Origin of the sequence: Cupriavidus oxalaticus, assembly GCF_004768545.1 — a bacterium.
GTDB classification, from domain to species: Bacteria; Pseudomonadota; Gammaproteobacteria; order Burkholderiales; family Burkholderiaceae; genus Cupriavidus; species Cupriavidus oxalaticus_A.
In genome coordinates this window covers 1,187,864-1,244,561 of sequence record NZ_CP038635.1, presented here as the reverse complement: position 1 = coordinate 1,244,561, position 56,698 = coordinate 1,187,864, and the positions used below count along the sequence as shown (strand labels likewise).

The following is a 56,698-nucleotide window of genomic DNA, read 5'->3' as shown; positions in this document are numbered from 1 at the left end:
GCCGGGCCCGAACCGGAAATGCCGCCGAGGAACATCGCCACCAGGATCGCCACCAGCGGCAGCATGCCCGGTCCACGCCCGACCACGGCAATGGCGAAGGTCACCAGCCGCTGCGCCACGCCGGAACGGTCGAAGATCGACCCCACCAGCACGAACATCGGAATCGCCAGCAGCGGATACTTGGCCAGCCCCGCGTAGAAGTTCTGCGGCACGGCCAGCAGGCCGAACATCTGGGTGTCCAGGTTGGACAGGCCGATCGCGACCAGGCCACCCAGCCCCAGCGACACGCCGATGGGCACGCCCAGCAGCATCAGGCCGATAAAGACCACGAACAGGATGATGGCAACCAGCGTCATTGCAAACGCTCCTTCGCCACCCGGTTCTGTTCATGCAGCGCCTTGAGAGCACGCACGTTGCGCAACGCCAGGCCCAGCGCGCGCAGTGCGATGCCGGCCGACAGCACCGGCAGCCAGATCGAGTACCACCAGCTCGGCACGCCGATGCCGGGCGAGGTTTCGCCGAAGGTGTACTCATCCCACGTAATGCGCGCGCCCAGCACCGCCAGCGCGACGAACATTACAGCCACCGCCAGTGCCGACAGGATTTCCAGCCGGCGCTGGCGCGCCGCGCTGCCGCGCTCAAAGAAGAACTCGATGCGGATATTGCGATCGCGCGCCACCGCGGCGCTGCCGGCAACGAGCGCCAGCACGATCATCAGGAAGACCGAGAATTCCTCGGTCCAGGCAAACGACTCGTCGGTGAAATAACGGACGACCACGTTGGCGAAGGTGATGCCGACCAGCAGCAGCATCACGATCACGCCAATCCAGTCCTCGAGGCGGGGTGAAACCCGGAATTCAGCGTCCTGCGCTTCGTCTGCCGCCCGCGGGATCACCGCGGAATCGACGACGTGTTGCGGCACGGCATTGCGCCGTGCCTCTTCTTGTTGCTCCATCTCCCCGGCCTCCGGTCCAGGGCCGCTTGGGCCAGGCGGCCACGGCGGCATTTTTTGCTTGTATGTAAAGACTTAGTCTAAAGACATGGCGGATTATGCCAAGACTGGCACACCGCGCATCAACTTTCTTTGATTGGAAACTGGAAGCCGCGCTCGAAAGCCCGCCCCAAGGGGACCGGATAAAGCCCTGGGGTGGCCAATGGTGGTGCTCCGCCGCACGCTTGTGGCGCGCGGGGGCAAGCGGGCGGCGCGGCGCCGGCGGCCGGATTCAGACCATGCCGTCGTCGGCGGTGATCACGGCGCCATTGATGAATTGCGACTGGTCGGAAGCCAGCAGCAACAGCAGGCCGTCGAGGTCGTCGGGCTTGCCCAGGCGCTTGCGCGGCAGCATCTGGATCAGTTTCTGGCCGGCGTCCGAGTCCCAGTGATGGTGGTTGATCTCGGTATCGATATAGCCGGGACAGATCGCGTTGGTATTGATGCCGTGGCGCGCCCATTCCAGCGCCATGGCCTTGGTCATGTGCACCACCGACGCCTTGCTCATGCAATAGATGCCGATCTGCGACAGCACCTTCAGGCCCGCCACCGATGCGACATTGACGATGCGCGCCTGCGGCAGCGGGGTGCCGTTCTTTTCGGCGCCCTTGGCCCGCGCGATCATGCGCTTGGCGACTTCCTGCGCGACGAAGAAGGCGCCGCGCGTATTGGTGTCGAAGACGAAATCAAAATCGTCGGGCGTGACGTCGGTCAGCTTCTGCGTGGTCGACACGCCCGAATTGTTGACCAGGATGTCGATCGAGCCGGCTTCGGTTTCCGCATGCGCCACGGCGGCGCGGATGCTGTCCGGATCGGTGACGTCGAGTCGCACCACGTGCGCGCTGCCCCCCTCGGCCTCGATCGCCGCACGCAATTCCTTGAGGCGCTCGGTGCGGCGCGAGGCCAGCACGACCTTGGCCCCGGCGGCGGCCAGCACCGTGGCAAAACGCGAGCCGAGCCCGCTCGATGCGCCGGTCACCAGCGCTACCTTGCCTTCCAGATTGATCGACAAACCCATGATGACCTCTTGTGCGGGCGCCCCTCCAGCCTCTTCGGGTGCGGAAGGCGGCATACCATAAAAAAGAACGACCGTTCCAAAAAAATCCTTGCCTGTGGGTGGCGAGTCCCGGACAATGCCGGAGATTCTAAGAACTTGGCCTGCAAAGGGAAAGAGGGAAAACGAGCGATCCGGCCGGCTATCGGCCGCAAACAGCCGTCAAAATCCCTTCCGGTGCCCCGCCGGCTCAAGTTCGAGCAGAACGATCACCGCACTTCCCACAATTGCATAGCTAGCAGCAAAGAAATAGAGGGTTAGAGACAATGGATCAGCAACAGCTCCTGGAGCAGTTCGGCCCGCGTGAAGCCATGGAATACGACGTGGTCGTGGTCGGCGGCGGCCCCGCCGGCCTGGCCACGGCCATCCGCCTGAAGCAACTCGCGCAGGAGAAAGGCAGCGACGTCAACGTATGCGTGCTGGAAAAGGGTTCCGAGCCCGGCGCGCATATCCTGTCGGGCGCCATCATGGATCCGCGCGCCCTCAACGAGCTGATCCCGAACTGGCAGGAGCTGGGCGCGCCGCTGAACCAGCCGGTCAGTGAAGACAAGTTCCTGTTCCTGAACGAGTCGGGCTCCAAGGGCACGCCGCCGGCGCTGCTGCCGGAGTGCTTCCACAACCACGGCAACTACATCATCAGCCTGTCGAACTTCGTGCGCTGGCTGGGCCAGCAGGCCGAGGCGCTGGGCGTCGAGATCTTCCCGGGCTTCCCGGCCGCCGAGGTGCTGTACAACGAAGACGGCTCGGTCAAGGGCGTGGCTACCGGCAACATGGGCATCAACAAGGAAGGCGAGCCCACCGACAACTTCCAGCTCGGCATGGAGCTGCATGCCAAGTACACCATCTTCGCCGAAGGCTCGCGCGGCCACCTGGGCAAGCAGCTGATCGCCAAGTTCGGCCTGGACGCCGGCAAGGATCCGCAGAGCTACGGCATCGGCCTGAAGGAGCTGTGGGAGATCGACCCGGCCAAGCACAAGCCCGGCCTGGTGGTGCACACGGCCGGCTGGCCGCTGGACCCGGCCACCTACGGCGGCTCGTTCCTGTACCACATGGAAGACAACAAGGTCGCGGTCGGCTTTGTGGTCGGCCTGGACTACACCAACCCGTGGCTGTCGCCGTTCGAGGAATTCCAGCGCTTCAAGACGCACCCGGAAATCCGCCAGTACTTCGAAGGCGGCAAGCGCCTGTCGTACGGCGCGCGCGCCATCACCGCCGGCGGCCTGCTGTCGCTGCCCAAGACCGTGTTCCCGGGCGGCGCGCTGGTCGGCTGCGATGCCGGTTACCTGAACGCCTCGCGCATCAAGGGCAGCCATGCCGCGATCAAGACCGGCATGCTGGCCGCCGAGGCCGCCTATGACGCGCTGCAGGGCGGCCGCCAGCACGACGAGCTGACCGCCTACCCCGCCGCGTTCGAGCAGAGCTGGCTGTACAAGGAACTGCTGCAGGCCAAGAACTTCAAGCAGTGGTTCAAGAAGGGCCGCACCACCGCCACGCTGATGACCGGCATCGAGCAATGGCTGCTGCCCAAGCTGGGCATCCGCAACCCGCCCTGGACCATCCACCGCGTCAAGCCGGACCATGTGTACCTAAAGCCGGCGGCCGAGTGCGAGAAGATCGCCTACCCGAAGCCGGACGGCAAGCTGACCTTCGACCGCCTCAGCTCGGTGTTCATCAGCAACACCAACCACGAGGAAAACCAGCCGGCGCACCTGACGCTGAAGGACGCCAGCGTGCCGGTCAGCATCAACTGGGACAAATTCGCCGGCCCCGAGTCGCGCTACTGCCCGGCGGGTGTGTACGAGTTCGTGCAGGACGAGACCTCGGGCAAGGAACGGCTGCAGATCAACGCGCAGAACTGCGTGCACTGCAAGACCTGCGACATCAAGGACCCCACGCAGAATATCGTGTGGGTCACGCCGGAAGGCGGCGGCGGTCCGAACTACGTCGGCATGTAAGGCCCCCGGCGCGCAAGCGCCCGGCGCATGGAACGGCACCGGTTTCCCGGTGCCGTTTTTTTATTGGCGGGCTGCGCGCAGGCTACAGTGGCAGGCGCGTCGTGGATAGCAGCTGCTCGTAGATGTAGCACTGCAGCAGCGTCATCTCGCGCTCCGCCAGCAGGTCGAAAGCCACGCCGAAGGCAGGGAAATCGCCGTCGTCCTGTCCGGCCGCGCCTGGTGCCACCCTGACCCAGCCGTCGACGATGACTTCGCTGTCGAACGACGCGGCCCGGAGCTGGAAGCGCAGCCGCACGCGGCTGCCCGGCGCGGGCGACGGCGCGGTGGTCTGCACCAGCGCACCGCCGGTGCTGAGGTCGGACAGCAGCGCCAGCCGCGCCGTGCCCGCCCGCACCGCGACGGCCACGCCATGAACGCCGTCGTCGTCTTCCGGAGGCTCGGTCAGGTATGCCGCCAGCCGCGTCGGCACGCGCGCCGCCTTGCGGACCGGGGTCGCGTGCAGGTTGGTCGGCGCCGACAGCACCAGGTAGCGGAACGGGCTGCGGCAGACCGCGGTGATGGTCGAGGTAAAGCTGTGGATCGCCTGTCCGGAGAAGCCGCGCAGCAGCACGGTGTCGCCCGCCTGCAGCGCCAGGTCGCGCCCGCCCAGTTGCGGCCAGGTCACGAACAGCCCCTGCTCGATAAAGCCGATCAGGCGGCTGGCGGCGGCGCGTGCGGACTCGCCTTCATGCTTGATGTGGAGCAGCGTGCCGACCTGCAGGCCAACCGGCCCTGGCGCGGTGCGCATGCCGGTGTCGGCATCAGTATCGCCGCTGTCGTCGCTTTCGCTGCCATTACCCGCGCGGCAGAGCACGCCGTGCCGGAACACCAGGGCGAGGTCGCGCGCATCGGGAATGACGCTGCCGCTGCCGAGCACCAGGTTGCCGTCGCCGTCGAGCAGCGACCAGGGCAGCGGGTGTCCGACCGGAAGATCGTTGGGAGTGAGCTGGATCATGGCTGTTTGCAAAGGGCCCCGCGTTTGTCGCCGCGCGCGGAGCATGGCAAACCCACGGCGGAGGTGCCGGGCAGCATCCGCCACCTGTATCCGGATACTATCGGCCGCGGGCCGCAGAAGTTAAGCAAATACCGGTGGGTCTAGCCCGCCATGTGTAGCACCGCCCATTGCGGAAAGCTTGACTCGCGACAACTTCGGTACCACAATCGCACAAAAGCTGTCTGACAGCCTGACATATCTGCCCATGACCCTGCACCGCCCGCCCTCGCTGGCCAGCCGTATCGCCCAGTCCTTGCACGACGACATCCTCGCCGGCCGCTACGCCGCGGGCGGACGCCTGCCCGCCGAAGCCACTCTGGCCGACACCTTCGGCGTAAGCCGGCCGATCGTGCGCGAAGCCATCGCCCAGCTCAAGGCCGACGGCGTGCTGGTCACGCGCAAGGGCTCTGGCGCCTTTGTTTCGGAAACCCCGGGCGGCCAGGCCTGGCGCGTGGCGAGCGCACCGGATGGCGGACCCACGCTGGCGCAGCTGTTCGAGCTGCGCCGCGTGGTCGAGACCGCCTGCGCCGAGATGGCGGCCGAGCGCCGCACCACGGCCGATGTCGGCGCGATCCGCGCCGCGCTCGCAGCCATGCAGGCGCAGGCCGACGGCCATGGCGACATGGCCAGCGCGGCCGCCGCCGACATGGCCTTCCACCACGCCATCGCCGAGGCCGCGCACAACCCCTGCTTTACCGGCCTGACCGATTTCGTCAGCCAGCAGATGCTGGCGGCACGCCAGCGCGCGTGGGAGAACACCGCGCGGCTCGGCGCCGCCACCGGCGCCCCGCGCGCCGCCGACACCGAGCACGCGGCGCTGGCCGACGCCATCGCCGCCGGCAATGCCCCGGCGGCGCGCGAGGCCGCGCAACGGCACCTGTCCGCGGCGGCCGCGCGGCTGGGCCTGGCGGGCTGAATCCCGCCACACGGCAACCAGTACTGCAACAAACCATAGCAACAAGGAAACGAGCATGGAAAAGGTGGACTGCGTCGTCATCGGCGCCGGTGTCGTAGGACTGGCAGCCGCGCGCGCCCTCGCGCTGCAGGGCCGCGAGGTGATCATCCTGGAAGCGGAAAACGCCTTCGGCACCATCACCAGCGCGCGCAACAGCGAAGTCATCCACGCCGGCATCTACTATCCCGCCGGTTCGCTGAAGGCAGAGCTGTGCGTGCGCGGCAAGGCCATGCTGTACGACTACTGCGCCACGCACCACGTGGCGCACCAGCGCTGCGGCAAGCTGATCGTCGCCACCAGCGCGGCGCAGGTGGCGACGCTCGACGGCATCCGCGCCAAGGCGGCGGCCAACGGCGTCGACGACCTGCGGCTGCTCTCGCGCGACGAAGCGCAGGCGCTGGAGCCGCAGCTGCAATGCCATGCCGCGCTGCTGTCGCCCTCCACCGGCATCGTCGACAGTCACGGCCTGATGACCGCGCTGCTGGGCGATGCCGAGAACGCCGGTGCGGTGCTGGCGGTGCAGTCGCCGGTGCTGGCCGGCGCGATCACGGCGGACGGGATTCGGCTGGAAGTGGGCAGCGAAGATGGGGGCGCCACCACGCTGCTGGCGCGGACGGTGGTGAACTCGGCCGGCCTGACCGCGCCGGAACTGGCGCGCCGCCTCGACGGCATGCCCGAAGCCCATATCCCGCCGCAGTACTACGCCAAGGGCTGCTATTTCACGCTGGCCGGACGCGCGCCGTTCTCACGGCTGATCTATCCGGTGCCCGAGGCCGCCGGCCTGGGCGTGCACCTGACGCTGGATCTCGGCGGCCAGGCGCGCTTCGGCCCCAACGTGCGCTGGATCGACGATATCGAGTACAGCGTGGACCCGGCCGATGCCGACAGTTTCTATGACGAGGTGCGCCGCTACTGGCCGGGACTGGCCGACGGCGCGCTGCAGCCGGGCTATGCCGGCATCCGCCCCAAGATCAGCGGCCCGCACGAGCTGGCGGCCGACTTCCGCATCGACGGCCCCGCCGTGCACGGCGTGCCGGGGCTGGTTCACCTGTTCGGCATCGAGTCGCCGGGGCTGACCTCGTCGCTGGCGATCGCCGAGCGCGTCTGCGCCGCGCTGGCCTGAGTCGCATCGCCGCCTGCCGCACCTTCCGCGCGGAAGCTCATCGCCGCGCAGAAGGCGCCGGCCGCCGCGGCCACGGCGGCCAGCCCGAAGGTGTGTTCGGGCGCCAGCGCATTCCAGGTCCAGCCCATCACCAGCCCGCCGAGCGTGCCGCCCACGCCGTAGGAAATGCCCGTGTACAGCGCCTGCCCGCGCCCCTGCAACGGGCCGGCGAACCATGCCTGCAGCCGCTTCAGGCTGGCGCTGTGGTGCGCGGCGAAGGTGGCCGCGTGCAACACCTGCACCAGCGCCATCAGCCAGGCAAACTGCGCGAAGTAGCCGGTCAGGCCGAAGCGGACCGCCGCCAGCACAAAGGTGCCAGCCAGGATGGTGCGCAGCGCGAAGCGCGCGAACAACAGGCCCTGGTAGTAGAAGAAGACGATCTCCGCGACCACGCCGATGGTCCACATCACGCCGATGGCGAACTTGCTGTAGCCAAGCTTCTCCAGCCACAGCGAATAGAACACGTATAGCGCGGCATGCGCGAACATCATCAGGAAGGCCGACGCCAGGAACCACGCCACGTCAGGCCGGCGCAGCAGCGGCAGCGCGCGCGGCGCGGGCATGCGCGGCCCTTCGTCGGCGGCATCGCGCATGGTCAGCACCACGCCCGCCAGGATCGCCAGCAGGCCGCTGGCCACCCACGGGAACGCACGCATGCCAACCGCCTCGAACAGCGCCCCGCCGGCCAGCACCGCGCCGATAAAGCCGACCGAGCCGAACATGCGGATGCGGCCGTAGCTATGATCGAAGGCGCCATGGCGGCGCAGCGTGGAGATGGTGAGGGCATCGCCCAGCGGCGACATCGCGCTGGTGAGCAGGCTCAGCGTCAGCATCATCGCCATCATGCCGCCGTAGCTGCCCACGCCGGGCAGCATCAGGAACGCCAGCAGCGAGGTGAACGCGCTCACGCGCAGGATGCGCACGCGCGTGTGCATCACGTCGGACAGCCAGCCCCACAGGTAGGGCCCGACGATGCGGCTGACCTGGAAGCTGGCCATCAGCACGCCGATCTGCACCGGGTTGAAGCCGCGATCGGCGAAATACAGGCTCACATACGGCGAGATGACGCCGACGTAGCCGTAGTAGCCGAGGTAGAAGAGCCCGAAGCGGGCATAGTCCGGGCGAGCGGCGCCCGTCGCGCCGCCAGCCCCACGGAGGGTGGCCAACTCAGCGCGATCAGCGCGTCTGGCCGGCCTGCGCCGGAATATGCGGCGTGTCGGTCCTGACGTCGCCGCACTGCGCGCGGTGGCGCAGGGCGTGGTCCATCAGCACCAGCGCCAGCATGGCCTCGGCGATCGGCGTGGCGCGGATGCCGACGCACGGGTCGTGGCGCCCGAAGGTCTCGACCGTGGCGGCGTTGCCGGCCTTGTCGATCGACTCGCGCGGCGTGCGGATCGAGGACGTCGGCTTGATCGCCAGCGACACGGTGACGTCCTGGCCGGTGGAAATGCCGCCGAGCACGCCGCCGGCATTGTTGGTGCGGAAGCCCTCGGCGGTCAGCTCGTCGCCATGCACGCTGCCGCGCTGCGACACGCTGTCGAAACCGGCGCCGATCTCCACGCCCTTGACTGCGTTGATACCCATCATCGCGTGCGCGATGTCGGCGTCGAGGCGGTCGAACAACGGCTCGCCCAGCCCGACCGGCACGTTGCTGGCCACCACCTCGATGCGCGCGCCGACCGAATCGCCGTCGCGGCGCAGCGCGTCCATATAAGTTTCGAGCTCGGGAATGATGTCGGCGTTGGGCGCGAAGAACGGGTTCTCGGGCACATGCGACCAGTCGGCGAACGGCACCGCGATCTCGCCCAGTTGCGACATATAGCCCCGGATCTCGGTGCCGTACTGCTCGCGCAGCCACTTCTTGGCCACCGCCGCCGCAGCCACCACCGGCGCGGTCAGGCGCGCCGACGACCGGCCGCCGCCGCGATAGTCGCGGATGCCATACTTCTGCCAGTAGGTGTAGTCGGCGTGGCCCGGGCGGAAGGTTTCGACGATATTGCCATAGTCCTTGCTGCGCTGGTCGGTGTTGCGGATCAGCAGGCAGATCGGCGTGCCGGTGGTCTTGCCCTCGAACACGCCGGACAGGATCTCGACCTGGTCGGGTTCCTTGCGCTGGGTGACGTGGCGCGAGGTGCCGGGCTTGCGGCGGTCCAGGTCGCCCTGGATATCGGCCTCGCTCAGCGCCATGCCCGGCGGGCAGCCATCCACCACCGCGCCGATGGCGGGGCCGTGCGATTCGCCGAAGGTGGTAACAGTGAAGAGCAGGCCAAGGGTGTTGCCGGACATGATGGAAACCGCACAGGAATTGGGGACGGCCTCCATTGTAAGGCCATTGCCCGCCCGCTGGCGGCCCGGCGGGCTCAGGCCGCCGCGGTTTCCGGTGCAAAGTCCGGGTAGAACTCCGCCCGCATCCGGTCCATGTAGGCGACCAGGTTGGCATGCCCTTCCGCCGCGGTGCGGATCGGCGTGTCGAACGTGGGGCACAGCAGGCTGCCGGCAAAGGCGAACAGCGTGGCGTCGGCGCCGCATGGCTTGTCGCCCATCAGGTAGCGCTTGTCGCCCAGGATATCGGCGATCGAGGTCACGCCCTTGCTGGCGAGCGCCACCAGTTCTTCCTCGCTGTGCCGGCCCAGCCCCTGCCCCCACAGCGTCTTCCTGACCTTGTAGCGCACCAGCCGCTCGGCCAGCCCGCGCACCGGTGCCGGCACGCCGCGGAAGAACTGCGCCGGGCCGCGCTCGAAATTGGCCTGGTCGAGCCAGCGCACCCGTGCCACCGCCCAGTACAGGTGGTCTTCCATCAGCTTCTCGGCGGCCCAGGCGATGCCGCGCTCGGCGGGGCTCAGGCCGGCGTCGAAATCGATGTGGTAAGTCTTCTCGATATGCCAGCGGATCAAGGTCGAATCCGCCACGATCCGGCCCATGTCATCGAGATACGGCAGCTTGCCCTTGGGCGCGCGCCGCAGGCTGCCGGGGCGGGCGTGGTATGGCAGGCCGGCAAGCTTGAGCAGCATTTCGGCCTTGGTGACAAACGGGCTGGCGTCAGGCAGCCCGAAGGCCGGGCCGAAGGTATAGAGCGTGATCATCGTGGGTCCGGGTCCGCGTGGGAGAACCTGCGTTCAGCGCCAGTCGCCGCGCAGGGCCTGCACCATCTGCTGCAGCCCCTCGGGCGTGGCCGCTTCCGGCGGCACCGGCTCGCCCACCACCAGTTCCAGCCGGTTCAGGATGCCGCGGCGGAACGGCCGCGACATCGCCGGCGCATCCTTGCGCGAGAAAAAGCTGCCCCACAGCCCGCGCAGCGCCATCGGCACCACCGGCACCGGCGTGCGGCGGATGATCTGCTGCACGCCCTGGCGGAACGGATTGATCTCGCCGTTGGCGGTGATCTTGCCCTCCGGGAAGATGCAGACCAGGTCGCCCTCCTCCAGCGCCTGCGCCACGCTGTCATACGCGCGCCTGAGCATGTCCGGGTGTTCGTGCGCGGGCGCGATCGGGATCGCGCGGGCCTGGCGGAAGAACCACGACAGCAGCGGCACGCTGAAGATGCGGTAGTCCATCACGAAGCGCACGGGACGCGGGCTGCATGCCATCAGCACCACCGCATCGGCGAAGCTGACATGGTTGCAGACCAGCACTGCGGGCCCATCGGCGGGAATGCGCTCGGCGTTCACGCGGCGCAGCCGGTACAGCGTATGCACCAGGATCCAGGCGATAAAGCGCAGCAGGAATTCCGGCACCAGCGAATAGATGTAGACCGCCACCACCGCGTTGAGCAGCCCTACCACCAGGTACAGCTGCGGGATGCTGTAGCCGGCGTTCGCCATCGCCACGCCCAGCAGCGAGGCCGCGATCATGAAGAAGCTGTTCAGGATGTTATTGGCGGCAATGATGCGCGCGCGGTGCGTGGGCGCGCTGCGGCTCTGGATCAGCGCGTACAGCGGCACGCTGTAGAAGCCGCCGAACATCGCCAGCAGGAACAGGTCGGCCAGCACGCGCCAGTGGCGCGCCTCGGCCAGGAAGCCGCCGATGCCGGTCAGCGCGGCCGGCGGCTGCCCCTGGCTGGCAAAGTACAGGTCGACGGCAAACACCGTCATGCCGATCGAGCCGAACGGCACCAGCCCGACCTCGACATGGCGCCCGGACAGCCGCTCGCACAGCAGCGAACCGGTGCCGATGCCCAGCGAGAACACCGCCAGCAGCAGCGTGACCACGTTCTGGTCGCCGCCCAGCACATCCTTGGCATAGCTGAAGAAGGAGGTCAGGAAGGTCGCGCCGAGGAACCACAGCCACGAAATCCCGAGCAGGCTCTGGAATACCGTGCGATTGCCGTGCGCCAGCACCAGGTTGCGCCAGGTCTCGGAAAACGGGTTCCAGTTGATGCGCAGTTCAGGCTGGGGCGCCGGCGACACCGGGATCCGGCCCGACACCACGCGCCCGGCCACGGCGATCGCCACGCACACGGCGCCGACATACAGCGGCCCCACCACCGTGCCGCCCTGCTGCAACCCCGCCAGCTCGCCGCCGACCAGCGTGCCGATCAGGATCGCGACGAAGGTGCCCATCTCGACCAGCCCATTGCCGCCGACCAGCTCGCTTTCATCCAGGTGCTGCGGCAGGTAGGCAAACTTGACCGGCCCGAACAGCGTCGAATGCAGCCCCATCAGGAACGTGCCGGCGTAGAGCAGCGGCGCGCTATGCCAGGCAAAGCCGGCCAGCCCCAGCACCATGATGGCGATTTCCAGCGACTTGACCAGCCGGATCAGGCGCGACTTCTCGATCTTGTCGGCGACCTGCCCGCTGGTGGCGGAGAACAACAGGAACGGCGCGATAAAGATGGCCGAGATCAGGAAGGCGGCACTGCGCGCGTCCACGCCCTCGAACAGCGCCGTGTGATAGGTCACCAGCGACGTGAAGGCGACCTTGAAGACGTTGTCGTTCATCGCCCCCAGGAACTGGGTCCAGAAGAACGGGGCGAAGCGGCGCGCGCCGAGCAGTCGGAACTGGCTGTGTTGGCTCATGGATGACCGGTCGGCCTGCTGGGGCCGCCGCGGAAATGGATACGCCGGCAAGTTTGCCGGAGCCGGAAACCGGCCGCCATCATGCCACCGCCACGCGGCCGCGCGGCGCCAGTCGCAACAATTTTCCGAAGGGGACTACGGGACAGGCTGCCCCGCCGCCGGCAGGGCGGGCGCAGCCGGGCGTTCAGGCCCGCTCTTCAGGCCAGTCGCGGATATAGGCCTTGAGCATCTTGTTCTCGAAGCTCTGGTCCTCGACCACCGCCTTGGCGACGTCATAGAAGGAAATCACGCCCATCAGCGTGCGGTTGTCGAGCACCGGCAGGTAGCGGGTGTGACGCTCAAGCATCATCCGGCGGACTTCGTTCACATCGGTTTCCATGGTGCAGGTCAGCGGCGCATCGTCCATCACCTTGCGGATGCTGCTGGTGCCAAGGGTGCCGCCGTTGCGGGCCAGAGTCTCGATGATTTCGCGGAAGGTCAGCATGCCGACCAGGTCGCCGTATTCCATCACCACCAGGGAGCCGATGTCGCGCTCGGCCATGGTGTTGACTGCGAGCAGCAAGGAGGTGTCAGGCGTCACGGTGTAGAGCGTATTGCCCTTGATCTGCAGGATGTCGCTGACTTTCATGTTGGTCTCCGCTGCCTTGTACTGAGCTGTGCTGATTTGCGCCGGCCACATCGCGGGGGCGATGCCGGTCACTTCGTTATCTGTCCGGGATGTGCGGGCAGAGATGCCCGTGCGTCCGATCCTAGCCCAAACCAGCCGGCAAAGTAAAGCAGGAGGCCGGTTTGCGGGTGATCTGCCAGCGTGGGCGTGCGCACGATGCTACGATGCTGGCCGGAGATAACTACACCCGACCGACCATGTCCGGAACCCGCTTCGATACGCTGGCGCTGCACGCCGGCGCCGCGCCAGACCCCGCCACCGGGGCGCGCGCCACCCCCATCCACCTGACCACCTCGTTCGTGTTCCGCGACAGCGAGCACGCGGCGTCGCTGTTCAACATGGAGCGGGCGGGCCACGTCTATTCGCGCATCTCCAACCCGACCGTGGCCGTGCTCGAAGAGCGCATCGCGGCGCTGGAGAACGGCGCCGGCGCGATCGCCACCGCCTCCGGCCAGGCCGCGCTGCACCTGGCCGTGGCCACGCTGATGGGGGCCGGCTCGCACGTGGTGGCGTCGTCGGCGCTGTACGGCGGCTCGCACAACCTGCTGCACTACACGCTGCGCCGCTTCGGCATCGAGACCACCTTCGTCAAGGCGCGCGACATCGACGCCTGGCGCGCCGCGATCCGCCCCAATACCAAGCTGCTGTTCGGCGAGACGCTGGGCAACCCGGGCTTGGACGTGCTCGACATCACCACGCTGGCGCAGCTCGGCCAGGACCACGGCATCCCGCTGCTGGTCGATTCGACCTTCACCACGCCCTACCTGTTGCGCCCGTTCGATCTCGGCGCGGGCCTGCTCTACCACTCGGCGACCAAGTTCCTGGGCGGCCATGGCACCACCATCGGCGGCGTGCTGGTCGAGGGCGGCACCTTCGACTTCGAAAAATCGGGCCGCTTCCCCGAGCTGTCCGAGCCCTATGAAGGCTTCCACAACATGGTGTTCACCGAGGAAAGCACGGTGGCGCCCTTCCTGCTGCGCGCGCGCCGCGAAGGCCTGCGCGACTTCGGCGCCTGCATGAACCCGATGGCCGCGTGGCAGCTGCTGCAGGGCGTGGAGACGCTGCCGCTGCGCATGAGCCGCCATGTCGACAACACCCGTAAGGTGGTGCAGTTCCTGGCCTCGAACCCGATGGTGGAGTCGGTGTCCTACCCCGAGCTGGAATCGCACCCCGACTACGAACTGGCCAAGCGCCTGCTGCCGCGCGGCTGCGGCGCGGTGTTCAGCTTCAACCTGAAGGGCAACCGCCTGGCGGGCCAGCGCTTTATCGAAAGCCTGTCGCTGTTCTCGCACCTGGCCAACGTGGGCGATGCGCGCTCGCTGGTGATCCACCCGGCGTCGACCACGCACTTCCGCATGGACGCGGCGGCGCTGCAGTCGGCCGGCATCGCCGAGGGCACGATCCGCCTGTCGATCGGCCTGGAAGACCCGGACGACCTGATCGACGACCTCAAGCGCGGCCTGAAGGCCGCCGAGAAGACCATGAGCAAGGGAGGGCAGGCCTGATGGAACTGAACGTTGCAGGCCAGCCGGCCTACGCCTATACCGGCGGCAAACCCTTCGATCCCGCCCTGCCCTGCGCGGTGTTTGTCCACGGCGCGCAGAACGACCACAGCGTGTGGGCGCTGCAGACGCGCTGGTTCGCCAACCACGGCTTCTCGGTGCTGGCGGTGGACCTGCCCGGCCACAACCGCAGCCAGGGCACGCCCCTGGCCACCGTCGAGGCCATGGCCGACTGGGTGATGGCGCTGGTGGCCGCCGCCGGCGTCAAGGCGCCGGCCTTCGTGTTCGGCCACAGCATGGGTTCGCTGATCGCGCTCGAATGCGCGGCGCGGCATCCGCAGGCGGTGCGCGGCATCGCCTTGCTCGCCACGGCCTATCCGATGAAGGTTTCCGATGCGCTGCTCGATGCCTCGCTGAACCGTGAGAGCGAGGCCATCGCCATGGTCAACGCGTGGTCGCATTCGAGCCTGGCCAACAAGCCCTCATCGCCGGGTCCCGGCGCCTGGATGCACGGCGGCAGCCAGCGGCTGATGGAGCGCGTATCGCGCAACAACCCGCAGGCGCATGTGTTCCACAACGACTTCTCCGCGTGCAATGCCTATGCGCACGGCGAGGAAGCCGCCGCCGCGGTAGCCTGCCCGGCGCTGCTCATCACCGGCAGCAAGGACATGATGACCTCGCCCAAGGCGGCCCAGGCGCTGGCCGGCAAGATGGCGAAGGCCAGCCTGGTATCGGTGCCGTGCGGCCATGCGCTGATGGGCGAGCGCCCGGACGAAGTGCTGGACGCGCTGGCGGCCTTTGCGCGCAAGGTGGTCGCGGCGGGCTGACAGCTGCGCCGGATGGCCGGCCATGCCGGCGGCCATCCTCCCTTCAGGGGCATGGGGGCGTGGAAGGTCTACACTGCACAACATAAGACCTGCCGGAGACAGCCATGGCCCACGCCCACAGGCGCGAGTTCGAGAACTTCGCGGCCTTCTACCCCTACTACCTGAGCGAGCACCAGGACCGTACCTGCCGGCGCCTGCATTTTGTCGGCTCGACCGTGGCGCTGCTGTGCCTCGTGGCGCTGGTAGTGACCGGCAATGCGTGGTGGCTGCTGGGCGCCGTGGTCGCCGGCTACGCCTTCGCCTGGGCCGGTCATTTCGGCTTCGAGAAAAACCGGCCCGCAACCTTCCGCCATCCGCTCTACAGCCTGATGGGCGACTGGGTCATGTACGCCGAAATCTGGCGTGGCAAGATTCCTTTCTGACGCGGCCGCCGCCCAGGGCTCACACTTGCCCGTGCCAGCCCGGCGGCACCACCTCCAGCGTGCGCCGTTGCGGCGCCCCATCTTCCGCCGCAGGCGGCAAGTCGGCCGGCTGCTGGCGGAAAACCGCCTCCAGCGTCTGGTCCAGCTGCGGATTGTCCAGCAGCGACCGCAGCGACTCGGCGCCACGCAGCTGCTGCGCCAGCGCGGTGCGCGGCAACCGCGGCAGGTTCAGCACCAGCCGGTCGTGCAGCATGCGCAGCGTCACCTGCGACGGATCGCACAGCAAGGCCCAGTGCGCCTGCCCGCCCTCCTGCTGCAGACGCCCGACCAGGTGCATGGCCTTGAGCTTGCCGAGCAGCCCCGCCAGGTAATCCGCTTCAACGCGCAGCTTGCGCCCCAGGTCCAGTTCGCCCACGCTGCGCGGCACCTCGTCGCGGGCGCGGTAGAGCAGCAGCAGCACGCCCAGTGCATCGAAGAACTCGCTGCCGGCAAAGGTGCGGCGGCGCCAGTAGCCCTGCCGGATCACCGGCATGTTGGCAGCGATGGTGGCGCCCAGCAGCGTCACCAGCCAGCTCAGGTAGATCCACAGCAGGAAGATCGGCAGCGCCGCGAAGGTGCCGTAGACCGCCGTATAGGCCGGGATATGCGTGACGAAATAGCCGAAGCCGCGCTTGGCGAACTCGAACGCGATCGCCGCCACTACGCCGGCGACGATGGCATCGCGCCACTCCACATAGGCATTGGGCACCGCGGTGTACAGGAAGGCAAAGGCCAGCGCCGACAGCACCACCGGCGTCGCGCTGACCAGCAGGCCGATCCCCACCGGCATGGTGCCGACGTAGCCAGCCGAGATCGAGATCAGGTAGGAACTGATCGACAGGCTCGCGCCGATCAGTACCGGCCCGAAGGTCAGCACCGCCCAGAACACCAGCACCCGCTGCGCCAGCGGGCGGCGCTGCTTGACGCGCCAGATCGCGTTGAGCGCGTCCTCCACCGTCAGCATGGTGAGCACCGACGTCACCATCAGCCCGCCCAGGCCCAGCGCCGTCAACCCGCGTGCGCTCTTGGCGAACTGGCCGATGTAGCGCGAGATCGATTCGCTGACGTTGCCGGGAATCAGGTTCTGGAACAGGAACGCCTCGATGGCATTGCGGAAGTCGCGGAATACCGGGAACGCGGCCAGCAGCGCGAACGCCACCGTCAGCACCGGCACCACGGCCAGCACGGTGGTAAAGGTCAGGCTCGCGGACACCTGCGGCAGCCGGTCTTCGCCGGCGCGGCGCACGACATAGCGCGCCAGTGCGCGGACCTTCTGCAGGTTCCATTCCCTGCGCAGACGGGCAACGCGGGTACCAAGCATGCGGCAGCAATCTCCTCGTGGATGGATGGATCGATTTGAACGTTGGCAGCGCCGGCGGGCGGACGGGCATCTGCCGGGATGCGGAAGCGGCGCTTCGCGGGGGAGCGCGCGCGGGGGCACATCTATAATACGCGCATTGCCTGCGGCACCCGCCGCCTCCTTCCGGCAGCGCCGGCCATCCCGCTCCATGACCGACATCCTCGTCCTGTATTACAGCCGCCACGGCAGCACCCGCAAACTCGCCGAACTGATCGCCAACGGCATCGACAGCGTCCCCGGCGCCCAGGCGCGCCTGCGCACGGTGCCGCCGGTCTCGACCGTGTGCGAGGCCACCGCCCCCGACATCCCCGCCGACGGCCCACCCTATGCCGAGCTGCGCGACCTGGAAGAGTGCGCGGGCCTCGCGCTGGGCAGCCCCACGCGCTTTGGCAACATGGCCGCGCCGGTCAAATACTTCCTGGACGGCACCGTGGCCCAGTGGCTGTCGGGCGCGCTGACCGGCAAGCCCGCCTGCGTGTTCACCGCCACCGGCAGCCTGCACGGCGGCCAGGAGACCACCCTGCTGTCGATGATGCTGCCGCTGCTGCACCACGGCATGCTGATCATGGGCCTGCCCTATTCCGAGAAGGGCCTGATGACGACCGCCTCGGGCGGCACGCCGTACGGCCCGAGCCACCATGCCTATGTCGACAATCGCGGCCCCATCACCGAGGACGAATCGGCGCTGGCGATGGCCATGGGCCGACGCCTGGCGCAAGCCGCGCTGCGCCTGTCCGGAGCGCAGGCATGAACGCGCCCGCCGACAGCGACAGCGCGCTGCACAGCCCCTGGCTGCATCGGATCAGCGCGGGCAGCCTGGTGGCGCTGATGGTGCTGTGCATCGCCTGGGAATGGTTCCTGGCGCCGCTGCGTCCGGGCGGCTCGTGGCTGATCATCAAGTTCTTGCCGCTGCTACTGCCGCTGCGCGGCGTGCTGACGCGCAACCGCTACACCATGCAGTGGTCGTCGATGCTGATCCTGCTGTTCTTCACCGAGGGCATCGTGCGCGCCACCAGCGACCGCGGCTTCTCCGCGACGCTGGCCTGGGTGGAGGTGGCACTGACGCTGGTGTTCTTCACCAGCACCATCCTGTACCTGCGGCCGTACAAGCGCCGCGCCCGAGCGGCCGCCAAGGCAGCGCCGCAAAAGCGCTGAGCCGGCGCTCCCCACGAATCGATTTCCCGCCCATGACCTCGTCCCAAGATTCCTTACTCGCCCTGTGTCGCGCCGCGCTGGGCCCGCAGCACGTGCTGACCCAGGCCGCCGACAAGGCCCCCTACCTGACCGACTGGCGCAAGCGCTACAGCGGCGAGGCGCTGGCCGTGCTGCGCCCCGGCACCACCGAGGAAGTCGCGGCCGCGGTCCATGCCTGCCATGCGCACAAGGTCGCGGTGGTGCCGCAGGGCGGCAATACCGGCCTGTGCGGCGGCGCCACGCCGGCGGCCGGGCGCGATGCGGTGGTGCTGTCGCTGCAACGGCTCAACCGCATCCGCCAGGTCGATCCGCTCAACAACACCATCACCGTCGAAGCCGGCGTGGTGCTGCAGCACCTGCAGGACGTGGCGCGCGAGCACGGCCGGCTGTTTCCGCTGAGCCTGGCGGCCGAGGGCAGCTGCACCATTGGCGGCAACCTGTCAACCAATGCCGGCGGCACCGCAGTGCTGCGCTATGGCAATACGCGCGAGCTGTGCCTGGGGCTGGAGGTGGTGACGCCGACGGGCGACACCTGGCATGGCCTGCGCGGCCTGCGCAAGGACAACACCGGCTATGACCTGCGCGACCTGTATATCGGCGCCGAAGGCACGCTCGGCATCATCACCGCCGCCGTGATGAAGCTGTTCCCGCTGCCGCGCGCCTCGGTCACCGCGCTGGCCGCGGTGCAGAGCCCGCGCGCCGCGCTGGCGCTGCTGGCGATCGCGCAGTCGCATGCGGGTGCAATGCTGACCGGCTTCGAGCTGATGTCGGCGCGCTGCATGGCGCTGGTGACGCAGCACTACCCCCAGCTGCGCTACCCGTTCGCCGACATCCACCCGCAGCTGGTGCTGATGGAGCTGTCCGACAGCGAGGGCGAAGCCCACGCGCGCGGCATCTTCGAAACGCTGATGAACGCCGCCTTCGACGCCGGCGTGGTGCTTGACGCCGTGGTGGCCGAGTCGGTGCAGCAGTCGCGCGATTTCTGGAACCTGCGCGAGCATATCCCGCTGGCGCAGGTCGAGGACGGCAAGAACATCAAGCACGATATCGCCGTGCCGGTCTCGCGCGTGGCGGACTTCATCGAGACCACCGACGCGCTGCTGCAGAACGCCTTCCCCGGCGCGCGCATGGTGACCTTCGGCCACCTTGGCGATGGCAACCTGCACTACAACGTATCGCCGCCGGAAGGCGTCGACCATGACGCCTTCCTGGCCAACCAGGACCAGGTCAACCGCATCGTGCACGACAGCGTGCGCTCGCACTGCGGCTCGATCTCCGCCGAGCATGGCGTGGGCCAGCTCAAGCGCGAAGAACTGCAGCACTACAAGAGCGAGGTCGAGCTGGCGCTGATGCGCGCGATCAAGGGCGCGCTCGACCCGCTGGGGCTGATGAACCCGGGCAAGGTACTCTGAGCACGCTCATGCGCTCACTTACGCGCCGCGCGCCAGCTCCGCGCGGATATGGTCCGCAACGCGCTCGAGCAGCTGGTCGAGATGGCCGCGCAGCCGGGCAAACCCGTCATGCGGCACGAAGCGCGCCTCGTCCAGGTACAGCGCGCGGTTGATTTCGATCTGCAGGCTGTAGCGCCCGCGCGCCGGGTCCGAGTACGCCGTCACCAGTTCCGCGCCCTTGTACGGCCAGTTGATGCCGACCTGGTAGCCAAAGCCGCGCAGGCATTGACCCACCAGTTCGACAAACCCCTCAGGGCAAGTCGTGCCGTCGCGGTTGCTGAGGACGAAGTCCGGCCGCTCGGAGCCGTGGTCCACGTTCATGGCATTGCCGCGCGACTTCATCGAATGGCAGTCGAGATGCCACACCGCGCCGAAGCGCGCATGGTGCCCCGCCATCGCGCGGGCAAGCGCGGCATGGTAGGGATCGTAGTAGGCCTTCAGCAGTTGCTCGGCCATGGCAGGCGTCAGCGGTGCGCCGTAGACCGGTACGCCCGGCAGCGCCAGCCGGCGCAGCACGCCCATGCCGCGGCAGGCCTTGTCGCTGGGCCGCAGCGCGAACGGCATGGCACCGTCGACCAGCGCCGGGTCGATATCGTCGCGGGCGCGGTTCACGTCCACCAGCCAGCGCGGAAAATCCGCGCACAGCAGCGTGCCGCCCACCGCCGGCGCATGCGCGAACAACTCGTCGACATAGGCATCCCAGCCCGTCAGCAGGGCTTCGGGCGGAGCGGCCAGCGGCAGCGAGGACGGCAAGCCGCCGGCTCGGGCCTGCCCGCTGTGCGGGGAATCGACCACCAGCGGCAACGCCGCGCCAGCCGGTTCGATCAGCGTATAAGGAAGCGTCATACTCAAAATTTGTGCTGGATGCCGATGCCGGCCGTGGTCACGGTATCACCGGCCCTGTGCGAGTTCGGGTCCTCGCGGTCGAAGAAGACATAAGGCATGGTGCGCTTGCTCAGGCGGTAGCCATAGGCGGCCTGCACCTTTATCAGCCGGCCCTGGGGGTCGCGCTGCACCGCGCGCTCCATGTAGTTGACGGTCACGCTGTGCGCGCCGTACGGCACGGTGAAGCCGACCAGCCAGTACGGCACGTCGGTGCGCGTGGTGGCGGTGCCGACGTAGCGGTCGCGCCCGTAGAGCCCATACACGTTGACCACGGTGAAGTCATAAGACGCCACCGCCTGCACCTTGTCGCGGAAGTCGTTGGCGACCAGCCCGCCGGTCTTGGCATCGCGCGAATAGCCCAGGCCCGCGGCAAAGTTGCCGGCCGCATAGTTCAGGCCAATGTCATACTGGCGGAAATCGTCTTCCGCCTTCACCGGCGAGCTGGCGTTGGGCGTGGCCGGATCGGGGCCTGCCAGGTTCACGCGCGCCCGCACGGAAAAACCGCCAAAGGTGGGGTCATGTAGCCCAGGGCATTGGACACGCGGTTGCGCGCATTCAGCACCCTGGTGCCGATCGCGGTGGCGCCGGCATCGTGGATCGCAAAGTCTACGTTCTGCGTCACCTGCGAATAGATCGGCGAGCCGACGATGGTCGCCGAATCCAGCCGTCCCAGCGCAAACGCGCCAAAGCCGCCCTGCAGCCCGACAAAGGCATTGCGGAACTGCGGGTTGGTGGCCATGCCGCTGTCGGCGGAAAAGCCCTGCTCCAGGCCGAACGCGGCGCTCATGCCGCCGCCAAGCTCTTCGCTGCCGCGCATGCCCCAGCGCGAGGCGTTGTCGACCATCTGCGTGGCCGGGCCGTCCGGTCCCTTCTGGTATTCGATGTCGGTATCGATGCGGCCGTACAGCGTCACCGATGCGTCGGCCGCAGCCGACAGCAGCGCCAGCGCGCTGCCAATGCAGACATGGCGGACTTGCCGCCGATATGGTCTGGCTTGGTTCATGGCTCTTCTCCCTTTCCTTGGTTGGCGATGCATGACTTCCCCCGTTGGATCTCCCGTCTGCCGTCGTCTTTGATCCTGCGCGCGGCGCGAACGCTCCCCCGCCGCCCCGCCATGGCGGGGCGGCTGTGAGAAATCCGGGAGGCTGGCGTGCCGCGCGCGGCGGCTAGCTAGTCATTCAGGTGGCAGGCGGACAGGCGACCGCCGATATCGCGCAGCAGCGGCACTTCGGCGGCGCAGCGTGCGCTGGCATGCGGGCAGCGCGGATGGAAGGCGCAACCGGTCGGCGGCGCCAGCGGGCTGGGCAACTCGCCGCGGATCGGCTGGTGGCTGGCGGTGCCGCCGCCCAGCCGCGGCGCATCGGCCAGCAGCGCGCGGGTATAGGGATGGTTGGGCGCGGCGAACACCGAGCGGGCATCGCCGCTCTCGACCACACGGCCCAGGTACATGATCGCGACCCGGTCGGACATGTGCTCCACCACCGCCAGGTTGTGGCTGATAAAGACGTAGGTCAGCCCATGCTCGCGCCGCAGCTGCATGAACAGGTTGATGATCTGCGCCTGCACCGAGACATCGAGCGCGGACACGGCTTCATCGCAGATCAGCAGTCGCGGGCGCAGTGCCAGCGCGCGGGCAATCGCCACGCGCTGGCGCTGGCCGCCGGAGAACTCGTGCGGATAGCGCTCGGCGTAGCTGGGGTCGAGGCCGACCTGCTGCAGCAGCTCGCCAGCCAGCTCGGCAGCCCGGGCGCGGCTGACCATGCGGTGGTAGACCGCGCCCTCGGTAATGGCCCGGCCGATGCGCAGCCTGGGATTGAGCGAGGCATAGGGATTCTGGAACACCATCTGCACCGCGCGGTGATAGCCGGCCGATGCGACATCCGCGGGCCGCCCTTCCCACGCGATTTCGCCGCCGCTCTGCGGCAGCAGCCCGGCGAGCATGCGGCCCAGCGTGGACTTGCCGCACCCGGACTCGCCGACCACGCCCAGCACCTCGCCCTTGCGCACCTGCAACGAGACCTCGTTGACGGCATGCACCGCCTGCACCGGTTTGCCGGCCATGCGGCCCAGCAGGCCGGGCCTCATTGAAAAGCGTTTCTGCAGCTGACGGGTTTCAAGCAGCACGGTCATGCCGACTCCAATGGATAGAAACAGCGAAGCGTGCGGCCGCGCACCGGGGTTGCCGCGGGCGGCTGGCTGCAGGCCTCGCGCACGCGCGGGCAGCGCGGCGCGAAGGCGCATCCCGGCGGCAGCGCCGCCAATGCCGGGGCGGCCCCGGGAATCGCGCGCAGCGTGGCGCCGCGCATTTCAGGCGTCGGCAAAGAGTCGAGCAGCCCGCGCGTGTACGGGTGCAGCGGCCGCGCGATCAGCTCGGCCACCGGCCCCTGCTCCACCACCCTGCCGGCGTACATCACGCAGACACGATCGACAAGGTCCTTGACCACGGCCAGGTCATGGCTGATCCAGATCGCGGCGGCGCCGGTCTCGCGCACCAGCTGCTTCATCTCGTACAGGATCTGCGCCTGGATGGTGACGTCCAGCGCCGTGGTGGGCTCGTCGGCAATGATCAGGTCGGGCCGGTTGATCAGCGCACTGGCGATCGCCACGCGCTGCCGCATGCCGCCGGAGAGCTCGTGCGGATAGGCACGCATGCGCTCCTGCGGCGCCGGGATGCCCACGCGCGCCAGCGCATCGACTGCCTGCGCATGCGCCTGCGCGCGGGTGCGGCGGTGGTGCACCCGCACGGTCTCGACCAGCTGGTCGCCCACGCGCATCACCGGGTTCAGCGACATCATCGGATCCTGGAACACCATCGCGATGCGATCGCCGCGCAGGGCCTGCCACTGGCGCGGCGAGCACGACAGCAACTCCTGCCCCTTGAAGCGGACCGAACCGCCACTGACGCGCCCGGGCGGGTCCAGCAGGTTCATCAGCGAGAACGCCGTCACCGACTTGCCCGAACCGGACTCGCCGACGATGCCGAGGATCTCGCCCGGCTCCAGCGTGAACGAGACATCGTCGACGGCCTTCAATGCCTTGCGGCCGCTGCCCAATGCAAAGCTGGTGCTCAGCCCGGAGACTTCCAGTAGTGCCATGTGTGTCTCCGTGGCCTCAGCCGTTCAGCCGCGGGTTCAGCACGCGGCGCAGGCGGTCGCCCACCAGGTTGATCGAGCCGATCAGCAGCACCAGGGCCACGCCCGGGAAGATGCTGATCCAGTACTTGTTCGACAGCATGTACTCGAAGCCGTTGGCGATCAGCATGCCGAGCGACGGTTGCGTGCGCGGCAGGCCGATGCCGAGGAAACTCATGGTCGCCTCCAGCGTGATCGCGTGCGCGATCTGCAGCGTGCCGGTCACCACCAGCGGCGCCATGCAGTTGGGAAGGATGTGCCGGAACATCACGCGCAGCGCCGGCAGCCCCTGGCCCAGCGCCGCCTCGACATACTCCTTGCGCCGCTCCACCTGCGCCGCGCCGCGCACCGTGCGCGCAAAGTAGGCCCACTGCACGATCACCAGCGCCAGCAGCGTCTTGTCCACGCCCTGCCCCAGCACGGCCAGCAGGATCAGCGCCACCAGCACCGCCGGCAGGCTCAGCTGCAGGTCGACGATGCGCATGATCGCGGCATCGACCACGCCGCCGAAGTAAGCCGCCGCAAGACCAACGGCACTGCCGACCATCAGCGCCACCACCGCGCTGATCACGCCGACGCCCACGCTGATGCGGATGCCATAGAAGATCGCGCTGACCAGGTCGCGGCCGGCGCCGTCGGTGCCGAGCCAGTAGTGCACGTTGCCTTCGTAGCCGGCGCTGCCGGGCAGCAGCTCGGAGTCGATGACGGATACCGTGGCCAGGTCGTACGGGTTCTGCGGGCTGATGACATGGGCCAGCGCGGCGATCAGCAGCAGTACTGCAAGCAGCGCCAGTGCCGCCGCCGCGACGCGGTTGGCGACGAAGCGCCGCAGCAGCGAGGGCCGCGCGGTTGGCAGCGGCGCGGCAGGCGCGGCGCTTGCCGCGAGCGCCGGCATGGCGGCGTCAGGTTGGGATGCAGGCAGGGACATCGATAGGTTCTCGTTCGTTTTCTATGGCTTCTGTTGGGCGTGGATGCAGCCGGGCTCAGGCCGCCTTGTGGCGCAGTCGCGGATCGAGCACCACGTAGAGCAGGTCGACCACCAGGTTCAGCACCACGAACAGCACCAGCGTGACCAGCAGGTAAGCCACCACCACCGGGCGGTCCAGCGCCAGCACCGAATCGATGATCAGCTTGCCCATGCCCGGCCACGAGAACACCGACTCGGTCACCACCGAGAAGGCGATCAGGTGGCCGAATTCCAGCCCGACCACGGTGACGATCGGGATCAGCACATTGGGCACCACGTGGCGCAGCACCAGCCGCGCGCTGCCCACGCCCTTGGCGCGGGCAAACTTGATGTACTCCTGCCCCGCCACTTCGCGCGTGCCGGCTTCGGCTAGCCGCGCCACCAGCGAGATCTTGAACAGCGACAGCGTCAGCGCCGGCAGCAGCAGGAAGCGGATCCCCTCCCAGCTGGTCACCGACAGCGGCATGCCGAGCACGCTGGTGACCGGACCGCGCCCGCCCGAGGGCAGCCAGCCAAGGTTCACCGAGAACACCAGGATGCCGATCATCCCGACCCAGAACGTCGGCATGATCACGCCGCCCAGCGAGCCTGCCATCAGCGCGCGCGCCAGCCGGCTGTCCGGTTTGAGCCCGGCGAACACGCCGATCGGGATGCCGATGCCCAGCGACAGCAGCAGCGCGGTCACGGCCAGTTCCAGCGTGGCCGGCACGCGGCTGACGATCAGCTCGATCGCGGGACGGTTGTAGATGAAGGATTCGCCGAGGTCGCCGCGTAGCGCGCCCTGCATGAAGCGCAGGTATTGCTGCGGCACCGGCAGGTCCAGCCCGAGCGCGTGCCGCGCGTCGGCGGTTTCCTGCTCGGTGGCGGTGGGGCTGACCAGCAAGTGCACCGGGTCGCCGATCAGGTTGACGGCGCAGAAGGTCAGCACCGACATCAGCCACAGCACGACGAGGCTTTGCAGCAGCCGCTTCAGGAGGGTTTCGAGCATAGCGATCAGGACAGGAAGCGGTGGATCGGTCAGGGTTGCGCCGCAGGCGTCGCTGCAGGCGCAGCGGGGCGGATGTTGCCGGCGTAGGTAAAGCCGTCGGCGCGCGGCTGCACTTCCAGCCCGGCGCGATACGCCCAGGCGGCGCGCAGGTGGTGCAGCGGCACGATGCCGGCGTCGGCAGCCAGCAGTTCAGCGGCCCGGCGCTGCAACTGCTCGCGCGGCGCCGGCGCCATGGTGCGCATGGAGTTTTCCACCAGCGCGTCCAGTTCGCGATTGGCATAACCGCTGCGGTTGTTCGCACCCAGGCCGGCGGCCTTGTCCTGCGCATGCGCCACCGCCACCAGCGGTTCCAGCGAATCGCCGCTGACCGCGCCGATGCCGAGCAGGAAGGCGCTGAATTCCGGCTTGCCACCCTCGCCGCCGGAGGTGGCGCGGGTGATGTAGACCGAGTACGGCAACGTGCGCACCTCGGTGCGGATGCCCGCGCGGGTCAGCATCTGGCCCACCGCCTCGCAGGTCTTGGCGTCGTTCAGGTAGCGGTCGCTCGGGCAATGCAGCGTCAGGCGGAAGCCGTCGGGATAGCCGGCCGCGATGAGCAGCCGGCGCACCTCCGCGGTATCGGCACGCGGCGCGGCCACGGCCGGGGCAAAGCCGAAGAAGCCTGCCGGCACCATCTGCCCGGCGGGCACCGAATCCCCTTTGGTCACGCGCGCCGCGATCAGGTCGCGGTCGATCGCGACGCTGATGGCCTGGCGCACGCGCACGTCGCGCAACGGGTTGGCGGGCAGCGGCCGGCCGGCGGCATCCTGCACATAGGGCGAGACTGCCCGCCCCTGGTCGAGCTGCAGGTAGTTCAGCATGTACGAGGTTGCCGCCACCGTGCGGATGCGGCCGTTGGTGCGCGCGAAGGCTTCGGCAATGCTGGCCGACGAGGCATCGATCACGTCCACCAGCCCCGACAGCAACGCCGACGCGCGCGCCGGCTCCTTGGGGATGAACTGGAACACCACCCGGTCCCACGGCTGCGCGCCGCCCCAGTAGCCGGGATTGCGCGCCAGCGTCAGCTGCTGGCCGTGTTCCCACGCCACCAACCGGTACGGGCCGGTGCCGATGCTCGCCTGGCCATGGGCGAAGTCCGCCTCGCGCACGCCCTGCCCCAGGCCGTGCGGCAGCATCGCCACCATGCCGATGTTCTGCGGCAACACCGGGTTGGGCGTGCGGGTGCGTACGCGCAGCGTCAGCGGGCCCGTGGCCTCGACCGCCTCGACCGACTTCAGGTAGGTGCGGAAGGTGCGCGCGCCGGACAGCTTGCGCGCGCGCTCGATCGAATAGCGCGCATCCTTCGCGGTGAACGGCGCGCCATTGCTGAACTTCACCCCCGGGCGCAGCTGGAATTCCCAGTTGTGGTCGTCCAGCTGGCGCCAGCTGGTGGCCAGCAGCGACACCGGGCGCAAGGCGTTGTCGAGGCCTACCAGGGTCTCGTACACGTGGCCCCACAGGTTGCGGCCGGCGGCGTCCAGCACATGCGGATCGGCAGCGCTGACCTCGGCCTTGTAGCCGATGCGCAGGTCGGCGGCATGCGCGGGACGGATCCCGCCCGCCAGTGCGGACAGGGCAAAAGCAGCGGCCAGCGCGGCGCCGGGAAATTTCGTTGATCGAAACATTGTTTCATTTACCGATACGGTGTGTCGGAGAATAAAACATTCGGGCGCCGTCAGTAGCAAGGGTTTACCCGGCGAGACAAAGATAAGCACGCAAATCGGCATAGGGGGCAGCCCATCGGGCTGCATCCCCTGCCACACCACCCGGCATGCGGGTCCGCACCGGGCGGTTCGAGAGGTTGAGGTCAGACGAGACGGGGCAGTCCCAGACTATCGAAGTAGGCAGTGGTCAGCACCCGATGAATCGCCGATAGGCTGTTGTGCCACCAGCGACGGCTTAACGCCGCCACCGACTGCGCCACCGGTAGTGAGGCCCCCAGGCGAAGCAGTTCGCGGTGGATAGTCTTGCCCCTGCGCCACTGTTTGAGCTGCAAGGCCCGAAGCCGCCGCCTTATCCAGCTGTCCAACTCACGCCAGATTCTGGAGGTCTGCGCCAGCCCGAAGTAGGCTTTCCAGCCCAGCAGGTAAGGGCGCAACTGATCGACTACGGCTTGGAGGCTGCGCCCACCATTGCGCCGCGTCAGTACCCTGACACGCTGTTTGAACGCCGCCATTGGCTTAGCAGCCACCACACGTTTGATCACACCGTCCCGGGCTTGCCATAGGCCATACCCAAGGAACTTGCGACCAAATACCGGCGCCACGGCGCTTTTGGCTTCGTTAACTTTCAGCTTGAGGCGGTCATAGAGCCTTCGTAGCAGAGCCATCACCCGCTCGCCAGCGCGACGACTGCCAACGTAGACGTTGCAGTCATCGGCATACCGCGCGAAGCAGTGACCCCGCCACTCTAACTCCTTGTCCACCTCATCTAGCAAGACGTTGGCCAGCAGCGGCGACAGGGGACCACCTTGCGGCGTTCCCTGATGCCGTTCCATGACCACCCCGCCATCCATGATTCCCGCGTTCAGGTAGGCTCGTATCAGCCGGATGATCCCGGCGTCGGCGATGCGTTGCCTTAGGCGGTCGATCAGAATGTCGTGGTTGACCCGGTCGAAGAACTTCTCCAAGTCCACGTCCACCACCACATGACGGCCCGACTGCACGAACGACTGAGCGGCTAACACCGCATCATGTGCCCGCCGTCCAGGCCGAAACCCGTAGCTATGCTTGCTGAAGGTCGGGTCAAGCAGCGGTTGCAGGACTTGCAACAGCGCCTGCTGGATCAGCCGATCCGTCACCGTCGGGATGCCAAGCTCGCGCTCGCCACCTTCCGCCTTCGGGATCGTCACCCGTCGTACCGGACTGGGCCGGTACGTCCCCCGCAGCAGTTCCTCACGGATACGAGGCCACTCGGACGCCAGTTTGCGCGACGTCTGGTCAATGTCCAGCCCGTCCACACCCGCCGACCCCTTGTTCGCCCGCACCCGTTTGAACGCCTGCCGCAAGTTCTCGCGCGTCAGCGCCGCTTCCAGCAGCGCCGACCCTGTGCCGTCCGTTTCATGCCGCGGGATTTCGGCTTCGCCGCGACACACTCCATCCGGGGCTTCACCCCTGGCTTCGGTGTCCCGCCCCGCTCGCGCGGGCTTCTGGCGCCTGGCCTCCAACATCGTCATGGCTTCTGACACTTCCTCTCGTTCGGCCCTTCGCCAATAGCTCCAACCTTGCCGGTCTGTCCTCTGGCTACTACGGCCTCTGCTGACTCCTCACTCCGGCTCGACGCCGTTACCCTTTCGGGATCGAGGTGAGGTCTCCCCAGGTAAGAACGCACTCCTTCATCGCACAGCCGCCACATTTACGCTGCCTCGCCTTGATCACAAGAGCTTCGCGGTTTCTCGCCCGCTCGCCCTGCTCAGCCGCGCCTTCTATGTGGTTCTTGTTCATCGGCTCACGATTTACGCTCCACGCTTCCTCCCCACGCTCGGTCGCCCTCACGCAGTTGCGCTTCGCTTCGTTCGCTGTGATCAGCTTACGGTGGGACTTGCACCCACAAGAGTGCGCCCATGCTGGGCGCACAAAAAAAACGGCGCCGAAGCGCCGCTCATGACCGGACAACCGCTACGCGATCGCGGCGTCAGCCGCCGGCATATCCCAACGCGCGGGACAGCGCCGCGGCCTCTTCCACCACCATCGCGACATGCCTGGCCAGCGCCTCGGGCGTGGTGCGGCTGGCCGGACTGGCAATGCTCAGCGATGCCACCACCGCACCGCCGTGATCGCGCAACGGCGCCGCCGCCGACACCGCATCGGCATCGCGCTCGCCCAGCGACACGGCGTGCCCTGCGGCACGGATCGCCGCAAGCTCCTCGCGCAGCTGCTCCGCGGTGACGATCGTGCGCTCGGTAAAGCGCTGCAGGCTGTGCGCCGCCACGGCGTCGACCACCTCGGGCGCGGCGAACGCCAGCAGCAGCTTGCCCGAGGCCCCCACATGCAGCGGCCTCCGGTTGCCGACCTCGGTATGCACACGCACCGATTGCGACGATTCGTGCCGCGCCACGCAGACCGATTCCAGCCCGTCGCGCACGCGCACGATCACGTTCTCGCCGCACGCCGCGCCGATCGCCGCCAGCCGCGGCGCCACCACCTTGACCAGGTCGAACTGGTCGCGCGCGGCATTGCCCACCAGCAAGGCGTTGTAGCTGAGCTTGTAGACCGCGGCCGCGGGCTCGCGCGCGATCATGCCGCGATGCTCCAGCGTGGCCAGCAGGCGAAAGGCGCGGGCCTTGGTCAGCCCCGCGCGGCGGGCCAGCTCAGTCACCCCCAGCGAAGGATGCTCGGCCACCAGCATCAGCAGGCCCAGTGCCTCGTCCACCGCGTCAACGATGTATGTCATCAAGTCTTCTTACATGTATTCAGAAATGTCCCATCGCGGATTGTAGCGGCCGGCGCCATCAGCGGGGCGTCGCACGCTTCCGCCCGGCAAACACTGCCTTCGGCAGATCCGAATTCCATAATCGCCGGGCGTCGCACAATACAGCCAGCCCGGCCCTGACCACGCGCCGGCCCAAGGACAAGGAAGCAAGAACGGAGACAACGGTGTACCTGACCCGAGCCCTGCACCGCTCGCTGCAACAGCAGGCGGACGAAATCGTCACCATCTTCCGCGGCCGGCGCCGCAGCTACCGCGAGTTCTGCGCGCGTGTCGCGCGCCTGGCCAGCGCGCTGCAGGCGCTTGGCATGCGGCCGAACGACCGCGTCGGCATCCTGGCGCAGAACTCGGACCGCTACCTTGAGTTCGCCATGGCTGCGTGGTGGGGCGGCGGCGTGCTCAACCCGGTCAACGTGCGCTGGAGCGTGCCGGAGGTGGTCTACTCGCTCGATGACTGCGACACCGGCATCCTGGTGGTCGACGACCAGTTCCTGCCGATGGCCGAGGGCATTCGCACCGCGGTGCGGCGCGAACCGGTGCTGATCCATGCCGGCGACGGCGACGGCGACGCGCCCGCCGGCATGCTGTCCTACGAGCGGCTGATCGACGAGGCCTCGCCGGTTCCGGACGCGCAGCGCGGCGGCGACGACCTCGCCATCGTCATGTACACCGGCGGCACCACGGGCTTCCCCAAGGGCGTCATGCAGACCCACAGCTCGCTGTGGTGCGGCACCCTGCAGCGCATGGCCGACACCCCGCCGCTGAAGGGCGGCCGCGTGCTGCATACCAACCCGTTCTTCCATATCGCGGCGATCGCGCGCGTGCTGATGCAGTTCATCGCGGGCGAGACCCACGTGATCCTGCCGTCGTTCGAAGCGCGCGAGGTACTGGAAACCATCGAGCGCGAACGCATCACCGAGCTGGGCATGGTGCCGACCACCATCCAGATGCTGATCCACCACCCCGACTTCGCCAGGTTCGACCTTGGCAGCGTCCGGCGGCTGGGCTATGGCGCATCGCCTATCAGCGCCGCGGTGCTGGAACAGGCCATGGAAAAGCTGCCCGGCGTCGAGTTCGCGCACTCGTACGGCATGACCGAATCGATGATCGTCACCACCAACCCGCCCGGCAACCATGGCAGCGCGGCGCGCGCGCAGGGGCTGCACCTGTCGGCCGGGTGCGCCGGCATCGGCATCGAGGTGAAGATCGCCGACGCCGAAGGCAACGAAGTGCCGCGCGGTACCGTCGGCGAGATCCTGGTGCGCAGCGGCGGCGTCATGCCCGGCTACTGGAACCGCCCCGAAGACACCGCCCGCGCGCTGCGCGACGGCTGGCTGCATACGGGCGACGGCGCGTACATGAACGAGCAGGGCTATATCTTTATCGTCGACCGCATCAAGGACATGATCGTCAGCGGTGGCGAGAACGTCTATTCGGCCGAGGTCGAAAACGTCATCGGCCGCCATCCCGCAGTGGCGGTGAGCGCGGTGATCGGCGTGCCGCACGAGAAATGGGGCGAGGCCGTGCATGCCGTAGTGGTGCTGAAGGCTTGCGCGCAGGCGACGGAAGACGAGATCCGCGAGCATTGCCGGGCGCATATCGCCGGCTACAAATGCCCGAAGAGCGTCGAGTTCCGCCAGGCGCTGCCGCTGTCCGGCGCCGGCAAGATCCTCAAGCGCGACCTGCGCGCGCCGCACTGGGAAGGCAAGGCGCGCGCGGTGAACTGAGCGTCGATGGCCGTGGGGGGAATATGCCGGACCGGCGCCGTCCGCCTGCGGCCGTCTCAGGCCATCTTCAGAAGCGCGCGCGCTCAGCCGCCGTGCGCACAAGCTCGCGCTAACGCAGGCCGGTGGCGACGCGAATGAGTGTGAAGGGTGCCTGCCTTGCGTGCCTGGACATATAGGCGTGCGTTTGTGCGCTGCAAAAGCGCATCTCGCCCTCCTACCTGATACGGGTGGGTCCGCCGGCAACGGTCCTTTGCTCTACTTGCCGGCAGGCGGCAACGCGCCGGCGTGGGCCGCGCTCGCGCCGCCACACCACAGGAGAGAGCCGACATGGGCGTACTGAGCGGAATCCGCGTACTCGAATTCGAAGCCATCGGGCCGGGCCCGTTCGGCGCAATGCTGCTGGCCGACATGGGCGCCGACGTGATCCGCGTCGACCGCCCCGAGGCCCCCGCCGACCTTGCCCCGAAGAAGGCCGGGGGCGCCCGCCGCATCGACATCACCGGCCGCGGCTGGCGCTCGGTCACGCCGGACCTGAAGCAGCCCGAGGCGCAGCGCGCCGCGCTGGCGCTGGTCGAGCGCGCCGACGTCGTGCTCGAAGGGTTCCGCCCCGGCACCATGGAACGCCTGGGCCTGGGGCCGGAGGTCGCGCTCGCGCGCAACCCGAAGCTGGTCTACGGGCGCATGACCGGCTGGGGCCAGACCGGCCCGCTGGCGGACCGCGCCGGGCACGACCTCAACTACGTGGCGCTGTCCGGCGTGCTGTCGGGCATCGGACGCGCTGGCGCAGCGCCGGTGCCCCCGCTGAACCTGGTCGGCGACTACGGCGGCGGCGGCATGCTGCTGGCGCTGGGCGTGGTCGCGGCGCTGCTCAACGTGCAGCGCGGCGGCAAGGGCCAGGTGGTCGACGCGGCCATGACCGAAGGCGCGGCGCAGCTGGGCGCGGTGTTCTGGGGCATGCTGGCCTCGGGCACATGGAAGGAGGCACGCAAGTCGAACGTGCTGGACGGCGGCGCGCCGTGGTACGACAGCTACCGGACCCGCGACGGCAAGTACTTTTCGATCGGCCCGGTGGAGCAGCGCTTCTATGCCGAGCTGCTGCAACGTCTCGGGCTCGCCTGGACGCACTGGCCATGGAGGCGGTCGGCAACAGCCCGGCCGAGTTCCGGCGCGAGTTCGACGCCACCGAGCCGGTGATCGCGCGCATGATCAAGACCAGCGGCGCCACCGCCGAATAGGCAGCGGAATAGGCAGAGCGGAATAGGCAGCGGAATAGGCAGCGGAATAGGCAGCGGAATAGGCAGCGGAATAGGCAGCGGAATAGGCAGCGGAATAGGCCTGGGGCGCTGCGCGCCACCAGGCTGGCATCTTGGCGGCGCGAGACCTCTATCGCCGGGCTGCGGCTTCTGCCATACAATCGCAGCAACAGCCGCCCCTTGCCCCGCCAGCGCTGGACACCCTGGCGCCTGCGAGCCGCCAGCGCCGCCACTTGCATCGGCTTGCCCAGGCTGCCCTATCCCGCCGCTCCGATGCCCAACTCGCCAGCCAACCCTCCGTCGCCACCCGGCAGCCAGCCCACCACGCTGCCCTCGCCGCCATCCCGCCCGCCATCGCTGCGCAGCGCCGCGCGCGTGGTCGCGCGCGAACGGTTGCTGGCGCAGCTGACCGAGGCGCGCCGGCGGCGCTGCATCGTGCTGCAGGGGCCGGCCGGCTATGGCAAGACCGCGCTGCTGAGCGCCTGGCGCCTGGACCTGCTGGCGCTGGGCTTCGACAGGGCCGCGCTGGCGCTGGAACCCGCCGACAACGAGCGCCAGCGCTGGCTCGACCGCGTGCTCGCGTGCCTGGCCGAAATCAGTTCCGACATCACCCGCGAGGCCGTGCTGCTGGCCGAGCGCGCCACCGACGACGAAGCCGTGGAGCGCGCCATCGTGGCGCTGGTGCGCGGCATCGGCGCGCATTCGCGCGAAGTGACGCTGGTGCTGGACGACGTGCAGCACCTGGCCTCGGCGCGCGTGCTGCAGCCGCTGCAATGGCTGCTCGAATACGCCCCGCCCAACTTCCACTTGGTGCTCGCCACGCGCGCGGCGCTGCCGCTGTCGCTCGGGCGCCTGCGCGACCAGGGCCAGCTGCTGGAGCTGGACCAGCGCGACCTGCGCTTCACGCTGGCCGAATCGCAGCACTTCCTGCGGGCCCAGCTGGGCGAGATCAGCGCGCGCGATGCGCGCCTGCTGCACGAGCTGGCCGACGGCTGGGTCGCCGGCCTGCAGCTATTCGCCGCGCACTGGAAGCGCAAGAAGGCCAGCGCCAGCGGCGTGACCTTCGCCAGCGGCCTGGTGCAGGCCAACGTGCAGGACGCCGGTGCCTTTGCCGAATATTTCGAGCGCGAAGTCCTGTCGCGGCTGGCACCCGACGAAGCCGAGCTGCTGGTACGCGCGGCCGCATGCGAGCGCTTTACCGCATCGCTGTGCCAGGCGCTGGGCGAACAGGCGATGGGCGAGCACGAGGTGCTGGCCCTGCTGACACGGCTGGAGCAGGAAAACCTTTTCATCACCCCCACGCCCGGCCCCGAACGCGAAGCCTGGTACCGCCTGCACCCGCTGCTGCGCGAGACCCTGGCCGAACGCTTCCGCGCGCGCAGCGAGGCGCAGCAGCGCGCCATCCACGGCGCTGCCTGGCGCTGGTTCCGCGACCACCGCATGCTGGCCGAGGCCGTCCGCCACGCCGTGCTCGCCGGCGATGCCGGCACCGCAGCCGAACTGGTGGAACGCTATACCGACACGCTGATGGCGCGCGGCGAAGTGCGCAAGGCGCTTGGACTGCTGCGCCTGCTGCCCGCCAATGAGATCCAGGCGCGCCCGGAGCTGCGGCTGCTGGCGCTGCGCATGCAGATGCTCACGCGCGACCTCGATGGCTGTGCCGCCGGGGCCGACCGGCTCGAAGCCGATATCGGCCCCGCGCCTGGCAACGCCTCGCTGCGCTACCGGCTGGCGCTGCTGCGCTTCAGCCTGGTGCTGCTGCGCGACGACACCGCCGGCGCGCTGGCACTGCTGCCCGAAATCGAAGCCGCCCCGGCGGACATCGCGCCCTTCTACCTGGGCTCGCGCAATAACCTGCTGTCGCTGCTGTACATGCACCTTGGCGACTACGAGCGCGCGCGCGCCATCCACGCCGAAACGCCGCCGCTGCTGGTCGACGGCGTGCCGCTGCTGGGCACCGCCAGCGGCATGCTCAATGGCCGCTGCCTGATCGGCTTCAGCCATGCGATGGAAGGCAACGTGACGCAGGTCGAGCGCATCAGCCGCGACGTGCTGCGCGAAGTCGAACTGGTGGGGCACGGCGGCGCGGGCGCCGAGCCGGAGTACTTTGCCGCCGCACTGCTGGGCGAAGTGCTGTACGAGCACAACGACCTGGACGCCGCGCGCAAGCTGCTCGAAGACCGCGTCGACGTGATGGAGCGCGTATCGATCCCGGATTCCGTGCTGCGCGTGCATACCGTGCTGGCCGCGGCGCACTGGATCATCGGCCACCGGCTCGATGCCTTCGCCCAGCTGGAGCGGCTGGAGGACTACGGCACGCAGCAGGGCCTGGACCGGCTGGTGGCCCAGAGCCTGTCCAGCCAGGTCCGCCTGCACCTGGCCGGCGGTGACCTTGCCACGGCCGAAGCGGTGCTGGCGCGGCTCGACGCCATTGCCGTGCGCCACCGCGCCGCGCCGCGCGGCTTCCTCGACGCGATCCACATGGTGACCGAGCGCGCCCACGTGATGGCCAGCCTGGCGCATGACGATCTGCGCGCCGCCTGGATGCGGCTGGCACCGCTGATCGCCTATTGCGAGGGGCGCGGCTGGCAGCGCCACGTGGCGCAGCTGCACATGCTGGCCGCGGTGGTCGCCACGCGCCGCGGCGATCCGGCCGCCGCGCACGAACATGCGCTCGAAGGCCTGCGCCGCGGGCACCGGCTCGGGCTGATGCGCAGCCTGATCGACGCCTCCCCCGGCTCGATGCGGCAGGTTGACGACATCGCCGGCACCCCCGGGCTCGACCCGGTGCTGGCGTTCTACATCGAGCGGCTGCAGCAGGCCGTGCCGGAGCCGGCGCCGGCCGGCGCGGCGGCAGCCGGCGCAACCTCCGCGGGACTGGCAGAAGGCCGCACAGAAGAACTGAGCGAGCGCGAGGCCGACGTGGTGCGCCTGCTCGGCCAGGCGCTGCCCAACAAGAAGATCGCACGCACGCTGGGGCTGTCGCCGGAGACGGTGAAATGGCACCTGCGCAACATCTTCCGCAAGCTCGGCGTGAGCAGCCGCGACGAGGCCGTGGCGCGCGTGCGCGACCGCGAACTCGGCCAGGGCGGCCAGCCGCCCGACGGGGCGCGCTGACACCGCTCAGGCGCGTCCGAGGGCACTCTCCCGCCCCTCGGCACGGGCCTGATACCGCTCCTCCTCCCCACCCTCCGGGGCGGCAACCCGCGCCCACCCACCACCTGAAGCGGGTGGTGTTCGCGTCCCCCCTCCCCCCAGTACCTTAGCGACATGCCAGTGGCCCGGCCCGCAACCAGCCGGCGACCTGTGCCCGAACCGCATTCCCAGAAAACCTGTCAGGCCGCGGACCGCACGGCTGACATCCGGAGACCTCCATGGAAATCCAACGCACGATCTTCCGCGACGACCACGAGATGTTCCGCACCACGGTGCGCCGCTTCCTTGAGCGCGAATGCCTGCCCCGGCAGGCCGAGTGGGACAAGGCCGGCAAGGTCGACCGCGAAACCTGGCTCAAGGCCGGCCGCGAGGGCCTGCTGTGCGTGACGCTGCCGACTGAATACGGCGGCGGCGGCGGCGACTTCGGGCACTCCGCCATCTTCAACGAAGAGCAGGCGCGCGCCGGCATCAGCGGCCCCGGCTTCGGCGTGCACTCCGACATCATTGCGCCGTACATTGCCCGCATCGGCAACGAGGAACAGAAGCAGCGCTGGCTGCCCAAGGTCTGCTCGGGCGAATACATCCTGGCCATCGGCATGACCGAACCGGGCACTGGCAGCGACCTCAAGGCGATCCGCACCACCGCGATCCGCGAGGGCGACGAATACGTCATCAACGGCAGCAAGACCTTCATCTCCAACGGCCTGAACGCCGACCTGATCATCATGGTCTGCAAGACCGACCCGGGCGCCGGCTCGCGCGGCGTCAGCCTGATCGTGAGGCGCAGGCAAGGCCCACATGGACAAGTACGGCACCAGGCTCGAGACCTTCGCGAAGATCCGCGCCAAGGCCAGCCGCCATGCCGCCCACAACCCGCTGGCCGTGTTCCGCAACGTCATGAGCACCGAGGAAGTGCTGGCCGCGCCGGCGCTGTGGGAAGGCGTGCTGACGCGCCTGATGGCGTGCCCGCCGACCTGCGGCGCGGCGGCCGCCATCGTGGTGTCGGAGGAATTCGCGCGCAGGAAGGGACTGAAGACCGATGTGCTGATCGCCGGCCAGTCCCTGACCACCGACCGCCCCAGCACCTACGACGCGCGCGACATGATCCGCGTGGTCGGCTTTGACATGACCCGCGAGGGTTCGCAGCAGGTGTACGAGCAGGCCGGCGTCGGCCCGCAGGACATCGACGTGATCGAGCTGCACGACTGCTTCGCGCAGAACGAACTGCTGACCTACGAAGGCCTGGGCCTGTGCGAGGCAGGCGGCGCCGAGCAGCTGGTCAACGACGGCGACAACACCTACGGCGGCAAGTGGGTGGTCAACCCGTCGGGCGGATTGCTGTCCAAGGGACACCCGCTGGGCGCCACCGGGCTGGCGCAGTGTTTCGAGATGGTCAAGCAGCTGCGCGGCACCGCCGACAAGCGCCAGGTGGAAGGCGCCCGGCTGGCGCTGACGCACAACCTGGGGCTGGGCGGCGCCTGCGTGGTGACCCTGTACCAGAAGCACGCCTGAGTGCGCGCAATCACAGGAGACTATCCATGATCGACAAGAAACACATCGGCAAGGTGATTGCGGACTTCCGCACCTCCGCGCCGGCGAGCCAGCTGCGCTTCTTCGCCAAGGCCACCGGGCAGGCCGATCCGGTCTATATCGATGAAGCGGCGGCGCGCGACGCCGGCCATCCCGGCCTGCCGCTGCCGCCTACCTTCCTGTTCTCGCTCGAGCTGTCGCAGCCGTCCAATGCGTGGCGGGACGAGGTCGGCATCGTGCCGTCGCGCATCCTGCATGGCGAGCAGTCCTTTGCTTACCACCGCATGGCGTACGCGGGCGACACGCTGCATTTCAAGACCACTATCGCCGACATCTACGACAAGAAAAACGGCGCGCTGGAGTTCGTGGTGCGCGAAACACGCGTAAGCAACCAGGACGGCGAGCACGTAGCCGACCTGCGCAGCGTGCTGGTGCAACGCAACGGCTGAACGGAGACCCCACATGAGCAAACTGAGCTTCGACCAGGTCAAGGTGGGCGACACGCTGCCACCGCTGACGCTGGAACCGGTCAACCGCACCACGCTGGCACTGTTCGCCGGCGCGTCGAACGACCACAACGCCATCCACATCGACATCGACTACGCGCGCAAGGCCGGCATGCCCGACGTGTTCGCGCACGGCATGCTGTCGATGGCCTACCTCGGCCGCCTGCTGACGCAGTGGGTCGACCAGCGCCAGCTGCGCCAGTTCGGCGTGCGCTTCGTCGGCATCACGCACCTGGGCCATCGCATCACCTGCAGCGGCCGCGTGGTGGAAAAGCTGGAAGTGGATGGTCCGGATGGCAAAGAGCGGCGCATCAAGCTGGAAATCCAGACCGCCAACCAGTACGGCGAAACCAAGATCCTCGGCGACGCCGTCGTCGCCCTGTAAATCCAATCGAGCACGAGATCGAGCACTAAGGAGTCAGCAATGGGAGCACTTGAAGGCAAGGTGGCACTGGTCACCGGTTCGGGCCGCGGCATCGGCAATGCGATCGCCAGGCGCCTGGCACGCGAGGGCGCGCGCCTGGTCATCAACGACCTCGACGCCGAACCGGCGCAGCAGACGGTGGAGGAGCTGAAGGCGATGGGCGTTGAGGCGGTGGCGTGCGTGGGCAACGTGACCGCGCCGGATTTTGCCGACCGCTTCATCAACACGGCGATGAGCAGCTTCCAGAGCATCGACATCATCGTCAACAACGCCGGCTTCACCTGGGACGACGTGGTGCAGAAGATGAGCGACGAGCAGTGGTACGCCATCCTGGATTGCCACATGACCGCGCCGTTCCGCATCCTGCGCGCCGCCTACCCGCATATCAAGGCGCTTGCCGCAGCCGACAAGGAAGCCGGCCGCGAGGTGTACCGCAAGATTGTCAATATCTCGTCGACATCCGGCCTGAACGGCAACGCCGGCCAGATCAACTACTCCGGCGCCAAGGCTGGCGTGATCGGCATGACCCGTGCGATGGCGCGCGAATGGGGCCGCTTCAACGTCAACGTGAATGCGGTGGCCTTCGGCCTGATCCACACCCGCATGACCTCGGCCGACGCGCATGCCGGTGCCACGGTCAACATCGAAGGCCGCGAGATCCGCGTCGGCCTGAACCCTGAAATGCTCAAGTCGCATGCCCAGCGCAACCCGCTCGGCCGCGGCGGCACGCCGGAGGAGGCGGCAGGCGGCGTGTACCTGTTCTGCTCGCCGGATTCGAACTACATCACCGGCCAGGTGATCGCGGTCGCGGGCAACGTGCAGTAAGTTGCCCGACATCGCAGTTCCCGCCAGGGCCCCGCGGGGCCCTTTTCTCTTCTTACCCGCGCGGGCTACTTCGCCCTTGTAGACGATCGTCACCGTCTCGAAGCCCCGGTGCGGATGCTGGCCCACGCCGCGTGGCGCCTGCGTCGGCGTAAAGTCCGCCGGGCCGGCGTAGTCCAGCAGCAGGAACGGGCTGAGCTGCCTGCCATGGCTCTGGTAAGAGAACATCGAACGCACCGGAAAGCCGTCTCCGGTCCAGTGCGAACGCGGTGCGCTGTAGACACCCAGGATGCGCTTCATGTCGATCTCCGGAAGTGCCGGCCGGGACAGCCCGCGATGCGCGGGATCCTGCCGAGGCGGCCGGCGCCAGTTGATGGATCGATCATAGGTGTCGCGTGCCAGCTGCGGTAGACAGCGCCGGCGCATCGCAGTGTCCTGCCGCTGGAACGATGCGCTTGTGCAAGCAGGGCGCACATTCAGCGGCTGATGGTCTCCGCCCTACTTGGCGAACAACGACGACAGGTCAGCGAAGGCCTTGATCTCCAGCGCATTACCCGACGGGTCCAGGAAGAACATGGTGGCCTGTTCGCCAGGCTCGCCCTTGAAGCGGATGTGGGGTTCGATGATGAACTCGACGCCTGCCGCCCGCAGCCTTTCTGCCATCGCCTCCCATTCGGGAATCGACAGCACCGCGCCGAAGTGCCGCACCGGCACCTGGTCGCCATCGACCGCGCTGGTCTTGCTGTGGCCGACTTCCTCCGGCGCCAGGTGCGCCACGATCTGGTGGCCGAAGAAGTTGAAATCGATCCAGTCAGGCGAGCTGCGCCCTTCCGGGCAGCCGAGCAGCCCGCCATAGAATGCGCGCGCCTCGGCAAGGTCGCGCACGGGAAAGGCGAGATGGAAGGGAGGAATGCGGGGGGCGGTAGTAGTCATGGGCTCGGGCTGAGTGAAGCCTAGTGGGGAATAAATCTGGCGGCGGCTCTTGAGGCCTGTAACCAGGGCCTGCAACCAGGGCCTGCAACCGCCATCGTCCGCTTAGTCTAAGCATCGCCATTCACCATGAAAAGCGATATATTTTTGCCCTGAGCAACAATTATTTCGATCTATCGCGATGCTGCGCGAACTTCAGACTTTCCTCGCGGTGGTCCGCTACGGCACCTTTGCCAACGCGGCCGCCCATATCGGGCTGACGCAATCGGCGGTCAGCGCACAGATCCAGCGGCTGGAACAGGAACTGGGCTTTGCACTGTTCGATCGCACGGGCCGCGCGGCCGTGCTCAATGCCGATGGCCGCGAAACGCTGGCGGTTGCCGAAGAACTGATGGCCGTGTATGCCAGGCTCGGCCGCCATGCGGGCAGCCCGCGCACCGGGCTGGTCCGCATCGGCGCCATCGCATCGGTCCATGTCTCGTTCCTTGCCGATGCGCTGGCCAGCTTCCGGCATGAGATGCCGGGATACCGAATCAAGCTGGTGCCGGGCGTGTCGCTGAACCTGCTGGGCCAGGTCGATTCGGGCGAAATCGATATCGCGGTGATGATCAGGCCGCCGTTCGCGTTGCCTTCCGACCTGCAGTGGCGCACGCTGCTGGCCGAACCGTTCGTGCTGCTGGTCCCTCGCGCCCAAGGCAAGCGGCCATGGCGCGAGTTGCTGGAGAGCGAGCCGTTTATCCGCTATGACCGCGGCTCGTTTGGCGGGCGCGTGGTCGACCAGTTCCTGCGCCGTGCGCGTATCCCGGTCAGGGACGCGATCGAACTGGACGACTTGCAGGGCATCGCGCAGCTGGTGCAGCGCGGCCTTGGCGTCGCGCTGGTGCCGATCACCGGCACGACGGCATGGCCGAAAGGCGTGGCGGCGCTCAGCCTCGGCGATGACACCTTCCATCGCGAGATCGGGCTGGTGGAGCGTCCGCACCATAGCCGCCAGGCGGCGGCCACGCTGCTGGCGCAACGCATCGCGCAGGCTGCGCAGAGCATGGCGCGGGCGCTGCCCTGACGCCGCGCTGCCGCGGCGCCAGCCACGTCACTGCGCCGGCTTCAGCTCGATCAGCAGGTCCTTCGCCGCCACCCGGTCGCCCTGCTTCACATGCACCACGGCGATCTCGCAGTCGCGGTCGGCGGCGATATGGGTTTCCATCTTCATCGCCTCCAGCGCCAGCAGCGTCGTGCCCGCGGCCACGCGCTGCCCCGGTTGCACGGCCACGGTCACGATCGAACCCGGCATCGGCGCGGCGATATGCAGCGGATTGTCGGGCTCGGCCACCGGACGGCTCTGGCGCGCGGATGCCGCCTGCGTGGTGATGCGCTGCTCGACCAGCGCCGTGCGCGATTGCCCGTTCAGCTCGAACTGGACCTTGATGCGGCCTTCCTCCGCATCGGGATGCGTGCCCTGCAGCGAGACCAGCAGCGTCTTGCCCGCGGCGATGTCGATGGCCACTTCTTCCTGCGGCTGCAGGCCGTACAGGAATGCCGGCGTCGGCACCACCGAGGTGTCGCTGTAGTTGCGCACATGCGCGTGGTAGTCCACCGCCTGCTTCGGGTACATCAGATAAGACGCCAGCTGGCGGTCGTCGAGCGGCTCCTCGCAGGCCGCTTCCGCGGCGGCACGCGCGGCATCGAGGTTGACCGGCGGAATCTGGTCGCCGGGCCGGTACGGAGCGGGCGGTTCGCCGCGCAGCACCTTGCGCGACAGTCCCGCGGGAAAGCCGTCGGGCGGGAAGCCCAGCTCGCCCTTAAACAGCGACACCACCGACTCGGGGAAAGCGATTTCCTTGCCCGGGTCGCACACGTCCGCGGCGCTCATGTCATTGGCCACCATCATCAGGGCCAGGTCGCCGACCACCTTGGAGGTCGGCGTCACCTTGACGATATCGCCGAACATCTGGTTGACCTCGGCGTATGCCTGCGACACCTCGGTCCAGCGATGCTCGATGCCGAGCGAGCGCGCCTGCTCGCGCAGGTTGGTGTACTGGCCGCCGGGCATCTCGTGCCGGTACACGTCGGCGGTGCCGGCGCGGATCTCGGATTCGAACGGCGCGTAGTAGCGGCGCACCCCTTCCCAGTACATCGAGGCTTCGTGCAGGCGCTCCAGGCTCAGGCCCGGATCGCGCTCGCTGCCGGCCAGCGCCGCGGCGATGCTCGACAGGTTGGGCTGCGAGGTCAGCCCGCTCATGGCGTCGAGCGCGCCGTCCACCGCATCGCAGCCGGCCTCGATCGCCGCCAGCGCCGACGCTGCCGAGATGCCGCTGGTGTCGTGCGTATGGAAATGCACCGGCAGCCCGGTCTCTTCCTTGAGCGCCTTGACCAGCGCGGCCGCCGCCTGCGGACGGCAGATGCCCGCCATGTCCTTGATGCCCAGCACATGCACGCCGGCCTGCTGCAGCTCGCGCGCGATACCGACGTAGTACTTCAGGTCGTACTTGGCGCGCGACTTGTCGAACAGGTCGCCGGTATAGCAGATCGCGCCTTCGCACAGCGCGCCGCTTTCGCCCACCGCATCGATCGCCACGCGCATATTGCGCACCCAGTTGAGCGAGTCGAACACGCGGAACACGTCCACGCCGGCGCTGGCGGCCTGGCGCACGAAGAAGCGCACCACGTTGTCCGCATAGTTGGTATAGCCGACGGCATTGGAGCCGCGCAGCAGCATCTGGAACAGCACGTTGGGCACGCGCTCGCGCAATTGCTCCAGGCGCTGCCACGGGTCTTCCTTGAGGAAGCGCAGCGCCACGTCGAAGGTCGCGCCGCCCCAGCACTCCAGCGAGAACAGCTGCGACAGCTCGCGTGCATAGAACGGCGCGATCGGCAGCATGTCGGCGGTGCGCATGCGCGTGGCAAAGAGCGACTGGTGCGCGTCGCGCATAGTGGTGTCGGTCAGCAGCACCTGCTTCTGCTCGAGCATCCAGCGCGAGAACTTCTCGGCGCCAAGCTCGCGCAGGCGGTCGCGCGTGCCGTACGGCAGCGGCTTGCTGTTGTCGACCGCGGGCAGCACCGCTGCCGGCAGCGGCAACGGCGGCAGCGTGCGGCCGGCCATTTCCGGGTGCCCGTTGACGCAGATCTCGCCGAGATAGCGCAGCAGCTTGGTGGCACGGTCCAGGCGCTTGGTGAATTCAAGCAGCTCCGGCGTCTTGTCGATAAAGCGCGTGGTGACGTCGCCGGCGCGGAACGCCGGATGGTTGATGACGTTCTCCAGGAACTGTAGGTTGGAGGCCACGCCGCGGATGCGGAACTCGCGCAGCGCGCGGTCCATGCGGCGGATCGACTCGGGCGCGGTCGGCGCCCAGGTAGTGACCTTGACCAGCAGCGAGTCGTAGTACGGCGTAATTACCGCGCCACCATAGGCGGTGCCGGCATCCAGCCGCACGCCGAAGCCGGCGGCGCTGCGATACGCGGTGAGACGGCCGTAGTCTGGCAGGAAGCCGTTCTCGGGATCCTCGGTCGTGATCCGGCACTGCAGCGCGTGGCCGTTCAGATGGATATCCTGCTGGACCGGCACGCCCGCGGCGCGCACGACGATGTCGCCGTTCTCGTTGCGCGTGTTCTCGGTCATGCCGAGATAGCCGCCTTCCGTGATCCGGATCTGCGCCTTGACGATATCGACGCCGGTGACCATCTCGGTGACCGTGTGCTCGACCTGGATGCGCGGATTGACTTCGATGAAATAGAACTGGCCGGAATCGGCGTCCATCAGGAACTCGACCGTGCCGGCATGGGAATACCCGACCGCGCGCATCAGCCGCATCGCCGCCTCGCACAGCTCGGCACGGCCGGCATCGTCAAGGTACGGCGCGGGCGCGCGCTCCACCACCTTCTGGTTGCGGCGCTGCACGGTACAGTCGCGCTCGTACAGGTGCACCAGGTTGCCATGCGTGTCGCCGAGCGCCTGCACTTCGACGTGGCGCGCGTTGCGCACCAGCTTCTCGACATAGACCTCGTCGTTGCCGAACGCGGCCAGCGCCTCGCGCCGCGCCGCGGCCAGCGAGCCTTCCAGGTCCTGCTCGCTCTCCAGGATGCGCATGCCGCGCCCGCCGCCGCCCCAGCTGGCCTTGAGCATCAGCGGATAGCCGATGCCCGCGGCCAGGCGCTTACAGGCCTCCAGGTCGTGCGGCAGCGGGTCGGTGGCCGGCATCACCGGCACGCCCGCCTCGATCGCCGCATTGCGCGCGGCCACCTTGTTGCCGAGGCGGCGCATGACCTCGGGCGACGGGCCGATCCAGCGGATGCCGGCATCGATCACGGCCTGCGCGAAGTCCGGATTCTCCGACAGGAAGCCATAGCCCGGATGGATCGCATCGACCTTCGCATGGCGCGCGATGCGCAGGATGTCTTCGATATCGAGATAGGCCGCCAGCGGCTTCTTGCCCTCGCCGACCAGGTAGCTCTCGTCGGCCTTGAAGCGATGGAGGGCGAGGCGGTCTTCCTTGGAGTAGATCGCCACGGTCCGGATATTCATCTCGGCGGCGGCCCGCATGACGCGGATCGCGATCTCGGAACGGTTGGCAATCAGCAGCGATTTGATGGGAGCGTAGTTCATGGCACGCACAAGGAAACTGAGGGCAACCGAAACGCCGCGCAGGCAGCACGGCGGCTCGGGTCATTCGAAGGGACCGCGCCACGGCAGGTGCCGTGGGCGGCGGCTAGTCGAAATGCGCAAACTGCGCAAACGGGCTGTGTGAATCCATCCAGTCGTCATGCCTGGCCACGGCCGCCCAGGCCCAGTTGGTACGCTGTGGCGCCGGCTTGCCGCCGCAACGATCGTCGTGGTGGCGGCCGGCACGTGGCTGGCTGTCATCTGCGGCAAGCGCGCGGCTTTCTGCGCCAGCTGCGCCGGCTGCATTCGTTCCGTAGTACATCGCGGTGCATTCCTGTTCAAGACCAAGGGCGCCTGCCCTGCAACGCAATGCGATCGTCGGGTCACGGCAGCTTTGCCGGCACGACGGCTGGACGTGCGGCGGGTCTCGGAGCGCAAAAAGCGGGCCATACCGGATTTGGTTGATTTGCGAGGATTTCGCGCCGCAAACCCGGCATACGGGTTTCAGAATTGAAACCCCGGATTTCATCACTGCGCATAACCCTATCCCGGGCGGGGTCCCGTCGACGTGGCCCGGGCACGCCGGCCGCTGCCGTTTTACAATACGCGTCGAAGTGGATCATTGCGTTCCCGTGATCCGCCGCCTTTGCCGGTAACTGCCGACAGGCGCACATGTCCGGTCACCATCCTCCCCGGCGGCTTGCCCGCGGGCCTTGGCGTTTCCTCCGATGAGCAACCTCTACCAGCAATCCATCCTCTCCGTTCACCACTGGACCGACACGCTGTTCAGCTTCACCTGCACGCGCGACCCGGGTTTCCGCTTCGAAAACGGCCAGTTCGCCATGGTCGGCCTGGAAGTCAATGGCCGCCCGCTGCTGCGTGCCTACAGCATCGCCAGCGCCAACTATGAAGAAACCCTGGAATTCTTCAGCATCAAGGTGCCGGATGGCCCCCTGACGTCGCGCCTGCAACACCTGCGCGAAGGCGACCAGATTTTTGTCGGCAAGAAGCCCACCGGCACGCTGCTGGTCGAAAACCTGCTGCCCGGCAAGACCCTGTGGCTGCTGGCCACCGGCACCGGCCTGGCCCCGTTCCTGTCGATCATCCGCGATCCCGAGGTGTATGCCCGCTACGACAAGATCGTGCTGACCCACACCTGCCGCTATGTCGATGAACTGGCCTACCAGCAACTGCTGAACGAGCACCTGCCCGAGCACGAGTACCTGGGCGAGATGGTGCGCGAAAAGCTGGTTTATTTCCCCACCGTCACGCGCGAAGACTTCCACACGCGCGGCCGCATCACCGAGCTGATCGAGTCGGGCGAACTGTTCGAGCGCCTGGGCGTGCCCCCGTTCTCGACCGAGAACGACCGCCTGATGCTGTGCGGCAGCCCCGACATGCTCAAGGAAATCCGCGTCATGCTGGAAGAGCGCGGCTTCGAGGAAGGCAATATGAGCGAGCCCGGCCACTTCGTGCTCGAGAAGGCCTTCGTCGGCTAAGCGCCGGCACTTCGCAGGCGCAGGCCTGCTGCCTGCGGGTCGTCGCGCCCGCAGGTCCTTCCCGCCTATTCGAAGCGCTCCGTGAGCACCATTGCCTCAACCTGGCGCTTCTTCCAGAACAGATGGTTGATGCGCGGCTGCAGCATCCGCAGCGCGGCGTCCTCTACCGCGTTGAAATGCACCGCCACCGCCGGGCGCGAGCCATCCCCCGGCAGTCGCTCGAGCTCGTCGAACGCCGGGAAGCCGTAGCGGATGAGGAAGTCGCGGATCTCGTCGTCGGTGGTTTCCATATCGACGTTCGAAAGCATCAGCACACTCATTGGCTTCTCCTGAAGTCCTGGAAGCCCTTGCGGGCATGTCCCTGAACTAGGTTTATGGCAGGCAAGGCCAGAACGCAAATCGTGGCCCGGGCGGCGTGCCATCGCCCTTCCCAGCCCCGACAGGCGGCCCCGCCCTGCCGGCACCGGCGCCATCGGATTCTGGCAATTCCGGGCGCGGCACATATGATGGTTCTAGGAAGCCGGCCGGCTGCCCGGCAATCGAGGAGGGACAACATGCCGATATCGACAAGATGGCTGCTGACCGGCTTGCTGGCACTGGGCAGCGTCGCGACAGCCCTGGCACAGCAATCCCCGCCGAAGGGGGGCGCCGCAGGTGCCATTTCGGAAGCCGTGCAGGAAGGCGCCAATCCCTACCGCCCGCCGTCGGCTCCCACACTCGACCCCGACCAGATCACGCGCGACAAATGCGAATCGCTGAAAGAGCAGTTCAACGCCACGCCGAAGAAGCGCACGTACCAGTCGACCACCTCGGCGACGCAGAACGCGCAGGGCCGGCCGATTCCGAAGGTCGAGCGCGACAAGTCGCGCAAGGAGCTGCAGCAGGCGTATCGGGATAATTGCACGTAGCGGTGCATGACGGCGCCGGCAGGTCGATGCAGCGGGCCACAGGGAACGGCGCGGCGAATATCGGATCGGCAAATATCGGCGCCACAAAAAACGCGCCACAAAAAACAAAACCCCGGAAGACCGCGATCTTCCGGGGTTCCGCCGCCAATACAGATGTAGTGGCGGAGACGGAGGGATTCGAACCCTCGATCCAGGTTTTGGCCCGGATGCTCCCTTAGCAGGGGAGTGCCTTCGACCTCTCGGCCACGTCTCCCAAACTTGCGTTGTGTGAGGGAGCCACACAACGAAGCGCGTATTCTAGCGACGCCACGCGGGTTGGTCAATGAAAAATCGATGACTCAACACAAAATCTGCAGCGCCGCCAGAAAATGCTTACGAACGGATCACGCCTGTTCCAGTTCGAAGGCCTTGTGCAGGGCGCGCACGGCCAGTTCCATGTACTTCTCGTCGATCAGCACCGAGATCTTGATTTCCGAGGTGGAGATCATCTGGATGTTGATGCCCTCTTCCGACAGCGTGCGGAACATCTTGCTGGCGATGCCCACGTGCGAACGCATGCCAACGCCCACCACCGACACCTTCGACACCTTCGGGTCGCCCGACACGCTGCCGGCGCCGATATGCGTCTTCACGCCGTCGTCCAGGATCGCCAGCGCGCGCTGGTAGTCGGCGCGCGGCACGGTGAAGGTGAAATCGGTCTTGCCGTCGACGGACTGGTTCTGGATGATCATGTCGACGTCGATGTTGGCGTCGGCGATCGGGCCCAGGATCTGGTAGGCGATGCCCGGCTTGTCCGGCACGCCCAGAACGGTGATCTTGGCCTCGTCACGGGCAAAGGCGATGCCGGAGATGACGGCTGCTTCCATTTCAGACTCTTCCTCAAAAGTGATCAGCGTGCCCGAGTGCATTTCCTGCTCGAGCGGCATAAGCGGGTCGGTCAGCGACGACAGCACGCGGGTCTTCACGCGGTACTTGCCGGCGAATTCCACCGAGCGGATCTGCAGCACCTTGGAGCCGAGGCTGGCCATTTCCAGCATTTCCTCGAAGGTGATCTGGTCCAGGCGGCGGGCGTCCTCGACCACGCGCGGGTCGGTGGTGTACACGCCGTCGACATCGGTGTAGATCAGGCACTCGTCGGCTTCGATCGCGGCGGCGATGGCCACGGCCGAGGTGTCCGAGCCGCCGCGGCCCAGCGTGGTGATGTTGCCGTCGTCGTCGATGCCCTGGAATCCGGTGATCACGACCACGCGGCCGGCGTCGAGGTCGCCGAGGATGCGCTCGTCGTCGATCGATTCGATACGCGCCTTGGTGTACGACGAGTCGGTCTTCACCGGCACTTGCCAGCCGGTGTAGCTGACCGCGTCGATGTTCTCGCCGTGCAGGGCGATAGCCAGCAGTGCCACGCTGGCCTGCTCGCCGGTGGAGGCGAGCATGTCCAGTTCACGCGGATTGGGCTGCGGCGAAATTTCCTTGGCGAGTCCCAGCAGGCGATTGGTCTCGCCCGACATGGCCGAAGGCACCACGACTACGCGGTGACCGGCGCGGTGCCACTTGGCAACGCGCTTGGCGACATTCTTGATGCGTTCCGTGGAACCCATCGAAGTGCCGCCGTATTTGTGAACGATGAGAGCCATCTTCTTGTCGACGCCAGCGATTGTGCAAAGCCCTTGAAAATACACGAACAAGGCTTGTCAGGCAAGGCGAAGCCGAGGTTTGCGGGCTTTCCCGATGTGATCGACGCGCTTCGTCATTGCCGCGGCGAGGCGTTCAGCGCGCCGCGCCCGGCACTTGCGGCGGCTGCGCATGCCATTCGACGCGCCAGCGCGGTGCCGCCGCCTCGGCCGGCCAGCGGCGGTGCATGCCGAGTCCGGCGGCAAGCACGAGGGTGTCGCCTGCCCACAGCAGCGGCAGCCACGCCCGGCGCCAGGCGGGGATGCCAGCCTCCTGGCAGGCTTGCTTGAGCGCGCGTGCCGGGCCTCCGGGCCGCAGCACCAGCCGTTCGCCGCCGGCACGCGGCGCCAGCCGCAGCGGCTGGCGCAGCACGGCTTCGGGCACGCCGAAGCTGTCGTCGCGGAAGAAGCGCAGCTCGCCGCGCCATGCGGGCACGACGATGCGGTCCTCGCCGCGCCAGTCGAGCGACACGGTTTCGGGAGGCTGCGCGGGCGGCGGCGTGCACGCCAGCACGCGGCCGCGGAAGCGGCGCAGGACTAGGCCGTCATGGGCGATGGCTGGCTCGCCGCCCTCGTGCGCGACCAGTTGCGCGCGCATCGCCGCAAGGCGCGCGGTCGATGGCGCGCGCGTGCCGAGGTCGCGCAGCCACAGCCGCAGCACCGCATCGGCCTGCGCCGCCGGTAGTGCGCGCAAACCGGCTAGATCGAGTTCGGCGAGCGTATCGGCATCGCGGCCCGGATGCGCCAGCTGCGCCATCGCGGCGGCGGCCAGCTGGTCGATCAGCTCGTTGGCCTGCGCGAAATGCGCCGCGGCCTGGGCCACGTTGGCGCGCAATGCAGGGAAAGCCGTCACCAGCGCCGGCAGGTGCGCTCGCAGGGCGTTGCGGGCATAGCGCGCGTCGGCATTGGAGGGATCGTCGATCCAGCGCAGCGCATTGGCGGCGCAGTAGGCATCGATCTCATCGCGGCTCAGGTCCAGCCACGGCCGCAGCAGCATCACGCCGCTGTGCGCTTCGAGCGGGCGCAGCGCGGGCATGCCGGCCATGCCGGCCACCCCGGCGCCGCGAAACAGCCGCAGCAGCACGGTCTCGACCTGGTCGTCCTGGTGATGCGCGAACAGCAGCAGGCGCGCCCCGCTGTCGGCGCACATCGCCGCCAGCGCTGCATAGCGCGCGCGGCGCGCGGCAGCTTCCACGCCCTCGCCCGCCGCCTGCCGAACCGCGACCCGGCGCACGAAATAGCCGATCTGCCACTGCCCGCACAACTCCTCGCAGAAGCGGTCCCATTCGTCGGCGGCATCCTGCAGGCCGTGATGCACGTGCAGCGCGACCACGCGCGCCGCCGTGCCCTGCGTGGCGGCGCGCGCGGCATGCAGCAGCGCGACCGAATCGCGTCCGCCCGACAGCGCCACCGCGATCACCGGCGCGCCGCTCCCAGAAACAACAAAGGCCGCACCGCCCTGCAGGGCCTGTGCGACCTTGTCGGTCAGCCGGGCGGACGGATCATTCCGGGGCGCCGGTTTCCTTGAACTTGCCATAGGCCAGCAGGCGTTCGTAGCGGCGCGCCTGCAGTTCCTTCACGCTGATGCCCTGGAACTGGCGCAGCGACTCGGCCAGGGTGCGCTTTAGCAGCGCCGCCATGGCCTTGTGATCGCGGTGCGCGCCGCCGAGCGGCTCGTTGACGATCTTGTCGATCAGGCCCAGCGCCTTCAGGCGGTGCGCGGTCAGGCCCAGCGCCTCGGCGGCTTCCGGCGCCTTCTCGGCGGTCTTCCACAGGATCGAGGCGCAGCCTTCCGGCGAGATCACGGCATAGGTGGCGAACTGCAGCATCTGCACCACGTCGCCGACGGCGATCGCCAGCGCGCCGCCCGAACCGCCTTCACCGATGATGGTGGCGATCAGAGGCACCTTCAGGCCGGCCATCACGTACAGGTTGTGGCCAATGGCCTCGGACTGGCCGCGCTCTTCCGCGTCGATGCCGGGGAATGCACCCGGGGTGTCGACGAAGGTGAAGATCGGCAGGCCGAACTTGTCCGCCAGTTCCATCAGGCGCTTGGCCTTGCGGTAGCCCTCGGGCTTGGGCATGCCGAAATTGCGCAGGGCGCGCTCTTTCGTGTCACGGCCCTTCTGGTGGCCGATCACCATGCACGCCTGGCCGTTGAAGCGCGCCAGGCCGCCGACGATCGACAGGTCGTCGGCAAAGGTGCGGTCGCCGTGCAGTTCGTGGAAATCGGTAAAGATCTCGCGCACGTAGTCCAGCGTGTAGGGACGCTGGGGGTGGCGGGCGATTTGCGCAACCTGCCACGGGGTCAGGTTGGCATAGATGTCTTTGGTCAGCTGCTGGCTCTTGCCGGCCAGCCGCGAAATCTCTTCGGAAATATCGACAGCCGAATCGTCCTGCACGAAGCGCAGTTCTTCGATTTTTGCCTCGAGTTCGGCAATGGGCTGCTCAAAATCCAGGAAGGTGGTTTTCATAAAATCACACGTACCTGTCTGTGAAGGGGCGCATTCTACCGGAAATTGGCCGCTATCTTAGCGCCTGCCAGATAGCGTGCAACGCACCTGCTTCTGATTTTTGTTGTTCCGATGCCTAGTACGTCACAGGCAACGGGTCCAGACTACGCCACATATACCAGGTTGCCACCGTCCGCCACGGTTCCCAGTTGGCCGCCACCTCGCGCGCCTCGCTGCGCGTGACCGGTTCTCCGCTGAAATAGTTGGCGGAAATCGCATTGATCAGGCCGATATCGTCGAGCGGCAGCACGTTGGGCCGCATCAGATTGAACATCAGGAACATCTCGGCCGTCCAGCGGCCGATGCCGCGGATCTGCGTCAGCTCCGCGATCACCGCTTCGTCGTCCATCTGCGCCCATTCGGCCACGTGCACCCGGCCCGCCTTGAAGTGGTCGGCCAGGTCGATCATGTACTCGGCCTTGCGCTTGGACAATCCGCAGCCGGCCAGCTTCTCGGTGCCCGCGCGCAGGAACTGTGCCGGCGTCAGCTTGGGACAGGCCGTGTGCAGGCGCTCCCACACCGACTGCGCCGCCTTGACCGAGATCTGCTGGCCCACCACGGCGCGCGCCAGCGTGACGAACGGATCGCCGCGCGACACCAGGTGCGCCGGGCCGTAGCTCGGGATCATCTTGCGCAGGATGCGGTCGCGCTTCATCAGGTCGGCGCAGGCTTCGTCCCAGTAAGCGGGACGGACCGCGTCAATGACGGTCTCGACCGGCAGCGGCAGCGCGTCGGCCTCGGGCAATACCGCCTTGGCGTTGCGCGTGGACTTGGCCACCGCCTTGCCCGCCGCCTTGCCGTCGGACAGCGGTGCCTCGCTGGCGCTCGCCTTGGCCGGACGCGGGCCGGCCGCCTTCGACCGGCCGGCGGCTGCCGGCACGGCGGTGGCGTTGGCGGGCTTGCGCGCGGCAGCGTTCAAGCACGCCTCCACTCGGTCGCGCCACCCGGCTTGTCTTCCAGCACGATGCCGGCGGCAAGCAGTTCGGCGCGGATGCGGTCGGCTTCGGCGAAGTTGCGCTCGGCCTTGGCCGCCTTGCGCGCGGCGATGCTGGCTTCGATTTCCTCGGCGCTGGGGCCGTCCGCGGACTTGCCGCCCTGCAGGAAGGTATGCGGATCGCGCTCGAGCAGCCCCAGCGTGCCGGCCAGCGCCTTGAGCTGGCGCGCGGCGCTGGTGGAGCCGGTGCGGTTGATCTCGCTGGCCAGGTCGAACAGCACCGACATCGCGATCGGCGTGTTGAAGTCGTCGCCCATGGCTTCGGCGAAGCGCTTCGCGTGCGGCTCTTCCCAGTCGACCGCGCAGCCGCCGGGCTGCGTGTCCTTCAGCGCGGTGTACAGGCGCGTCAGCGCATGGCGCGCGTCGTCCAGGTGCGCGTCGCTGTAGTTGAGCGGGCTGCGGTAGTGCGCGCGCAGGATGAAGAAACGCACGACTTCGGCGTCGTACGCCTTCAGCACTTCGCGGATCGTGAAGAAATTGCCAAGCGACTTGGACATTTTTTCGTCGTTGATGCGCACGAAACCGTTGTGCATCCACATGTTGACGAACGGCTTGCCGCTGGCCCCTTCCGATTGCGCGATCTCGTTCTCATGGTGCGGGAACTGCAAATCCGCCCCGCCGCCATGGATGTCGAAATGCTCGCCCAGCAGCGCGCAGCTCATGGCAGAGCATTCAATGTGCCAGCCCGGCCGGCCGCTGCCCCACTTCGACTCCCACTTGGTCTCGGGCGGCTCGCTGGCCTTGGCGGATTTCCACAATACGAAGTCGAGCGGGTCCTGCTTGGCGTCGTTGGCACTGACGCGCTCGCCCGCGCGCAGGTCTTCCAGCGACTTGCCGGACAACTTGCCATAGCCGTCGAACTTGCGCACCGAGTAGTTCACGTCGCCATCGCTGGCCTGGTAGGCCAGGCCCTTCGCTTCCAGCTTGCCGATCATGTCGAGCATCTGCGGCACGTAGTCGGTCGCGCGCGGCTCGTGGTCGGGACGGATCACGCCCAGCGCGGCGGCGTCTTCGTGCATGTACTGGATGAAGCGCGTGGTCAGCGCGCCGATGGTCTCGCCATTCTCGGCGGCGCGGCGGATGATCTTGTCGTCGATATCCGTGATGTTCTGCACATATGTCACCTCGTAGCCGGCGGCACGCAGCCAGCGATGCACCATGTCGAACACCACCATCACGCGCGCGTGGCCGACGTGGCAGTAGTCGTACACCGTCATGCCGCAGACATACATGCGGACTTTGCCGGGTTCGATGGGCACGAATGGCTGCTTCTCACGCGCGAGCGTGTTGTAGATGTTCAGAGGCTGCATGAAACGAAGTGAATGGTCGGGGGAGGCGGCACTGGCGCCACTGGCGCAATTCCGCCGCGCCCCATATCTTACCGGAAGGCGATGTGCCGGTAGACCGCGCGCCGGGGATTTGCCGCGGCCGCCCGCGCTTGCCGACGCTTGCCCGGACCATGGCTTTAGTGCCGGCCGTGCCGCTTTGCTAGAATGCCGCGGAGTATAACGGACCTGTCTTCAATGAGCCTGCTGCTGCCCTCCTCGCCTACCGCCGCGCTCGCCGCCGCGCTCCGCCCGCGTCCCGCATTGGCCGCCACGGCTGCCCTGGCCCTGGCCGCGGCGCTGGCCGGGCCCGCGCAGGCCCAGCAGGGACCGCTGTCGCTGCCCGCGCCCACGTCGCCGCTGGACGGCATCCGCTCGACCGACCCCGGCATGACCCAGGCCCAGCAGGCCGCCAACGCGCGCCGCTATGACGACGCCATCAAGGGCTTCGACCGCGTGATCGCGGCCAATCCGCGCAACGCGCAGGCACGGTTCCAGCGCGCCTGGGCGCTGGCGCAGTCCGGGCGCGAGGACGCCGCCATCCAGGCCTTCACGGAAATGGCGGCGGACTTCCCCGAATTGCCCGAGCCGCACAACAACCTGGCGCTGCTCTATGCCAAGCGCGGCGACCTGAAGCGCGCCGAGGCCGAACTGCTGCTGGCCACCGAGGTCAAGCCGGCCTTTGCCATCGCCTACACCAATCTGGGCGACGTCTACCGCCGCCTGGCCGAGCAGGCCTATGCGGAGGCGCTGCGCCGCAATCCGGCCGATACCCGTGCCAGCGCCGGGCTGCGCCAGTTGCGCCCGGAGGCAGCCACCGGCACGCCCGCGGCGACGGGCACGACCGGGACCGCGGGCGTGCCGTCCGGCAACCGCAAGCCGGCTCCGGCACAGCGCGCGGCCCCGGCCAGCGCCCCGGCAGCCAACTGACGCCCCTGCCAAGAATGTCCGGGCGCAATGGCGTCCGGGCCGTTTGCATCCCGACTCACCGGAGTTCCACCCATGATCCGTTCCCGTCGCATCGCCCTGGCCGCACTGACCGCAGGCGCGCTCGCGTTGTCGTCGTTCAGCGCGCTGGCGCAGCAGAAGGCCGCCGAGCGCGTCCAGTTCGTCACCAGCGCCGGCAAGTTCACGGTCGAACTGTACCCGGACGTCGCGCCCAAGACCGTGGCCAACTTCCTGGAATATGTAAAGAGCGGCTTCTATAGCGGCACCATCTTCCATCGCGTGATCAACGGCTTCATGGTGCAGGGCGGCGGCTTCGACCGCGACATGAAGGAAAAGCCCACGCGCGCGCCGATCCCGCTGGAAGCCCGCGGCGGCCTGAAGAACAAGGCCGGCACGCTGGCCATGGCGCGTACCAGCAACCCCGACTCGGCCACCGCGCAGTTCTTCGTCAATGTGGTGGATAATCCGAATCTCGACTACCCGCAGCCGGACGGCAACGGCTACGCAGTCTTCGGCAAGGTGGTGGAAGGCATGGACACGATCGACAAGATCAAGAGCGTGCCGACCACGGCCTACGGCCCCATGCGCAATGTGCCGGCCTCGCCGATCGTGATCGAGTCGGCCACTGTCGTCAAATAACACACCGAACAGAGGAAACCATGTCCAAGGTCCAGCTTCAAACCAACCAGGGTGTCATCACCATCGAACTCGACGCCGAGAAGGCGCCGAAATCGGTCGAAAACTTCCTGTCGTATGTCCGCAAGGGCCACTATGACAACACCATCTTCCACCGCGTGATCAAGAACTTCATGATCCAGGGTGGCGGTTTCGAGCCCGGCATGAAGCAAAAGGGCACCGACGCGCCGATCGAGAACGAAGCCGGCAATGGCCTGAAGAACGACCGCTACACCGTGGCCATGGCACGCACCAACGCGCCCCACTCGGCCACCGCTCAGTTCTTCATCAACGTGGTCGACAACGACTTCCTGAACTTCACCTCGCCGACGCCGCAGGGCTTCGGCTACGCCGTGTTCGGCAAGGTAGTGGAAGGCACCGACGTGGTCGACCAGATCAAGGGCGTGCGCACCGGCAGCTCGGGCTTCCACCAGGACGTGCCGCTGGAAGACGTGGTGATCGAGAAGGCCACCGTCGTCGAGTAATTGTCGACTAAATCGTCGACCAAGCGTCGAGCAAGCCATGCACCCTGATTGCGGTTACGTGCACCCGGCCCGGCCGGCACTTCCCTCCCGGCCCCGCGCATGACCGCAATCCCCCGCACGCCGGTGGCCGGTCCCCTCGAGGTACAGGCGCCGGCGTGGTTCATTTCAGACCTGCATCTCACGCCCGGCATGCCACGTACGCTGGCAGCCTTCGAGCGCACGCTCGAGCGCGCCGCGCACGACGCGCGCACGCTGTTTATCCTGGGCGATTTCTTTGAATTCTGGATTGGCGACGAGGAAACCGACTCGCCGTTCGCACAACGCGTGGCCGGTGCCCTGCGCGCGCTGGCCGCGCGCGGCGTTGCCGTGTACCTGATGCATGGCAACCGCGACTTCCTGCTGGGCACGCGCTTTGCCGCCGCCGCAGGCGCGCAGTTGCTGCCCGATCCCACGGTGATCGATTGCGCCGGCCAGCGCGTGGTGCTCAGCCACGGCGACATGCTGTGCATCGACGACGAGCGCTACAACCGCTTCCGCCGCTGGACCCGCAAGGGCTGGGTGCAGCGGCTGTTCCTGGCGCTGCCGCTGCGTACGCGCCTGGGGATCGCGCGCAAGCTGCGTGCGGACAGCGAAGGCAACCGCGCGCGGCAGGCCGCCGAGGGCAACGGCGT

48 protein-coding genes, 1 tRNA gene and 5 pseudogenes (2 of these 54 cut by a window edge) are annotated in these 56,698 nt (G+C 67.9%); 24 read left to right on the top strand and 30 right to left on the bottom strand.

The annotated features are described in order from the left end of the window. The 3 genes from E0W60_RS16605 to E0W60_RS16595 form a co-directional block, all read right to left on the bottom strand. Positions 1-356: the beginning of a TRAP transporter large permease gene (locus E0W60_RS16605; RefSeq protein ID WP_195429556.1), read on the bottom strand. The gene continues 949 nt to the left of window position 1, outside the view; only the first 356 of its 1,305 coding nucleotides appear in the window; its start codon is at positions 354-356; the stop codon falls past the left edge of the window. Further along, positions 353-955, bottom strand: coding sequence for a TRAP transporter small permease (locus E0W60_RS16600; protein ID WP_135704985.1), 603 nt, complete (start codon positions 953-955; stop codon positions 353-355). The genes E0W60_RS16605 and E0W60_RS16600 overlap by 4 nt, the downstream gene beginning before the upstream one ends. 268 nt (positions 956-1,223) lie before the next feature. Next, positions 1,224-2,009 carry an SDR family oxidoreductase gene (locus E0W60_RS16595; RefSeq protein WP_133097456.1) on the bottom strand — a complete coding sequence of 262 codons (786 nt, stop codon included), beginning with the start codon at positions 2,007-2,009 and terminating at the stop codon, positions 1,224-1,226. Between the two features lie 302 nt (positions 2,010-2,311). On the opposite strand from E0W60_RS16595, the gene E0W60_RS16590 reads away from it, so the two are divergent. Beyond that, positions 2,312-4,000 (top strand): electron transfer flavoprotein-ubiquinone oxidoreductase, encoded by a 1,689-nt coding sequence (locus E0W60_RS16590; RefSeq protein WP_133097457.1) that lies wholly within the window; start codon positions 2,312-2,314, stop codon positions 3,998-4,000. A gap of 82 nt (positions 4,001-4,082) precedes the next feature. On the opposite strand, the gene E0W60_RS16585 is transcribed toward E0W60_RS16590, so the two are convergent. Beyond that, on the bottom strand, positions 4,083-4,994 hold the full coding sequence (locus E0W60_RS16585; protein WP_135704984.1) for a flagellar brake protein: 912 nt from the start codon (positions 4,992-4,994) through the stop codon (positions 4,083-4,085). A 244-nt stretch (positions 4,995-5,238) separates the two neighbouring features. Here E0W60_RS16585 and E0W60_RS16580 point away from each other — a divergent pair, with 244 nt between their 5' ends. Both E0W60_RS16580 and E0W60_RS16575 read left to right on the top strand, forming a co-directional pair. Beyond that, positions 5,239-5,949, top strand: a complete 711-nt coding sequence (locus E0W60_RS16580) for a FadR/GntR family transcriptional regulator (RefSeq protein ID WP_135704983.1) — start codon at positions 5,239-5,241, stop codon at positions 5,947-5,949. A 55-nt stretch (positions 5,950-6,004) separates the two neighbouring features. Further along, the gene (locus tag E0W60_RS16575; protein WP_135704982.1) at positions 6,005-7,111 is read left to right on the top strand and encodes an NAD(P)/FAD-dependent oxidoreductase; all 1,107 of its coding nucleotides are present in this window, start codon (positions 6,005-6,007) and stop codon (positions 7,109-7,111) included. Here the strand turns inward: E0W60_RS16575 and E0W60_RS16570 are convergent. The 5 genes from E0W60_RS16570 to E0W60_RS16550 form a co-directional block, all read right to left on the bottom strand. Beyond that, positions 7,033-8,316 (bottom strand): MFS transporter, encoded by a 1,284-nt coding sequence (locus E0W60_RS16570; RefSeq protein ID WP_135704981.1) that lies wholly within the window; start codon positions 8,314-8,316, stop codon positions 7,033-7,035. The two genes, E0W60_RS16575 and E0W60_RS16570, sit on opposite strands and share 79 nt — an antisense overlap. Positions 8,317-8,326: 10 nt before the next feature. Further along, positions 8,327-9,436, bottom strand: a complete 1,110-nt coding sequence (aroC, locus tag E0W60_RS16565) for a chorismate synthase (protein ID WP_135704980.1) — start codon at positions 9,434-9,436, stop codon at positions 8,327-8,329. A 74-nt stretch (positions 9,437-9,510) separates the two neighbouring features. After that, the gene (locus tag E0W60_RS16560) at positions 9,511-10,233 is read right to left on the bottom strand and encodes a glutathione S-transferase C-terminal domain-containing protein (protein ID WP_135704979.1); all 723 of its coding nucleotides are present in this window, start codon (positions 10,231-10,233) and stop codon (positions 9,511-9,513) included. 33 nt (positions 10,234-10,266) lie between these two features. Further along, positions 10,267-12,165 carry an MFS transporter gene (locus E0W60_RS16555; RefSeq protein ID WP_135704978.1) on the bottom strand — a complete coding sequence of 633 codons (1,899 nt, stop codon included), beginning with the start codon at positions 12,163-12,165 and terminating at the stop codon, positions 10,267-10,269. A 184-nt stretch (positions 12,166-12,349) separates the two neighbouring features. Next, positions 12,350-12,793: a CBS domain-containing protein gene (locus tag E0W60_RS16550; RefSeq protein ID WP_133097465.1), complete on the bottom strand. Its 444-nt coding sequence runs from the start codon at positions 12,791-12,793 to the stop codon at positions 12,350-12,352. A gap of 236 nt (positions 12,794-13,029) precedes the next feature. On the opposite strand from E0W60_RS16550, the gene E0W60_RS16545 reads away from it, so the two are divergent. From E0W60_RS16545 to E0W60_RS16535, 3 genes are all read left to right on the top strand, one after another. Beyond that, entirely contained in the window at positions 13,030-14,337 is a 1,308-nt protein-coding gene (locus E0W60_RS16545; RefSeq protein ID WP_133097466.1) for an O-acetylhomoserine aminocarboxypropyltransferase, read from the top strand. Then, positions 14,337-15,161 (top strand): alpha/beta fold hydrolase, encoded by an 825-nt coding sequence (locus tag E0W60_RS16540; RefSeq protein WP_135704977.1) that lies wholly within the window; start codon positions 14,337-14,339, stop codon positions 15,159-15,161. Before E0W60_RS16545 ends, E0W60_RS16540 begins: the two co-directional genes overlap by 1 nt. Positions 15,162-15,265: 104 nt before the next feature. Continuing rightward, a complete protein-coding gene (locus E0W60_RS16535; protein WP_133097468.1) occupies positions 15,266-15,583 on the top strand; it encodes an Mpo1-like protein in 318 nt (105 codons plus the stop codon). 19 nt (positions 15,584-15,602) lie between these two features. On the opposite strand, the gene E0W60_RS16530 is transcribed toward E0W60_RS16535, so the two are convergent. Continuing rightward, entirely contained in the window at positions 15,603-16,943 is a 1,341-nt protein-coding gene (locus E0W60_RS16530; RefSeq protein ID WP_135704976.1) for a YihY family inner membrane protein, read from the bottom strand. A 187-nt stretch (positions 16,944-17,130) separates the two neighbouring features. Between E0W60_RS16530 and wrbA the strand changes: the two genes are divergently transcribed. Genes wrbA through E0W60_RS16515 form a run of 3 tightly spaced genes read left to right on the top strand, consistent with a single transcriptional unit; the run spans position 17,131 to position 19,588 of the window. Continuing rightward, positions 17,131-17,733, top strand: coding sequence for an NAD(P)H:quinone oxidoreductase (wrbA, locus tag E0W60_RS16525; RefSeq protein WP_135704975.1), 603 nt, complete (start codon positions 17,131-17,133; stop codon positions 17,731-17,733). Then, a complete protein-coding gene (locus E0W60_RS16520) occupies positions 17,730-18,137 on the top strand; it encodes a DUF2069 domain-containing protein (protein ID WP_135704974.1) in 408 nt (135 codons plus the stop codon). Before wrbA ends, E0W60_RS16520 begins: the two co-directional genes overlap by 4 nt. A gap of 32 nt (positions 18,138-18,169) precedes the next feature. After that, positions 18,170-19,588 (top strand): FAD-binding oxidoreductase, encoded by a 1,419-nt coding sequence (locus tag E0W60_RS16515; RefSeq protein WP_135704973.1) that lies wholly within the window; start codon positions 18,170-18,172, stop codon positions 19,586-19,588. 18 nt (positions 19,589-19,606) lie between these two features. On the opposite strand, the gene E0W60_RS16510 is transcribed toward E0W60_RS16515, so the two are convergent. From E0W60_RS16510 to E0W60_RS16465, 9 genes and pseudogenes are all read right to left on the bottom strand, one after another. Further along, on the bottom strand, positions 19,607-20,473 hold the full coding sequence (locus E0W60_RS16510) for an N-formylglutamate amidohydrolase (protein WP_135704972.1): 867 nt from the start codon (positions 20,471-20,473) through the stop codon (positions 19,607-19,609). A gap of 2 nt (positions 20,474-20,475) precedes the next feature. Continuing rightward, positions 20,476-21,515: pseudogene (locus tag E0W60_RS16505) on the bottom strand (porin). Positions 21,516-21,682: 167 nt separating this feature from the next. Then, positions 21,683-22,642, bottom strand: coding sequence for an ABC transporter ATP-binding protein (locus E0W60_RS16500; protein WP_135704971.1), 960 nt, complete (start codon positions 22,640-22,642; stop codon positions 21,683-21,685). Beyond that, complete coding sequence (locus E0W60_RS16495) at positions 22,639-23,607, bottom strand: ABC transporter ATP-binding protein (RefSeq protein WP_135704970.1); 969 nt, start codon at positions 23,605-23,607, stop codon at positions 22,639-22,641. The genes E0W60_RS16500 and E0W60_RS16495 overlap by 4 nt, the downstream gene beginning before the upstream one ends. 16 nt (positions 23,608-23,623) lie before the next feature. Next, positions 23,624-24,571, bottom strand: a complete 948-nt coding sequence (locus E0W60_RS16490; RefSeq protein ID WP_135704969.1) for an ABC transporter permease — start codon at positions 24,569-24,571, stop codon at positions 23,624-23,626. A gap of 55 nt (positions 24,572-24,626) precedes the next feature. After that, positions 24,627-25,598: an ABC transporter permease gene (locus tag E0W60_RS16485; protein ID WP_135704968.1), complete on the bottom strand. Its 972-nt coding sequence runs from the start codon at positions 25,596-25,598 to the stop codon at positions 24,627-24,629. 29 nt (positions 25,599-25,627) lie between these two features. Beyond that, entirely contained in the window at positions 25,628-27,262 is a 1,635-nt protein-coding gene (locus E0W60_RS16480; protein ID WP_135704967.1) for an ABC transporter substrate-binding protein, read from the bottom strand. Between the two features lie 182 nt (positions 27,263-27,444). Next, positions 27,445-28,812 carry a group II intron reverse transcriptase/maturase gene (ltrA, locus tag E0W60_RS16475; RefSeq protein ID WP_135702721.1) on the bottom strand — a complete coding sequence of 456 codons (1,368 nt, stop codon included), beginning with the start codon at positions 28,810-28,812 and terminating at the stop codon, positions 27,445-27,447. A gap of 458 nt (positions 28,813-29,270) precedes the next feature. Then, entirely contained in the window at positions 29,271-30,029 is a 759-nt protein-coding gene (locus E0W60_RS16465) for an IclR family transcriptional regulator (protein ID WP_133097480.1), read from the bottom strand. A gap of 203 nt (positions 30,030-30,232) precedes the next feature. Between E0W60_RS16465 and E0W60_RS16460 the strand changes: the two genes are divergently transcribed. The 8 genes and pseudogenes from E0W60_RS16460 (at position 30,233) to E0W60_RS16420 (ending at position 39,486) form a co-directional block, all read left to right on the top strand. Next, positions 30,233-31,792, top strand: a complete 1,560-nt coding sequence (locus E0W60_RS16460) for a long-chain-fatty-acid--CoA ligase (protein WP_135704966.1) — start codon at positions 30,233-30,235, stop codon at positions 31,790-31,792. A gap of 327 nt (positions 31,793-32,119) precedes the next feature. Beyond that, positions 32,120-32,950: pseudogene (locus tag E0W60_RS16455) on the top strand (CaiB/BaiF CoA transferase family protein); the annotation flags it as partial. Between the two features lie 368 nt (positions 32,951-33,318). After that, positions 33,319-36,162 carry a LuxR C-terminal-related transcriptional regulator gene (locus E0W60_RS16445; RefSeq protein ID WP_135704965.1) on the top strand — a complete coding sequence of 948 codons (2,844 nt, stop codon included), beginning with the start codon at positions 33,319-33,321 and terminating at the stop codon, positions 36,160-36,162. 257 nt (positions 36,163-36,419) lie between these two features. Further along, positions 36,420-36,980 (top strand): annotated as a pseudogene (locus tag E0W60_RS16440) (acyl-CoA dehydrogenase family protein); the annotation flags it as partial. A 1-nt stretch (position 36,981) separates the two neighbouring features. After that, positions 36,982-37,713, top strand: a pseudogene (locus E0W60_RS16435) (thiolase C-terminal domain-containing protein); the annotation flags it as partial. Positions 37,714-37,739: 26 nt separating this feature from the next. Beyond that, positions 37,740-38,180 carry a MaoC family dehydratase N-terminal domain-containing protein gene (locus E0W60_RS16430; protein ID WP_135704964.1) on the top strand — a complete coding sequence of 147 codons (441 nt, stop codon included), beginning with the start codon at positions 37,740-37,742 and terminating at the stop codon, positions 38,178-38,180. Between the two features lie 13 nt (positions 38,181-38,193). Further along, positions 38,194-38,622 (top strand): MaoC family dehydratase, encoded by a 429-nt coding sequence (locus tag E0W60_RS16425; RefSeq protein WP_133097484.1) that lies wholly within the window; start codon positions 38,194-38,196, stop codon positions 38,620-38,622. Positions 38,623-38,661: 39 nt separating this feature from the next. Next, entirely contained in the window at positions 38,662-39,486 is an 825-nt protein-coding gene (locus E0W60_RS16420; protein WP_135704963.1) for an SDR family NAD(P)-dependent oxidoreductase, read from the top strand. 39 nt (positions 39,487-39,525) lie between these two features. On the opposite strand, the pseudogene E0W60_RS16415 reads toward E0W60_RS16420, so the two are convergent. After that, positions 39,526-39,783, bottom strand: a pseudogene (locus E0W60_RS16415) (pirin family protein); the annotation flags it as partial. A 198-nt stretch (positions 39,784-39,981) separates the two neighbouring features. Continuing rightward, a complete protein-coding gene (locus E0W60_RS16410; RefSeq protein WP_133097486.1) occupies positions 39,982-40,416 on the bottom strand; it encodes a VOC family protein in 435 nt (144 codons plus the stop codon). Between the two features lie 178 nt (positions 40,417-40,594). Here E0W60_RS16410 and E0W60_RS16405 point away from each other — a divergent pair, with 178 nt between their 5' ends. Next, positions 40,595-41,476 (top strand): LysR family transcriptional regulator, encoded by an 882-nt coding sequence (locus E0W60_RS16405; RefSeq protein WP_133097487.1) that lies wholly within the window; start codon positions 40,595-40,597, stop codon positions 41,474-41,476. A 27-nt stretch (positions 41,477-41,503) separates the two neighbouring features. Here the strand turns inward: E0W60_RS16405 and E0W60_RS16400 are convergent, their stop codons facing one another. Continuing rightward, positions 41,504-45,013, bottom strand: a complete 3,510-nt coding sequence (locus E0W60_RS16400) for a pyruvate carboxylase (RefSeq protein ID WP_135704962.1) — start codon at positions 45,011-45,013, stop codon at positions 41,504-41,506. A 103-nt stretch (positions 45,014-45,116) separates the two neighbouring features. Then, positions 45,117-45,539, bottom strand: a complete 423-nt coding sequence (locus E0W60_RS37530; protein ID WP_240745946.1) for a hypothetical protein — start codon at positions 45,537-45,539, stop codon at positions 45,117-45,119. 199 nt (positions 45,540-45,738) lie between these two features. Between E0W60_RS37530 and E0W60_RS16390 the strand changes: the two genes are divergently transcribed. Beyond that, positions 45,739-46,509 carry a ferredoxin--NADP reductase gene (locus E0W60_RS16390; protein WP_029049770.1) on the top strand — a complete coding sequence of 257 codons (771 nt, stop codon included), beginning with the start codon at positions 45,739-45,741 and terminating at the stop codon, positions 46,507-46,509. Between the two features lie 65 nt (positions 46,510-46,574). On the opposite strand, the gene E0W60_RS16385 is transcribed toward E0W60_RS16390, so the two are convergent. Next, complete coding sequence (locus tag E0W60_RS16385) at positions 46,575-46,829, bottom strand: RNA-binding protein (protein WP_135704961.1); 255 nt, start codon at positions 46,827-46,829, stop codon at positions 46,575-46,577. A gap of 234 nt (positions 46,830-47,063) precedes the next feature. Between E0W60_RS16385 and E0W60_RS16380 the strand changes: the two genes are divergently transcribed. Next, positions 47,064-47,417, top strand: a complete 354-nt coding sequence (locus E0W60_RS16380; protein WP_135704960.1) for a hypothetical protein — start codon at positions 47,064-47,066, stop codon at positions 47,415-47,417. Between the two features lie 159 nt (positions 47,418-47,576). Here the strand turns inward: E0W60_RS16380 and E0W60_RS16375 are convergent. From E0W60_RS16375 to cysS, 6 genes are all read right to left on the bottom strand, one after another. Continuing rightward, positions 47,577-47,670: transfer RNA gene (locus tag E0W60_RS16375), tRNA-Ser, on the bottom strand. 130 nt (positions 47,671-47,800) lie between these two features. Then, positions 47,801-49,051, bottom strand: coding sequence for an aspartate kinase (locus tag E0W60_RS16370; protein WP_063238703.1), 1,251 nt, complete (start codon positions 49,049-49,051; stop codon positions 47,801-47,803). A gap of 133 nt (positions 49,052-49,184) precedes the next feature. Continuing rightward, on the bottom strand, positions 49,185-50,624 hold the full coding sequence (gene tilS / locus E0W60_RS16365) for a tRNA lysidine(34) synthetase TilS (protein WP_195429601.1): 1,440 nt from the start codon (positions 50,622-50,624) through the stop codon (positions 49,185-49,187). Continuing rightward, a complete protein-coding gene (locus E0W60_RS16360; protein WP_029046926.1) occupies positions 50,590-51,561 on the bottom strand; it encodes an acetyl-CoA carboxylase carboxyltransferase subunit alpha in 972 nt (323 codons plus the stop codon). Before E0W60_RS16360 ends, tilS begins: the two co-directional genes overlap by 35 nt. Before the next feature lie 115 nt (positions 51,562-51,676). Further along, the gene (locus tag E0W60_RS16355; RefSeq protein ID WP_371704857.1) at positions 51,677-52,531 is read right to left on the bottom strand and encodes a DNA-3-methyladenine glycosylase family protein; all 855 of its coding nucleotides are present in this window, start codon (positions 52,529-52,531) and stop codon (positions 51,677-51,679) included. Beyond that, on the bottom strand, positions 52,516-53,904 hold the full coding sequence (cysS, locus tag E0W60_RS16350) for a cysteine--tRNA ligase (protein ID WP_133097493.1): 1,389 nt from the start codon (positions 53,902-53,904) through the stop codon (positions 52,516-52,518). Before cysS ends, E0W60_RS16355 begins: the two co-directional genes overlap by 16 nt. A 213-nt stretch (positions 53,905-54,117) precedes the next feature. On the opposite strand from cysS, the gene E0W60_RS16345 reads away from it, so the two are divergent. The 4 genes from E0W60_RS16345 to E0W60_RS16330 form a co-directional block, all read left to right on the top strand. Then, complete coding sequence (locus E0W60_RS16345; RefSeq protein WP_135704959.1) at positions 54,118-54,849, top strand: tetratricopeptide repeat protein; 732 nt, start codon at positions 54,118-54,120, stop codon at positions 54,847-54,849. A 72-nt stretch (positions 54,850-54,921) separates the two neighbouring features. After that, complete coding sequence (locus E0W60_RS16340) at positions 54,922-55,506, top strand: peptidylprolyl isomerase (protein ID WP_133097495.1); 585 nt, start codon at positions 54,922-54,924, stop codon at positions 55,504-55,506. Between the two features lie 20 nt (positions 55,507-55,526). Then, complete coding sequence (locus E0W60_RS16335) at positions 55,527-56,027, top strand: peptidylprolyl isomerase (protein ID WP_133097496.1); 501 nt, start codon at positions 55,527-55,529, stop codon at positions 56,025-56,027. A gap of 99 nt (positions 56,028-56,126) precedes the next feature. Then, on the top strand, positions 56,127-56,698 hold the 5' portion of the coding sequence (locus tag E0W60_RS16330; RefSeq protein WP_133097497.1) for a UDP-2,3-diacylglucosamine diphosphatase. The gene runs 226 nt beyond the window's last position; only the first 572 of its 798 coding nucleotides appear in the window; the start codon lies at positions 56,127-56,129; the stop codon falls past the right edge of the window.

What these genes read in the sequence shown, in the direction of transcription:
- E0W60_RS16575 (WP_135704982.1), top strand. Translation starts at nt 6,005, where the DNA reads ATGGAAAAGGTGGACTGCGTCGTCATCGGCGCCGGTGTCGTAGGACTG.
- E0W60_RS16515 (WP_135704973.1), top strand. Translation starts at nt 18,170, where the DNA reads ATGACCTCGTCCCAAGATTCCTTACTCGCCCTGTGTCGCGCCGCGCTG.
- E0W60_RS16495 (WP_135704970.1), bottom strand. Translation starts at nt 23,607, where the DNA reads ATGGCACTACTGGAAGTCTCCGGGCTGAGCACCAGCTTTGCATTGGGC.
- E0W60_RS16345 (WP_135704959.1), top strand. Translation starts at nt 54,118, where the DNA reads ATGAGCCTGCTGCTGCCCTCCTCGCCTACCGCCGCGCTCGCCGCCGCG.
- E0W60_RS16585 (WP_135704984.1), bottom strand. Translation starts at nt 4,994, where the DNA reads ATGATCCAGCTCACTCCCAACGATCTTCCGGTCGGACACCCGCTGCCC.
- E0W60_RS16385 (WP_135704961.1), bottom strand. Translation starts at nt 46,829, where the DNA reads ATGAGTGTGCTGATGCTTTCGAACGTCGATATGGAAACCACCGACGAC.
- E0W60_RS16335 (WP_133097496.1), top strand. Translation starts at nt 55,527, where the DNA reads ATGTCCAAGGTCCAGCTTCAAACCAACCAGGGTGTCATCACCATCGAA.
- E0W60_RS16405 (WP_133097487.1), top strand. Translation starts at nt 40,595, where the DNA reads ATGCTGCGCGAACTTCAGACTTTCCTCGCGGTGGTCCGCTACGGCACC.
- E0W60_RS16490 (WP_135704969.1), bottom strand. Translation starts at nt 24,571, where the DNA reads ATGTCCCTGCCTGCATCCCAACCTGACGCCGCCATGCCGGCGCTCGCG.
- E0W60_RS16360 (WP_029046926.1), bottom strand. Translation starts at nt 51,561, where the DNA reads ATGAAAACCACCTTCCTGGATTTTGAGCAGCCCATTGCCGAACTCGAG.
- E0W60_RS16555 (WP_135704978.1), bottom strand. Translation starts at nt 12,165, where the DNA reads ATGAGCCAACACAGCCAGTTCCGACTGCTCGGCGCGCGCCGCTTCGCC.
- E0W60_RS16590 (WP_133097457.1), top strand. Translation starts at nt 2,312, where the DNA reads ATGGATCAGCAACAGCTCCTGGAGCAGTTCGGCCCGCGTGAAGCCATG.
- E0W60_RS16485 (WP_135704968.1), bottom strand. Translation starts at nt 25,598, where the DNA reads ATGCTCGAAACCCTCCTGAAGCGGCTGCTGCAAAGCCTCGTCGTGCTG.
- E0W60_RS16410 (WP_133097486.1), bottom strand. Translation starts at nt 40,416, where the DNA reads ATGACTACTACCGCCCCCCGCATTCCTCCCTTCCATCTCGCCTTTCCC.
- aroC (WP_135704980.1), bottom strand. Translation starts at nt 9,436, where the DNA reads ATGTCCGGCAACACCCTTGGCCTGCTCTTCACTGTTACCACCTTCGGC.
- E0W60_RS16445 (WP_135704965.1), top strand. Translation starts at nt 33,319, where the DNA reads ATGCCCAACTCGCCAGCCAACCCTCCGTCGCCACCCGGCAGCCAGCCC.
- cysS (WP_133097493.1), bottom strand. Translation starts at nt 53,904, where the DNA reads ATGCAGCCTCTGAACATCTACAACACGCTCGCGCGTGAGAAGCAGCCA.
- ltrA (WP_135702721.1), bottom strand. Translation starts at nt 28,812, where the DNA reads ATGACGATGTTGGAGGCCAGGCGCCAGAAGCCCGCGCGAGCGGGGCGG.
- E0W60_RS16595 (WP_133097456.1), bottom strand. Translation starts at nt 2,009, where the DNA reads ATGGGTTTGTCGATCAATCTGGAAGGCAAGGTAGCGCTGGTGACCGGC.
- E0W60_RS16425 (WP_133097484.1), top strand. Translation starts at nt 38,194, where the DNA reads ATGAGCAAACTGAGCTTCGACCAGGTCAAGGTGGGCGACACGCTGCCA.
- E0W60_RS16465 (WP_133097480.1), bottom strand. Translation starts at nt 30,029, where the DNA reads ATGACATACATCGTTGACGCGGTGGACGAGGCACTGGGCCTGCTGATG.
- E0W60_RS16380 (WP_135704960.1), top strand. Translation starts at nt 47,064, where the DNA reads ATGCCGATATCGACAAGATGGCTGCTGACCGGCTTGCTGGCACTGGGC.
- E0W60_RS16390 (WP_029049770.1), top strand. Translation starts at nt 45,739, where the DNA reads ATGAGCAACCTCTACCAGCAATCCATCCTCTCCGTTCACCACTGGACC.
- E0W60_RS16545 (WP_133097466.1), top strand. Translation starts at nt 13,030, where the DNA reads ATGTCCGGAACCCGCTTCGATACGCTGGCGCTGCACGCCGGCGCCGCG.
- E0W60_RS16430 (WP_135704964.1), top strand. Translation starts at nt 37,740, where the DNA reads ATGATCGACAAGAAACACATCGGCAAGGTGATTGCGGACTTCCGCACC.
- E0W60_RS16530 (WP_135704976.1), bottom strand. Translation starts at nt 16,943, where the DNA reads ATGCTTGGTACCCGCGTTGCCCGTCTGCGCAGGGAATGGAACCTGCAG.
- E0W60_RS16500 (WP_135704971.1), bottom strand. Translation starts at nt 22,642, where the DNA reads ATGACCGTGCTGCTTGAAACCCGTCAGCTGCAGAAACGCTTTTCAATG.
- E0W60_RS16340 (WP_133097495.1), top strand. Translation starts at nt 54,922, where the DNA reads ATGATCCGTTCCCGTCGCATCGCCCTGGCCGCACTGACCGCAGGCGCG.
- E0W60_RS37530 (WP_240745946.1), bottom strand. Translation starts at nt 45,539, where the DNA reads ATGAAATCCGGGGTTTCAATTCTGAAACCCGTATGCCGGGTTTGCGGC.
- E0W60_RS16370 (WP_063238703.1), bottom strand. Translation starts at nt 49,051, where the DNA reads ATGGCTCTCATCGTTCACAAATACGGCGGCACTTCGATGGGTTCCACG.
- E0W60_RS16600 (WP_135704985.1), bottom strand. Translation starts at nt 955, where the DNA reads ATGGAGCAACAAGAAGAGGCACGGCGCAATGCCGTGCCGCAACACGTC.
- E0W60_RS16580 (WP_135704983.1), top strand. Translation starts at nt 5,239, where the DNA reads ATGACCCTGCACCGCCCGCCCTCGCTGGCCAGCCGTATCGCCCAGTCC.
- wrbA (WP_135704975.1), top strand. Translation starts at nt 17,131, where the DNA reads ATGACCGACATCCTCGTCCTGTATTACAGCCGCCACGGCAGCACCCGC.
- E0W60_RS16550 (WP_133097465.1), bottom strand. Translation starts at nt 12,793, where the DNA reads ATGAAAGTCAGCGACATCCTGCAGATCAAGGGCAATACGCTCTACACC.
- E0W60_RS16535 (WP_133097468.1), top strand. Translation starts at nt 15,266, where the DNA reads ATGGCCCACGCCCACAGGCGCGAGTTCGAGAACTTCGCGGCCTTCTAC.
- E0W60_RS16520 (WP_135704974.1), top strand. Translation starts at nt 17,730, where the DNA reads ATGAACGCGCCCGCCGACAGCGACAGCGCGCTGCACAGCCCCTGGCTG.
- E0W60_RS16560 (WP_135704979.1), bottom strand. Translation starts at nt 10,233, where the DNA reads ATGATCACGCTCTATACCTTCGGCCCGGCCTTCGGGCTGCCTGACGCC.
- E0W60_RS16540 (WP_135704977.1), top strand. Translation starts at nt 14,337, where the DNA reads ATGGAACTGAACGTTGCAGGCCAGCCGGCCTACGCCTATACCGGCGGC.
- E0W60_RS16420 (WP_135704963.1), top strand. Translation starts at nt 38,662, where the DNA reads ATGGGAGCACTTGAAGGCAAGGTGGCACTGGTCACCGGTTCGGGCCGC.
- tilS (WP_195429601.1), bottom strand. Translation starts at nt 50,624, where the DNA reads ATGGCAAGTTCAAGGAAACCGGCGCCCCGGAATGATCCGTCCGCCCGG.
- E0W60_RS16400 (WP_135704962.1), bottom strand. Translation starts at nt 45,013, where the DNA reads ATGAACTACGCTCCCATCAAATCGCTGCTGATTGCCAACCGTTCCGAG.
- E0W60_RS16480 (WP_135704967.1), bottom strand. Translation starts at nt 27,262, where the DNA reads ATGTTTCGATCAACGAAATTTCCCGGCGCCGCGCTGGCCGCTGCTTTT.
- E0W60_RS16510 (WP_135704972.1), bottom strand. Translation starts at nt 20,473, where the DNA reads ATGACGCTTCCTTATACGCTGATCGAACCGGCTGGCGCGGCGTTGCCG.